This window comes from Rathayibacter sp. PhB1 (assembly GCF_004362935.1).
GTDB lineage: Bacteria > Actinomycetota > Actinomycetes > Actinomycetales > Microbacteriaceae > Rathayibacter > Rathayibacter festucae.
Genome location: NZ_SNYD01000006.1, coordinates 1 through 57229, shown reverse-complemented (window position 1 = coordinate 57229; position 57229 = coordinate 1). Strand labels below are relative to the sequence as shown.

The window sequence follows — 57229 nt, the reverse complement described above, 5'->3', positions numbered from 1 at the left end:
CGTGCATGAGGGGCTGCCGCTGGAGGTCGTTCAGGTCTGGACGCTGGTCGACGCCTTCGAGTGGCAGCACGGCTACACCCGGCCGCACGGGCTGGTGGCGCTCGACTCCCGCAGCCGCGACCGCGTGCCGAAGGCCTCGTTCGACTGGCTGCGGCGCGTGCTGGACGAGCGCTCCTGACGGCGTCCGGCCGCGGGTCTCGATACGCCCCTGCGGGGCTACTCGACCAGCATGGGCCGCATGCTGATCGAGTAGCCCGCGCAGCGGGCGTATCGAGATCCACCACCGTCGGAACGCGAGTCTGCAGACCCGCCCTGCGGGGGACGGTGGGTCTCGATACGCCCCTGCGGGGCTACTCGACCAGCAAGAGTCGGAGCTGCTCGACCAGCATGGGTGCGGGGCCGCTCGAGCAGCAGGGGCGTTCGGTCCGGCATGGGAGACTGCCGCGATGCGCAGCCTTCTCGCCCTCGCCTCGATCCTGCACGCGGAGCCCGCCGTGGTGCTCGCCGCGCTCGCCGACGTGCTCGCCGCCGACGACGGGCCGGCGTTCGAGCGCTCGGCGGACGGGCTCGAGCGGCGGCTGCCGGTCGTCGGCGTCGAGCAGTGGCGGGTGCTGGCGGACGAGGAGGGCTCGCGGGTCGAGTGCGAGCTCGTCGCGTCCGGCGCCTCGTCGGCACTCGCGGGGGTGCTGGCCCGACGCCGGATCCGGGACGCGCCGGAGCGGTTCCGACGCGTCGTCACGGCCGTGGCGGACGCGGTCGAGCCTCGAGCCTGAGTGCCCCCCGCACGGGGAATGCACGGCCCCCGCGCGCTGTTGTCCTCGATAGCGGGGTGGGGCCCGAGTGCCTCGCCCATCGGATCGCTCGGAGGAGCTCGAGGCAGATGGCAGGAACAGGAATGAGCAAGGGACGGGGAGTGCGCGGCGCCGACGAGGAGATCGTCTACCGCCGTCACGCGAACGGACGCGGCATGGTCGCTCCGGGATCGCGCGTCTCCGCGTCGGCGTACGTCGAGACCGGCGCCTACGTCGAACCCGGCGCCACCGTCGGGGAGCGCGCGTGGATCGGCGCCGGCAGCTGGGTCGACCGCGACGCGATGATCGGGCACAGCGCCTTCATCGGCGCGAACGTCCACGTCGGCCCGGAGGCCATCATCGGCCCCGGTGCCCGCATCGGCAGCTACTCGCGGATCGGCGGCTCGGCCGTCGTCGCGACCGGCGCGCGGGTCGACCGCGACACGGTCATCACCCCGGGCAGCCGGTTCGGCACCGACGACGGCGTCCGCGAGATCGGCCGCCGCGCCGCGTAGGCCGCACGACCCCACGACCCTGTTCCGCCCGACCTCGGCGCTCCCAGAGCGGCACCGAGGCGGCGGAATAGGGTCGTTCCATGTTCGAACTCCATCACCTCAGCGCTCAGGAGCAGTGGGACTGGCTGCAGCGCGGCGAGATCACCCCGCTCGAGCTGACCGAGCACTACCTCGCCCGGATCGAGCGCTGGAACGGGGAGCTCGGCGCCTTCACCACCGTGACCGCGGATGCGGCGCGCGCCCGGGCGGCCGCGATCGACTCCGTGCCGCGCACCGCGCTGCTCTGGGGGCTGCCGAGCGGCGACAAGGACCTCTGGCGCCGGGCCGGCGTCCGGACCACCTTCGGCTCGCGGCTGCGTGAGTCGTTCGTTCCCGACGCCTCCGACGAGATCGTCCAGGTGCTCGACGCGGCGGGGGCGGTCAGCCTCGGCAAGACGGCTTCGCCCGAGTTCGGCATGCCCTCCTACACCGAGAACCTCGTCGGACCGCCGACGGTCACGCCCTGGGACACCTCGCGCGGCGCGGGCGGGTCCAGCGGCGGCGCGGCGAGCGCGGTCGCGGCGGGACTGCTCCCGTTCGCACCCGGCTCCGACGGCGGCGGCTCGATCCGCATCCCCGCCGCCGCCTGCGGTCTGGTCGGTCTCAAGCCCTCCCGCGGCCGGGTGCCGGCGCTGTCCGGAGTGGGGGGAGTGGGCGGCCTCGTCGTCGCCGGTCCGCTGACGCGCTCGGTGGCGGACGCCGGGATGCTGCTGGAGGGGATGCTCGAGCGTCGCAACGGCGTCGTCCCGCAGCGCACGGCGCTGACCGCGCCGGGGGACGGCGACGGCTCCTTCCTCGGTGCCGCCGTGCGCGGCGAGGGCCGGTTCCAGATCGGCGTGCTGACGGCCTCGCCGTGGGACGAGGAGTACGACATCGGGCTCGCTCCGGAGGCGCGCGCCGCTCTGGACGAGGGCATCGCGGCGCTCTCGGCGCTCGGCCACGGCCTGGACGACGCGGTGCTGCCGCCGTCCGCCGCCTACCCCGATGCGTTCCGGCTGCTCTGGCAGAGCGGGGCGTCGACGCTCCCGATCGAGGGCGACGAGCTCGACCTTCTCGAGCCGCTGACGCAGTGGCTGATCCGCGAGGGGCGGAAGCGCTCGGCGCGCGAGATCGTGGAGGCGGCGGGGGTGCTGTCGGCCTACGAGCGCGCGGTGATCGCCGCCTTCTCGCCGTTCGACGCGATCCTCACTCCGTCGATGACGATGACGCCGCGGCCGGTCGGCTGGTACGACGCCGAGGATCCGGAGCGCAACTTCGAGCAGCAGGTGCGCTACACGCCGTACACCTCGTTCGTGAACGTGAGCGGCCTGCCCGCGATCGCGCTGCCGCTGAGTGTCACGGCGGACGGCCTGCCGATGGGGATCCAGCTGATCGGGCGCCCCGGCGGTGAGGCGGTGCTGCTGTCGATCGGCGCGCAGCTGGAGCGCCGGGCGCGCTGGCAGCGGCGGCACCCGCCGCAGTGGTGAGGCCCGGGGAGCCGGGCGCCGCCGACACCCGGCGAACGGGCAGCTCCGCACCCTTGGCCGGTCAGGTTAGGCATGCCTATACTTACTTCCGATGTGCATGTTCGAGGGACGAGACGGCTCGGAGCCGGTCGACGTCAAGCAGTTCCTGATCGCGGGTGACGAGACCGTCGTGCCCTGGATCCAGAGCATGCTCGACGCGCTCCCCGCCAACGCCCGGGGCCAGGTCTTCGTCGAGGTCGACGACGCCCGCGGCCTGCCGCCGCTCTCGGCGCCCGGCCGCGTCTGCGTCACCTGGCTCGGCCGCTCGCAGCGCTCCGGCGCTCCCGGCACCGGTCTCGCCTGCGCGCGCGGCGTCGCGCTCGACCGCGCGGTGCGCGCCTGGATGGGCGAGATGTCCGTCGTCGACGGCGACTATCCGTGGGCGGACGACCGGCACGACTTCTGCGCTTGGATCGGCGGAGAGGGCGCCGTCGTCGCGGAGCTCGCCGCCGACGTCGACGCCCGCCTGCGAGTGTCCGCCGAGCACACCGCTCGCTGAGGGCCACTCAGGATTAGGTAAGGCTTACCTTCTCTGCGAGACTGGACAGGTGCCTCCGCTGACCGATGCCCCCGCCCGCCCGGCCTACCGGCCGTATCTCGCGACCGTCGCCCGCGCGACCCGGATCGCGCCGCACTTCATCCGGATCACGCTGACCGGTGACGATCTCGGCTCGGTCGGCTGCACCGGCCCGGACCAGCGGATCAAGCTGGTCGTGCCGACGCCGACCTCGAGCGCGCACGACTTCATGGCCTCGGTCGCGGACGAGAGCGGACCGGACGGCCTCGCTCCCGACTGGTACACCCGCTGGCGCGAGCTGCCGGACGCGCTGCGGAACCCGCTGCGCACCTACACGATCCGCGCGACCCGCCCCGAGCTGGCCGAGGTCGACGTCGACTTCGTCGCGCACGGCGACACCGGCCCCGCCTCCGCCTGGGTCGAGTCGGCCCGCGTCGGCGCGCAGGTCGTCATCATCGCGCCCGACACGCGCTCGGAGCTGGCCGGCGGCGGCGTCGAGTGGCACCCGGGTGCGGCGACGACGCTCCTGATGGCGGGCGACGAGACCGCGGTCCCCGCGATCAGCGCGATCCTCGAGAGCCTCCCGGCCTCGGCGACCGGAGCGGCCTTCCTCGAGGTGCCGAGCGCGGCGGACGTCCTGTCGCTGCAGCACCCCGTCGGCGTCCAGGTGCACTGGCTGGTGCGCACCGGGACGACCCCGGGTGCGCAGCTCGGCGACGCCGTCCGCGGCTGGGCGACCCGCTTCCTCACGGCCCATCACCGCGGGGTCGAGGTGTCGGACGTCGACGTCGACAGCGAGATCCTCTGGGAGGTGCCCGCGGAGCGCACCGACCCCGGCCTCTACGCCTGGATCGCCGGCGAGGCGGGCGCGATCAAGCTCATCCGCCGCTGCCTCGTCACCGAGCTCGGCGTCGACCGGACGCGCGTCGCCTTCATGGGCTACTGGCGGACGGGACGCTCCGAGGCCAACTAGCCTCGCGCCGCGTCCCCTCCGCCCTCAGAGCGCGGCGGGGACGCCGACCAGGCGGCTCGAGAGCGTCCAGAGGTCGCGGCCGAGCTGCCGGTCGCGGGCCTGTGCGGCCACCGCGCCGCCGGGCCGGAGCCCGTCGAAGTAGCTGCCGCTCGCCGCGCCGACATCGGGCTCGGACGCCAGCGTGATCAGCGGGACGGCGCCCGCCTCGGCGGAGATGCCCGGCGACCCGCTCAGCGACAGCAGCGACATCAGCCGCGAGTCGGCACCGAAACCGGTCGCGACGACGCCCGGGTGGAACGAGTAGGCGTCGACGGCGGTCGGCAGCAGGCGCTCGGCCAGCTCGCGGACGAAGAGGATCGTGGCGAGCTTCGAGGTGCCGTAGGCGCGCCAGCCGCCCAGCCACGGCCCGCGCCGGCGGTCGAGGTCGTCGAGCGAGAGCCGGCCGATGCGGTTGGCGGCGCTCGCGGTGGAGATCACCCGCGCGCCGGAGCGCTGCCGCCCCGTCTCGATCAGGCGGGGGAGCAGCAGGCGGGTCAGCAGGAACGGCGCCAGGTGGTTGCTCTGGATCGTCCGCTCGTGCCCGTCGACCGTCTCGCCGCGGTGCGAGACCAGACCGCCCGCGTTGTTGGCGAGCACGTCGATGCCGTCGTAGCGGGCGAGGAGGGCGCCGGCCAGGTCGCGGACGTCGTCGAGACGGTCGAAGTCGGCGACGAAGGGATCTCCGCCGATCTCCGCCGCGACCGCGCGGGTCCGCTCCGGGTTCCTGCCGACGACGGCGACGCGGGCGCCGGCAGAGGCCAGCGCGCCGGCGGCGATCCGCCCGATGCCGGAGCTCGCCCCGGTGAGGACGACGACGCGCCCCGTCTGATCAGCGACCACGGACGTAGCCGCCCTTCTCGAGGCCGGCCTCGATCTCGAAGCGGTTCCGCAGCGGGTCGCGGCCGGCGACGAAGTACATCAGAGGGAACCACATGCCGAAGGTGCGCCACTGCACCTTGTGCACGGCCTCGTGCTCGAGCACGCGGTCGGAGACGTTGCTGTCCGTCAGATAGCTCGTGCCGACGCAGGAGCCGCCGCGGCCGAACGCCCAGGAGGGCAGCCCGGTGAAGACGACGAGCCCGTTGCGACGCTCGATCGGGCCCGTGCTCCAGAGCGCGCCCCAGGCCAGCCCGACCGCGCAGGCGAAGAGGTAGCCGGGCCGGGTGATCGCCGGGTCGAGGGCGACGACCGCGACCGCGCGCCGCAGGGCGCTCACGCGCTGTCGCGCCCGTAGGTCTCGAGCAGGCGCAGCCAGACCTCGCTGATCGTCGGGTAGGAGGGGACCGCGTGCCAGAGGCGGGACAGCGGGACCTCGCCGACGACGGCGATCGTCGCGGAGTGCACGAGCTCGCCGACCTCCTTGCCGACGAAGGTGACGCCGAGCAGGACCTTGCGGTCCTCGTCGACGACCATCCGGGCGGTGCCCTTGTAGCCGACGGCGGCCAGGGAGGCGCCGGCGACCGAGCCGATCTCGTAGTCGACGACCCGGGTGCGGTAGCCCGCCTTCTCGGCCGCGGCGGCGGTGAGGCCGACGGAGGCGACCTCCGGGTCGGTGAAGACGACCTGCGGCACGGCCTCGTGGTCCGCGGTGGCGACGTGGGCGCCCCAGGGCGCGTCCTTCACCTCGCCGCCGGTGCTGCGGGCGACGATCACGTCGCCGGCGGCGCGGGCCTGGTACTTGCCCTGGTGGGTGAGCAGCGCGCGGTGGTTGACGTCGCCGACTCCGTAGAGCCAAGGCGAGCCGGAGCCGACCGGGGAGCCGTCCTCGCCGAGCACGAGCATCGTGTCGTCGACCTTCAGAGAGTCGCCCGGCTCGAGCCCGACGACCTCGAGGCCGATGTCGCGGGTCTGCGGGGCGCGGCCGGTGGCGGCGAGGATCTCGTCGGCCTCGACGACGTCACCGCCCTCCAGGGTCACGGCGACGGTGCCGTCGGCGCGGCGCTCGACGGACGCGGGGGAGCCGCCGATCCGCACGTCGACGCCCAGCTCGCGGAGGGCGTCGCCGACCAGCTCGCCGGCGAACGGCTCGAACGGGGCGAGCAGCCCGCTCCGGGCGAGCAGGGTCACGGTGGCGCCCATGCCGGCGTAGGCCGTCGCCATCTCGCAGGCCACGACGCCGCCGCCGACGACGACGAGGCGGTCGGGGACGATCTCGGCGCTGGTCGCCTCGCGGCTGGTCCACGGCGAGGCGGCGCGCAGCCCCGGGATGTCGGGGACGACGGCGCTGGTGCCGGTCGCGACGGCGACGGCGCTCCGGGCGTGCAGGACGCGGACGGAGCCGTCGGGGGCGGTGACGCTGACCTCGCGCACACCGCTGAGCCGGCCGTGGCCGCGGACGAGCTCGATGCCGGCGCCCTCGAGCCACTGGACCTGGCCGTGGTCGTCGAAGCCGCTGGTGACGGAGTCGCGGTGCGCCAGGAGCGCGGCGATGTCGACGCCGCCGGTGACGGCCTGCGCCGCTCCCGGCAGGTCGCGGGCGGCCCGAAGCGCCATCGGCGCGCGCAGCAGCGCCTTGGACGGCATGCAGGCCCAGTAGGAGCACTCGCCGCCCACCAGCTCGCTCTCGACGATCGCTGCGGTGAGGCCGCCCTGCACGGCGCGGTCGGCGATGTTCTCGCCGACCGGCCCCGCGCCGATGACGATCAGATCGAAGGTGTCGGTCGCTGCGGTCTCGCTGGCGGCGTCGGTGCTCGGCGTGGTCATGGTCTCTCCGGATCGTTCTCGGGGGCGGATCGCCCGTTCTGTCCTGGACTCCGGCGCCGTGCGGCCCGGAGGACGTTCTCAGTGCGCGGGCACGATCTCGGCGCGCCAGCCGTCGTAGCGGCCGCCCTCGCGCTCGACGACCTCGATCACCTGGCGGAGGAAGGCGGTCGTCGCCTCCTCGTCCACCGCGGCGTGGTGGCTCGCGACCAGCACGAGGCGCAGCCGAAGGCGCGAGATGGCGATCTCGAAGCCGGAGGCGACGAGCGCCCGGCCTGCCCGGCGCGCCCTCGAGCGCCGGGAGAAGACGGCGAAGTGGTCGACCTCGCGCAGCTCCCAGACCTGGTCGCCGTAGCGCAGGCGGACCTCGAGCTGCTGGGCCGCGCGCTCGCGCTGGGCCTCGAGGACGGACAGCTGCCGGGCCGCGGGATCGGCGGTGCCGGTGGTGGTCGGGACGGACGTGGTCACGGGTGCCTGCTCGCTCATCGGCCGGTGAACTCCGCTCGCGTGCGGGAGAGGAAGGCCTCCATGCCGATCCGCGCGTCGTCCGACGCGGCGAGGCGTGCCAGCTCGGCGGGCAGCGCGGCGGCCGCCTCGGCGTCGGAGGAGGCGACGGCGAGGCGGGCGCTCGCGAGTGCCGCCTGGACGGCGAGCGGGGCCTGCGCGGCGATCCGCTCCGCGAGCGCGCGGGCCGCCTCGGCCACGGCGCCGTCGGGCACCACCTCCTGGACCAGGCCGATCCGCTGCGCCTCGCGGGCGTCGAACCCGTCGCCGGTGAGGATCCAGCGCATCGCGTCGCCCCAGCCGGCCGCGCGCGGGAAGCGCAGCGTGGCGCCGCCGAAGGGGAGGATGCCGCGCGCGACCTCGATCTGGCCGAAGCGGGTCGACTCCTCGGCGAGGACGACGTCGCTCGCGAGCGCCAGCTCGATGCCGAGGGTCAGGCAGGTGCCCTGCAGGCCGATCACGACGGGCTTGGCCACCGGGCGGGTGCGGATCGCCCACGGGTCGAGGCCGCCCTCGGGCACGAAGTCCAGGCCGTCGCCGCCGAGCCTCGGGCCGATGTCGGCCAGGTCGAGGCCGGCCGTGAAGTGGGCGCCCTCGGCGAGGACGACGCCCGCACGCAGCTCCGGATCGCGGTCCAGCTCGCCGTATGCGGCGGCCAGCTCGCTCAGCAGCCGGAAGTCGGCGGCGTTCCGCTTCTCGGGCCGGTCGAGGACGATCTCGAGCACGTGCCCGCGCCGTTCGGTGCGCACACGTCGCCGGTCGTCGCTCATCGGTCCTCCGCTCGGGTCGCGTCCGTCCATCTTGCCCGCTGCCGCCGACACCGGGTCGCGGCGGGGCGCCGATTCGGAGTCGCCGCTCAGGCCGACGGCGTGCGGGCCGGTGCTCGGACGGCGCGGAGTGCTCAGACGCCGCGGGTCGTCGCGCCGACCAGGCGGAGGATCGTCGGCAGGTCGTCGACCGCGGCGGTCGGCGAGGACGGCGCGAAGGAGGTGAGGCCTGCGCCCGCGAGCGGGAACCGGGCCCGCAGCGCGGCGAGGCACTCGACCAGCCGCGAGGCGGGGACGCCGAACGGCACGGGGTCGAAGAGTCCGGCGACCTCGGCCGGGTCGAGGACGTCGAGGTCGATGTGCACGTAGACCGAGCCGGCACCGGTCGCCTCGACGGCGGCGACGAGCGCCTCCGGATCGAGCGCGTCGACGCCGAGCTGGGTGGCGCCGCGCTCGAGCAGTCCCTCGAGCTCGCCCGGGTCCGAGGCGCGGACGCCGGCGAGCACGACGTGCTCGTCCGCGATGCGGTCCGCGGCCGAGGCGCTGAGCAGTCCGACGCCGCGGCCGAGGACGGCCGACAGCACCATGCCGCAGAACGCGCCGCTCGGCGAGGTCTCCGGGGTGTTCGCGTCCGGGTGCGCGTCGAACCAGACCAGCGCGACCGGCTCGGGGGAGGAGCGGACCGCGTGCCCGATCGCCGCGAACTCCACGCCGCAGTCGCCGCCGATCGTCACGATCGGCCCGGGGCGGCCGACCAGCGCCTCGTGGACCCGCTCGGCGGTCACGGCGACGGACGCGTAGCGACGGACTCCGGTGTCCTGCGCGTCGCCCGCCTCCGGCGGGACGTCGACGACGACCGTGGCGGAGGAGGGCAGATCGCCGCGGATCGCCTCGGCTCCGTCGACGAGGCGCATGGCCCGCGTCGAGGCGGACCCCTGCCACTGGGGGACGACGAGGAAGGAGGCCATGGCTCTCACTATGGCACGCGGCTCGCGGGGGTCGAGGCCTCGCCGGATCAGGCGGCCGGGAGCTCGCCGGGCGCGCCCGCGAGCGGATCCGCGGACGGCGCCTCGGGGCCGTCGAGGTCGAGCAGCGCCTCGTCCAGCGCGGAGCGGGCGCGGTCGTCGGCGGCCCTCGCCTGCTCGAGTGCGGCGGACGGATCCGCCGCCGCGAGGTGCAGGGCGGCGTCCAGCTGGGAGCGGGTCTCCTCGGCAAGGATGCGCGGCGCGGCGGTGATCCGCTCGCCGTGCACGGCCGCCAGCAGGGCGACCGCGTCGGCCCCGAGCAGGGCGACGGTGCGGGCCCCCTCGACGAGGAGCAGCTGCCGCTCGGCCTGCGCCCGCGGCTCGCGGTAGCCGGCGACCACCGCGTCGAGGGCGGCGTCGGCCTCGAGCAGCAGGGCGAGGACGACAGAGGGGTCGTGCCGGACGTCCGAGGCGCGCGCGTCGTCGGCGCTGAGCAGCAGGGCGGTCGCGGCGGCGCAGGCGGTCGCGACGTCGGCGGCGGAGGCGAGCTGCGCGGTGGTCCGGACGCCGGTCAGGGTGGCTGCGCGGTCGAGGTCGTCCCGCACCGAGCGCTCCAGAGCGCTCAGCTGGGTCTCGGCGCGCTCCAGCAGCACCGTCTGCGCCTCGACGGCGTCGAGCAGCGCGGCCGCGGCGGCGTCGTCGCGCTCGGCGGCCGCCTCGATCGCCTCGCGGAGGGGGCGCACCTGGCGCTCGGAGGTGGTGCCCGCGAGGACGGAGACGTCGGCGCGGGAGCGGTGCAGCCGCTCCGGGAGGGACGGGGTCGGCGAGGTCACTCCGTGATCGTACGGGCCCTGTGTTACCGAGCGTGTCGTCGCGACTCGACCCGCCGCCCGCCCGTGCCCAGGATGGAGGCATGCCAGGAACGCTCGCCATCGTCGAAGTCGCCTCGACGCGCCCCGGACGCGACGAGTACCACGCCTACGTGCAGATGCTCAACGGCCGCATCCTGGGCCTCGCCCGCGAGCTCGGCTGGGAGGCGGAGCGCTTCGCGGCGGAGGACCTCGGCACCGCGCGGCTGCTCGAGCGCACGCTCGGCGCCGACGCGATCGTGCTGGCCGGCGGCGAGGACATCGCCCCCGAGCGCTACGGCGTCGCCCGCGGCTACGCCGGCGAGGGCCCGCACGCGGAGCAGGCCGACGCCGCCCAGATCGCCCTGGTCCGCCGGGCTCTCGCCCGCCGCACCCCGCTGCTCGGCATCTGCCGCGGACTCCAGATCGTCAACGTCGCCCTCGGCGGCACGCTCGTCCCGGACCTCGGCCCGGAGGCCGCGCACCTCAACGCCGACGCGCCGGTGCACGAGCGCATGCACCGCCACGACGTGGTGCTCGCCGCGGACTCGACCCTCGGCGGCCTCTTCGGCGCGGAGGCGCTCGCCGTGCAGAGCGCGCACCACCAGGCAGTCGACGCCCTCGCCCCGGGCCTGCGGGTCGTCGCCCGGGCGGAGGACGGCGTCGTCGAGGCTCTGGAGCACCGCGACGCGCCGATCGTCGGCGTGCAGTGGCACCCGGAGGACCCGGCGGCGCCGGCCGGGCAGCTCGCCGTCCTGCTCGAGGGGCTCGCGCACGCCGTCGCCCGGCAGAACCCGGTCGAGGCCGTCGCCGCCTGAGCGCCGCCGACCCCGACCCGGATCCGTCCGGGTCGTGCCTCAGCCGGCCAGCCGCTCCATCCAGGCCTCGATGTCGTCGGCGGAGCGGGGGATGCCGGCCGACAGGTTCTCGGCGCCGTCCGCCGTCACGAGGACGTCGTCCTCGATCCGCACGCCGATGCCGCGCAGCTCCTCGGGGACGGTGAGATCGTCGGGCTGGAAGTAGAGGCCCGGCTCGATCGTGAAGACCATGCCGGCCTCGACGATCCCGTCCAGGTACATCTCGCGGCGGGCCTTCGCGCAGTCGTGCACGTCGAGGCCAAGGTGGTGGCTGGTGCCGTGCACCATGTAGCGGCGGTGCTGCTGGTTGTCGGCCTCGAGCGCCTCCTCGGCGCTCACCGGCAGCAGGCCCCACTCCGCGGTGCGCCGGGCGATCACGGCCATGGCGGCGGCGTGCACCTCGCGGAAGCGGATGCCGGGCCGGACGATCGCGAAGGCGGCGTCGGCTGCCTCCCGGACCGTCTCGTGCACGCGGCGCTGCGCCTCGGTGTAGCGGCCGTCGACGGGGAAGGTCCGGGTGATGTCGGCGGTGTAGTAGCTCTCCTGCTCCACGCCGGCGTCGAGGAGCACCAGGTCGCCGGAGCGCACCGGTCCGTCGTTGCGGGTCCAGTGCAGGATGCAGGCGTGCGCACCGGCGGCGGCGATGGTGTCGTAGCCGACCGCGTTGCCGTCGGCGCGGGCGCGGCCGTTGAAGACGCCCTCGATCAGGCGCTCGCCGCGCTCGTGCCGGACGATGCGGGGCAGGTCGGCGAGGACGTCCTCGAAGCCGCGGGCGGTGGCGTCGACGGCGGCGCGCAGCTCGGCGATCTCGTACTCGTCCTTGACCAGGCGCAGCTCGGAGAGGTCGCGCTCGAGGGCGTCGCCCTCGGTCTCCGGGCCGGGTGTCTGCGCGTCCACGCGAGCAGTGACCACGGGGTCCGCCTCGCGGAGGACCGCGACCGGCGCCTCGCCGGCGTCCAGGACGGCGTCGAGCTCCGCGATGCCCCGGGTCTCGAGTCCGAGGTCGGCCGCGACCTGCGCGAGGGAGGGGCGCGGACCGATCCAGAACTCGCCGATCTCGGAGTTGGCGTAGAACTCGTCGGAGTCGCGGCCGGCGCGCTCGCGGAAGTAGAGCGTGGCGGTGTGGCCCTCGCCCGCGGGCTCGAGCACGAGCACGGCGCCGGGCTCCGAGTCCGAGCCCCAGCCGGTCAGCCAGGTGAAGGCGGAGTGCGCGCGGAAGGGGTAGTCGGTGTCGTTGGCGCGCTGCTTCAGCCGCCCGGCCGGCACGATCAGGCGGACGCCGGTGTGCAGGGCCGAGAGGCGCTCGCGGCGGCGCGCGGCGAACGCGGCCTGCTCGCGCGGCGCGGGGAGGGTCTCCTCGCGCTCGGCCCAGCCGGACGCGATGAAGTCGCGGAACCGGTCGGAGCCGGGGGTCGTGGAGCGGTTCGTGGTCGCGCGCGGTGCGGGGGCGGCGGCGACGGTCTCCGGTGCGGCGGTGGTGGTCTGCTCGTCCGTGTTCGTCATGCCCCCATTCTCCTCCCTGCGCCCGACACGGCGGCCGGGGCTGAGGGGGCAGGGGTCAGGACGACTCCTTGACCATCCCGCGGACCGAGAGCTGCGCGAGCACCGGGCGGTGGTCGCTGCCGGCGTCGTCCTGGTCGTCCAGCACGTCGAAGCCGGAGACGTCCCAGCGACCGGAGAACAGCACGTGGTCGATCGGAGCGGCGAGGGCCGGCGGGAGGCTCGTCGGCCAGGTGCCGACGGCCGCGGCGTTCGCGAGCCGTCCGGCGTCCGTGCAGCCGCCGAGGTCGGCGTCACCCGGGAGGGCCGACCAGTGGTCGAGAGTCGAGTTGAGATCACCCAGGACGACGAGGTCCTCCTCGGCGGTGCAGAGGTCGGCCAGCCTGGCCAGGTCGCTGCGCCACTCGGTCGCGTGGGCGGGCAGCGGGGCGGTGGTGTGCACGGCCGCGATCACCGGGCGCTCCGGGGTGTCGGGGCGGGCGACGAGGGAGGCGCTGGTCGCGGTCGGCGTGCTCGCCGCGTCGACCGAGTAGCCGCCGAGGGCGGGCGAGAGCAGCAGCGCCGTGCCGTCGCTCGGCCCGGTGCCCGGGACCAGGTGAAGGATCATCGGGCGGCCGGCGGCGGCGAGGGCGTCCCCGACCTGCTGAGCGCGCTCCTGCGACACCTCGAGCAGGGCGACCGCGTCGGCGGCGTTCGCGTCCGCGAGCGCTGCGACGGTCTCGGCGGGGACGCCGTCGTGCAGGAGGTTCCAGCTCAGGACGCGCAGGTCGCCGAGGCGGTGCGCGCGGGGCGGGGCGGAGTCGTCGCCGCGGACCGCCTGCAGGCCGCCGAGCACGAGCGCGAGGGCGACGCCGAGGGCGCCGAGGACGAGGGCGAGCCGGCGCACGGGCTCGACGAGCACCGCGACGACGACGAGGACGACGGCTCCGGCGACCCCGGCCAGGGCGGTGGCGGCGCGGAACGAGACCAGCTGCGCGAAGGGCGTCTGACCGGCGAGGCCGAAGAAGCCGGGTGCCGCGACCACCAGCAGCACGATCGCCACTGCGAGCGCCACCGCGAACTTGACCAGTCGTGTCCCCATCCCGGCCCAGGCTAGGGCATCGGTCCCGGGGAGTCCGCAGGACGCGCGTCTACGATGGCCGGATGCATGTCCCCGGAGGCGGGTACGACCTCCACACCCACTCGCTCGTCTCCGACGGCACCGAGCCGCCCGAGGTGCTCGTCCGCGCGGCCGCCTCGGCCGGTCTCGACGGCGTCGCGCTGACCGACCACGACACCACCCGCGGCTGGGCGGCGGCGATCGCCGCGGCCGAGGAGGCGGGCATCGACCTGCTGCCCGGGATGGAGCTCTCCTCGCGGGTCGGCTGGGCGAGCGTGCACGTGCTCGCGTACCTCCCCGATCCGGAGGACCCCGGCCTCGTGGCCGAGACCTCCCGGATCCGCTCGGAGCGCTCGCATCGCGCGCAGGCCATCGTCGCGGCGATCGCGGCCGACTACGACCTCACCTGGGACGACGTGCTGGCCCAGACCAGCCCCGGCACCACGATCGGGCGGCCGCACATCGCCGACGCCCTGGTCGCCCGCGGGCTCGCGACCGACCGCTCGGCGGCGTTCGCGGGGATCCTCGACTGGCGCGGAGGCTACTTCCAGCCGCACTACGCCCCGGATCCGGTCGAGGCGGTGCGGCTCGTGCGGGCCGCGGGCGGCGTGCCCGTGATCGCGCACCCCGCGACGAGCACCCGCGGCATCGCGATCGAGTCGATGCTGCCGGAGCTGGTCGACGCGGGGCTCTTCGGCCTGGAGGTCGAGCACCGGGAGAACACCGCCTCGGGCAAGCGGCGGCTGCGCGAGCTGGCGGCGCGGTACTCCCTCGTCACGACCGGGTCGAGCGACTACCACGGCACCGGCAAGCCGAACCGGCTCGGCGAGAACACGACGGAGCGCGCGACCGTCGACGCGATCCGCGGGGCGGCGCGGGCGGGCTGAGCCGCGCCGTCGGCACGGCGGGGTGGGTCTCGATACGCCGCTGCGCGGCTACTCGACCAGCATGCTTCTCGCGCCGTTCGAGCAGCCCGCGGAGCGGGCCTGCATGCCGACCGAGGAGCCCACGGCGCGGTCTTCCATGCTGATCGAGTAGCCCGCGGAGCGGGCGTATCGAGATCCACCGGCGTCAGAAGCTCGCGCTGCTGAAGGCCGGGTCTCGATACGCTCCTGCGGAGCTACTCGACCACCATGAAGCGGCTGCTACGCCGAGCCGTCCGGGCGGGGGCTGCGGCGGCGCTGGCGGGTGCGGCGGCGGGGCTCGCTGTTGCCGTCGTGGTGCTCCTTGCTCTCGCTCGAGGGGGCCTGGCCGGTCTGCACCGGCTCGCCCTCGGTGGCGGCGGGAGCGGTCTCACCGGAGTCTCCGCGGCTGCGGCGGCGCGGCTCGCGGCCGCCCTCGCGCGGCTCCCGCGGCTCGCGCTGACGGGGAGCGCGCTCGGGGCGGGCGTCCGCCTTCGCCTCGGCGGGGATCGGGGTCGGCTTCAGCCGGCCCTTCGTGCCGACGGGGATCGCGAGGTCCTCGTAGAGGTGCGGCGAGGAGGAGTAGGTCTCGACCGGGTCGGGCTGGCCGAACTCCAGCGCGCGGTTGATGAGGGCCCACTTGTGCAGGTCCTCCCAGTCGACGAAGGTGACGGCGATGCCGGTCTTGCCGGCGCGGCCGGTGCGGCCGACGCGGTGCAGGTAGGTCTGGTCGTCGTCCGGGATCGTGTGGTTGATCACGTGGGTGACGTCGTTGACGTCGATGCCGCGGGCCGCGACGTCGGTCGCGATCAGGATGTCCTTCTTGCCGGCCTTGAACGCGGCCATCGCGCGCTCGCGCTGCTCCTGGTTGAGGTCGCCGTGCACGGCGGCGGCGTTGAAGCCGCGGTCGTTGAGCTCCTCGACGATGCGGGCGGCCGCGCGCTTGGTGCGGGTGAAGATGACGGTCTTGCCGCGGCCCTCGGCCTGCAGGATGCGCGCGATGACCTCGTCCTTGTCGAGCGAGTGCGCCCGGTAGACGATGTGCTTGATGTTCGCCTGCGTGATGCCCTCGTCGGGGTCGGTCGCGCGGATGTGGATCGGCTTGTTCATGAAGCGGCGCGCGAGGGCGACGATCGCGCCGGGCATCGTAGCCGAGAAGAGCATGGTGTGGCGGGTCGCGGGAGTCTGCGCGAAGAGCTTCTCGATGTCCGAGAGGAAGCCGAGGTCGAGCATCTTGTCGGCCTCGTCGAGGACCATCGTCTGCACGCTCGCGAGCGAGAGCAGGCGCTGACCGGCGAGGTCGAGCAGGCGGCCCGGGGTGCCGACGACGATCTGCGCGCCGGCCTTGAGCTGCTCGATCTGACCCTCGTAGGCCTTGCCGCCGTAGATGGAGACGATCTTGGTCGGCCGGTTCGAGGCGGCGAGCTCGATGTCCTCGGTGACCTGCACGGCCAGCTCGCGGGTCGGCACCACGATCAGGGCCTTGACGCCGGGCTCGGGGTCGTTGCCGAGGGCCTGGATGAGAGGGAGGCCGAAGCCGAAGGTCTTGCCGGTGCCGGTCTTGGCCTGCCCGATGATGTCCTGCTTCTGCAGGGCCAGCGGGATGGTCTGCTCCTGGATGGGGAACGGCTCGAGGATGCCCTTGGCGGCGAGTGCGGCGACGATGTCGTCGTCGATGTTGAGGTCGGAGAAAGTCACGGAGTGAAGCGCCTGTCGTGTCGAACGGTCCACGCCCCTGTACGACTCGGGCGCAGGGTCACCGATCCAGCGCCGGTGACATCCCGGCGAGTCTACCGCCACGGGGGTCCTCGGGCCCGGAACCGCGGGCGGCGCGCGCTCTACACTGATCGGATGGCAGCCTGGTTCCGACGTCGACGTCCGCTCGGCGAAGCCCCCCGACTGACCCCGCGCGGTGAGTCGACGAGCAAGCGCGATCGCGTCGATCTCGCCGACCTGAGCCCCCAGCTGCTGCCCTACCTCGGTCAGGTGGCCTACCTCCAGCTCGCCGTCTTCGAGGCGCTGGCCCGCGGGGTGGCGGGCACGGACGACCTCGCCGACAAGGAGGCGATCTCCGCGGCGGCGGGCACGGCGCTCGCGAAGCACCACGCGGTCGTCGCCGAGCTGCGACGCCGCGACGTCGAGCCGAGCGAGGCGATGGCGCCGTTCCGGCCGGCCATCGACACCTTCGAGCACCTCACCCGCGGCGCCGACCTGCACGAGACGCTGCTGTCGGCGTACATCACCGCCGGGCTCCTCGACGACTTCTTCATCCGGCTCACCGGTGGGCTGCCGAACGACGTCGGCCCGCGGATGGCGCAGACGCTGGGCGCCGACACCGGCGTCGACGGACTGGTCGCGATCCTCCGCCGCGAGATCGCCGCGGACGAGCGCCTCGGCTCCCGGCTCGCGGTCTGGGGGCGCCGGCTGGTGGGCGACACGCTCCTCGTCGCGCGCTCGGCGCTGATGGGCTCGGGCAACCCCGACTCCGACGAGTCGAGGATCGAGCCGGTCTTCACCGAGCTCATCGCCTCGCACACCCGCCGGATGGACGCGCTCGGCCTGACGGCCTGAGGCCCCGGCGCGGGTGTCAGCCGGGGCTCCTACGCCTCCGGCTCGCGGAATCGCCTCCGGCTCGCGGGATTCGCCGGTTCCCGCGTGCCCGAGGGAGATCCGCGTGCCGGAGCTCGGCCTGTGCCGCGCCTCATGCTGGTCGAGTAGCCCCGGAGGGGCGTATCGAGACCCGCCGTCGCTAGCAGGGCGGGTCTGCAGAGTCGTCCTGCCGGCGGTGGTGGATCTCGATACGCCCGCTTCGCGGGCTACTCGATCAGCATGGTCCGGCCGCCGCGTCAGTCGTCGATGAAGCCGGGGACGTGGGCCAGGGTGGCGACGGTGCGGGCGCGGCCCCATTCGACGTGGGCGTGGGCGACGGAGACGGCGAGCGGGGCGTCGCCGGCGGCGATCGCCTCCGCGAGGCGCACGTGCTCGTCGTGCCGGACACCCGGCTCCGCCTGGATGTTGGCGATGTTGAGACGGTTGCTGCGCTCGTCGAGCGGCTGCATCGTGGTGATCAGGAGCCGGTTGCCCGCGATCGCCTCGATCGCGCCGTGGATGCGGCCGCTCTCGGAGTGGAAGCGCGCGAGGTCGCCGGCGGCGAGGGCGGCGCTCGCTTCGGCGACGACGGCGGTCAGGGCCGAGGCGTCGGCGCCGCGGGCCACCGCCTCCGCGGCCTTGCGGGCCACGAGCGGCTCGAGCGCCGAGCGGATGTCGTAGAGCTCCTCGACGTCGCGCCGCCGGACGATCGAGACGACGGCGGTGCTGCGCGGGCGCACCGTGACCAGGCCGGCCAGCTCGAGCCAGGGCAGCGCCTCGCGGATCGGGACGCGCGAGACGGCGAGCTCGGTGGCGAGATCGCGCTCGCGGATCGGCTCGCCCGCCGGCAGCCGACCGTCGAGGATGCGCGCGCGCAGCTCCTCGTACACCCGCTGCGACATCGTCTGCGCGGGACTCTTCGTCGGCATCGGTGCTCCTGTCGGTCTACCCGTTCTCCGTCCTCGAAGGGTAGCGGGCGGTGCAGGAGAGACCCGTCGGCCCTTGTAACGCCGTCTTCATCTGCCCGAAACACCCTGGCGCCGGATCGGATCTACCGTGATCGACGTGCCTCGGTATACCGAGCGCCTCTCTCGCCACTCCGCCGGAAGGACCCGCCCCATGAGCACCGTCACGAATCCGCCCCCCGCCACGACGATGGGCGACCGCATCGAGGCCGCCTATTCGCGCATCGGAGTCACGAGCGCGCACCTCGGCATCGTCGCGATGATCCTCTTCGGCGTCTTCTTCGACGCGATCGAGCAGAACACGGTCGGCGTCGCCGGTCCGATCCTCGCCGCCGACTGGGGGCTCGCCGGCGCGCAGATCGGCCTGCTCAACACGGCGACCTTCACCGCGGTCGCGCTCGGCCGCGTCCTCGCCGGCGTGGTGATGGACCGGATCGGGCGGCGCACCCTCCTCGGCGCGAACCTGATGATCTTCGCCGTCGGCTCGCTGCTCTGCGCCTTCGCGCCCAGCTACGTGATCCTGGTCGCCGCGCGATTCCTCGTCGGCCTCGGTCTCGGCGGCGAGATCGCGACGGCCGTCATCATGCTCGCCGAGTTCTTCTCGGCCAAGCACCGCGGCACCGCCGTGGGCCTGATCAACGTCGCGGCCGCCGGTCTCGGCAACATGCTCGCCCCGCTCTTCGGCGTCATCGTCTTCTCGGTCTTCACCGGCGACGACCGCTGGCGCTGGCTCTTCGGGATCCTGGTGATCCCCGCCCTCGCGGTCGTGGTCTACCGGCGCGCGCTGCCCGAGACTCCCCGCTACCTGGCGGCCCGGGGCCGCGTCGCCGAGGCGAACACCGTGATCAACCGGCTCGCGCAGGGCCGGCTGCACCGCCCGGTCGAGAACGAGGTCGACTACCTCGGCGGTGCCGCCGATCAGCCCGTCACGGCCGTCAGCACCCCGCGCTGGACCGAGCTCTTCGGCCGCCGCCACCGCTGGACCACGATCGCCCTGGGCGTCGCGGTCTGCATGTCCTACGCCGCGCAGATCTCGATGCTCACCCTCATCCCGCTGATCCTCACCTCCCGCGGCTTCGACATCACCAGTGCGCTCTGGTATACCCTCGTGATGCAGTCGGGCTCCCTGGTCGGAGCGCTGGTCGCTGCCCTCGCCGCCCGCCGGCTGCCGCGCAAGCTCACGCTCACGGTCGCGGCCCTGCTCGGGATCGGCGCCGGTCTCGGCTTCGGCTTCCTCGGCACCACCGTCGCGCTGGTGCTCGTCTTCGGCTTCCTCTTCAACTTCTCGGTGATCGTGCTCAACACCACCATCTGGCTGTTCGCTCCGGAGCAGTACCCCACGCGGATCCGCGGCCTCGGCACCTCGGTGATCCTCGCCCTCGGCTCGCTCTCCGGCGGACTGTTCCCGCTCCTCGCCGGCGCCGTGCTCGACGCCTCGGGGGTCGGCGGGATGTTCGCCCTGCTCGCCGGCCTGTTCGCGATCTGCGCGATCGCCGTGCAGTTCCCGCGCGAGACCGTCGGCCGCCCGATGGCGGAGGACTGAGCGTGCAGCGCACCGTCGTCGTCGTGAATCCGAACACCTCGGTCGCGACCACCCGGCTCCTCGTCGCGGTCGCCCGCGACGCGGTGCGCGGGGAGGACGTCCGGATCGTGGGGGAGACGGTGGCGCAGGGGCCCTCGATCATCACGACGCCCTCCGCTCTCTCCGCCGCGGCGGCGCACGTGGTGACCGCGGCTCGACGCGCGGTGCTGCTGCACGCGCCCGACGCGATCGTGGTCGCCGCGTTCGGCGATCCGGGTGCCGCCGAGGCGGCGGAGGCCACGGGGCTGCCGGTCGTGGGCATCGGAGCCGCGGCCGTGCGCGCCGCGAGCGCGGGCGGCCGGCGGTTCGCGATCGCGACGACGACCGGCCGGCTGGAGCCGGTGCTCCGGGCGCTCGTCGCCGATGCGGGGAGCCTCGGCGCCTACGCGGGCTGCTTCCTCACGGCGTCGCCGGCGGAGGAGCTCGAGGACCCGGACCGGCTGCACGGCGAGCTGCACGCCGCGGTGCTGCGGGCGCAGGCGGGCGGGGCGGAGGCGGTGATCATCGGCGGCGGGCCGCTCAGCGCGGCGGCCGAGCGGCTGGCCACGGAGTTCGCCGGGGTGCTGCCGATCGTGGAGCCGATCCGCGCGGCGGTGGCGGAGGCGCTCGCCGCGACGACCCCGGTCGGGGCCCTGCCCGCCTGAGGCGGCGGACCCGGGAACGACGAAGGCGCGGGAGTCCGGGACTCCCGCGCCTCCGCGTGGTGGTGGGCGGCGCTCAGGGAGCGACGCGGTCCGGGGCGACCCGGCCGGCGAGCATCGCCTCGAGGGCGGCGTCATCGCGGCGGGTGCGCGCCCGGCCCAGCGCGACGTCGGCCGCGAGGACCGCGACAGCCGCGAGACCGAGCGCGAGGATCCAGATCAGTCCGCCGTCCCAGGGCAGACCGGCCCAGGTCAGTGCGACCCAGACGACGGCGGCGACGACGCCGCCGAGCGCGGGGATCAGGACCGACCCGTGCAGGTGCCGGTGCGGCAGCCCGTACCGGGCGGCGAGGCCCAGGAGGATCCCGCCGAGCGTGACGAAGAGGAGCTCCACAACGTGACCGTGCGGGAGGGGCTAGGCGACGAAGCCGACGCGGCGCGACTCTTCGGAGCCGACCTCGACGAAGGCGATGGTCTCGGTGGGGACGATGTAGATCTTGCCCTTCTCGTCGCGCAGGCGGAGGACCTTGGCGCCCGCCTCGAGCGCGGTGGTCACCGTCTTCTCGACCTCGGCCACGGACAGCGAGGACTCGAAGTTGAGCTCGCGCGGGGTGTTGACGATTCCGATACGGATTTCCACCAGCAGTGCCTTTCGGGAGGGGACGTGGCTGTCAGGATACGGGACCGCGCGGCGCGGCCGACGCCGGTTTCGCGCTGAGCGGACCCGGCCCGGGAGGGGCCGCCCGAGGGCGCGCGGCAGTGTCGGCGGTCTTCGTTAGCGTGGTTGCGTGAGCGCTCCTCGAACCCCGGCACCCGCCTCCTACGAGGCTCCCGCCCGCGACGGCTCGGCCGGCGAGGGGCTCGTCCTCGACGCGTCGCAGCGCGCCGTCCTCGCCCTGCCGGACGGCCGCAGCGCCGCCGTGCTCGGCGCCCCGGGCTCGGGGAAGACGAGCACGATCGTCGAGCTCGTCGCCGAGCGCGTGCTCGAGCGCGGCTACGAGCCGGAGTCGATCGCCGTGCTCGCCGCCAGCCGCACGGCGGCGACCGCTCTGCGCGACGTGCTCGCGCTGCGCCTGGGCGTCCCGACGCGGGGTCCGCTGGCGCGGACCGCCACCTCGCTGGCCTTCGAGGCCGTGACCGCCGCCGCCAAGGAGCTCGGGATCGACCGGCCGACCCTCCTCACCGGCGGCGAGCAGGACGTCATCCTCTCCGAGCTCCTCGAGGGGCACCTCGAGGAGGGCACCGGGCCGCGCTGGCCCGACGAGTTCAGCCCCGAGGTGCTGCGGCTGCGCACCTTCCGCACCGAGCTGCGCGAGTTCGGGATGCGGGCCACCGAGCACGGCCTCGACACCGCCGCGATCCGCCGGCTGGCCGTGGACGCGGACCGCGGCGAGTGGTCGGCCGCCGCCGCCGTGCTCGAGGAGTTCCGCGACGTCGTCGACTGGATGGCCCCGCAGGCGGGGACGAAGCTCGACGCCGCCGAGTTCGCGGCCTTCGCGGCCGAGACGATCCGCGACGGCGGCGGGGGCGAGCGGATCCGGGCGCTCCGCCTCGTCGTCGTCGACGACATGCAGGAGGCGAGCGAGTCGACCGTCGTGCTGCTGCGCGCCCTCGCGGAGCGCGGCGTCACCGTGCTCGCGTTCGGCGACCCGGACGTCGCGACGAGCGCCTACCGCGGCGCCGCGTCCGACACCCTGGGCCGCTTCGGCCCGGCGATCGGCGTGCGCGACGCCGAGACGCTGGTCCTCGGCCGCGTGCACCGGCACGGGGCGGCCCTGCGCTCGCTCGTCTCCGCGGCGACGCAGCGGATCGGCACGGCCGCGGCCGGTCGGCAGCGCGCCGCCGAGGCCCCCGCCGACGAGGAGGGGGCGCCCGCCCCGCTGCTGGTGCTGCACGCTCCGACGGCGGCGCGCGAGGCGGCGACGGTGGCGCGACTGCTGCGCGAGCGGCGGCTCCGCGACGACGTGCCGTGGCGCCGGATGGCCGTCGTCGTCCGCTCCGGCGCGGCCGTGCAGCCGCTGCTGAAGGCGCTCGCCGTCGCCGAGGTGCCCACGCGCTCCGTGCTGGCCGGCCGTGCCCTGCGCGACGACCACGCCGCCCGGGCGCTGCTCGTGCTGATCGGCGTCGCAGTGGGCGAGCGCCCGCTGGACGCGGAGCTGGCGGCGGAGCTGCTGCTGGGTCCGTTCGGCGGGGTCGACCGGCTCGGCCTGCGGCGGCTGCGGCTCGCTCTGCGCGCGGAGGAGCTCGCAGGCGGGGGCATCCGCGCGAGTGATCCGCTGCTCGTGGAGGCTCTGGAGGCACCGGGCCGCTTCGCCACGATCGACTCGGGGCCGGCCCGACAGGCCGAGCGCCTCGCCGTCACGATCGACCGGGTCCGCCGGCTGCACGCCGAGCAGGGCTCGATCGAGGAGCTGCTCTGGTCGGCCTGGGAGTCGAGCCGCGTCGCCTCCTCCTGGCGCGAGCTGGCGCTCGGCACCGGTCTCACCGCTGCCGAGGCGAACCGCAACCTCGACGGCGTCGTCGCGCTCTTCAGCGCGGCGCGGCGCTTCGTCGAGCGGGCGCCCGGTCACTCGGCGATCGGCTTCGTCACCGAGATCCTCGAGGCGGAGGTGCCGGAGGACACGCTGGCGCCGCGCTCGGTCGAGGACGCGGTGCTGATCGGCACGCCCTCCTCCGTCGTCGGTCTCGAGTTCGACGTGGTCGTGGTCGCGCGGCTGCAGGACGGCGTCTGGCCGAACCTGCGGCAGCGCGGCTCGCTGCTCGACCCGGACGGGCTGATCCGGCACGCGCGCGGCGAGGGCGACCTGCCGCTCGACGGCCGGAAGGCCACCCTCGACGACGAGCTGCGGATGTTCGCGCTCGCCGCCTCCCGGGCCCGGCGCCAGCTCGTGCTCAGCGCCGTCGCGGGCGAGGACGAGACGCCGTCCCTCTTCTTCCGGCTCACGCCGCCCGACGCGCCCCGGCTCGACGCGGCCTCGGCCGTGCCGCTGACCCTGCGCGGGGCGGTCGCGGGGCTCCGCCGGACCGCGACGACGCCGAACTCGGCCGAGGCGCCCGGCGCGATCCGCGGGCTGCGCGCACTCACGCTGGCCGAGGTGGCGGGGGCCGACCCGGCCTCCTGGTACGGCGTCCTCGAGCCCTCCACCACCGAGCCGCTCTTCGACCTCGACGATCCCGAGCGGCCGGTCTCGGTCTCGCCCAGCCGGCTCGAGGCGTTCGAGCGCTCGCCGCTCGACTGGTTCGTCGACGCCGTGTCGGGCTCGACCACGAGCACCGCGATGGGGGTCGGCACGCTCGTGCACTGGGTGCTCGAGAACGCGGCGAGCACCGAGCCGGAGGCGCTGTGGTCCGAGCTCGAATCGCGCTGGCCCGAGCTGGTCTTCGAGTCGCCCTGGCTCGGCGAGCGGCAGCTGCGGGTGACGCGGCGCCTGGTCGAGGGCCTCGCCGCCTACCTCGCCGACTTCGAGCGCGGCGGCGGAGCGGTGCTCGGGCGCGAGCAGCAGTTCGAGATCGACGTGCCGCCCGCGCGGATCCGCGGCTCGATCGACCGGGTCGAGCGCGCGCCGGACGGCTCGGTCGTCATCGTCGACCTCAAGACCGGCCGGAGCACTCCGCGCCAGGCCGACATCGCCGAGCACGCGCAGCTCGGCAGCTACCAGCTCGCCGTCGCGAGCGGCGCGATCGAGGCGGCCGGCGCGGACGAGGGCGGCGGCGCGAAGCTGCTCTTCGTCGCGAAGGGCGTCCGCGGGTCGCTCTACCGCGAGGTGGTCCAGCCCCGCTTCGGCGAGGAGGAGCTCGAGGCGCTGCGCGAGCGGGTCCGCGCCGCCGCGCGGGGGATGGCCTCGGCCGGCTTCTCGGGGCTGCTCGACGCTGTCCCCTTCTCCCCGGGCGACGCCCTGCGGTACCGGATCCACGCGGTGCCGGAGGTCTCGGGGGACGGTCGGCTGGCGCTCGACGAGGTCGAGACGGACGAGGAGGAGACCGCGGCTCCCGAGGACTCCTCCCTGGACGCCGCCGACCCCGACCCGGCCGCCGACTCCGATCCCGCCGCCGACCCCGCTCGCGCCGCCGACCCCGCTCCCGACTCCGCCGCGACCCCCGAGGAGGGACCCCGCCCGTGATCGACGCCCTGACCATCGCCGAGGCCCTCGACCTCCGCCCGCCCACCGTCGAGCAGCGCGCCGTCATCGAGGCGCCGCTCGCCCCGGCCCTCGTCGTCGCGGGCGCCGGCAGCGGCAAGACCGAGACCATGGCGAACCGCGTGCTCTGGCTGCTCGCCAACGGGCTCGCCGCTCCCTCCGAGGTCCTCGGCCTCACCTTCACCCGCAAGGCCGCCGCCGAGCTCGGCGAGCGGATCGGCCGCCGCATCGACCAGCTCGGGGCCGCGGGCCTGCTGCCGCTGCGCGAGGGCCAGACCGAGCCCGACCCGTTCGAGGCCGCGACCGTCTCCACCTACAACGCCTTCGCGAACACGATCTTCCGCGACAACGCCGCGCTGATCGGGCGGGAGGGCGATGCGACCGTCCTCTCGGAGGCGTCTGCCTGGCATCTCGCGCGGGGGGTCGTCGCCGACACCGCCGACCCGCGCATCCTCGAGGTCGAGGCGAGCATCGACCGCCTGACCGACCTCACCGTCGCGCTCGCGCACGACCTCGCCGACAACCTCGCCGACCCGGCCGAGGTGGCCGGCTTCGCGGAGGACTTCCTCCGCCTCGGCGAGCTGCCCCGCGGGTCCAGCGGCTCCGGTCTCTACCGCGAGCTCGAGAAGGCGCTGCAGGCCGTCGGCGCGCTGCCGGTGCTGACGGCGCTCGCCGAGCGGTTCCAGGAGGCGAAGGCCGAGCGCGGCTTCGTGGAGTTCTCGGACCAGGTGGCGCTGGCGCTCCGGATCATCGAGCGCGTGCCGCGCGTCGTCGACGAGCACCGCGCCCGCTACCGGGTCGTGCTGCTCGACGAGTACCAGGACACCTCCGTGCTGCAGACCCGCCTGCTCGCCCGGCTCTTCGCCGAGCAGGGCGTGATGGCCGTGGGCGATCCGCACCAGTCGATCTACGGCTGGCGCGGCGCGAGCGCGGAGGGCCTCGGCCGCTTCGCCCTCGACTTCGGCTCCGCGGCCCGGTTCTCGCTGTCGACCAGCTGGCGGAACGGCCACGGGGTCCTCGCTGCGGCGAACGCCGTCGTCGCGCCGCTGACCGCGGGCAGCGCCGTCCCGGTCGACCGCCTCGCCGCCGGGCCGGGCGCCTCCGACCACGCCGTCGAGCTCACCTTCCCCGAGACGATCGAGGACGAGGCCGACGACGTCGCGCGCTGGTTCGCCGGCCGCCTCGCCGAGAGCGCCGAGCGCGGGGAGGCGCCGCCGTCGGCCGCGGCGCTCTTCCGCGTCCGCGCGCACATGGACCGCTTCGCCGCCGCGCTCTCCCGGCACGGCGTCCGGTACCACATCCTCGGCATCGGCGGCCTGCTGCGGCAGCCCGAGATCGCCGACCTCGTCGCCGCGCTCACCGTGGTGGAGGACCCGGCGGCGGGCAGCGAGCTGGTCCGCCTCCTGGCCGGCGCGCGCTGGCGCCTCGGCGTCCGCGACCTGCGCGCTCTGCGCGATCTCGCCTCCTGGCTCGCCTCGCGCGACCACGCGCACCGGCTGCTGCCCGAGGAGGTGCGCGAGCGGATGCGCGCCTCGGTCACCGAGGGCGAGGGCGGCTCGATCATCGAGGCCCTCGACTTCATCGCCTCGCGACGCCCCGGCGAGGACGGCCGGCTCGACCACTCCGCGCTGTCCTCGTTCAGCGACGAGGGCCTGCGCCGCCTGCACGACGCCGGCACGCTCTTCGCGCGCCTCCGAGCCCGGGCCGGCCTGGACCTCCTCGATTTCGTCACGCTGGTCGAGCAGGAGCTCGGCCTCGACATCGAGGTGGAGGCCAACGAGTCGCGCAGCGACGGCCGCGCCAACCTCGAGGCGTTCCGGGAGGCGGTGTCCGGCTACCTGCAGACCGACGACCGCGGCGCGGGCACCGGCTCGTCGCTCCGCGGCTTCCTCCGCTGGCTCGTGCTGGCGGACAAGCGCGACGGCCTCGCGCCTCGGCCCGAGGACCCGGAGCCCGGCACCGTCCAGCTGCTGACGATCCACGGCTCGAAGGGTCTGGAGTGGGACCTGGTCGCCGTGCCGCGGATGGTCGACGGCGAGCTGCCCGGCACGCCGGTGGAGGGCTTCCGCGGCTGGGTGCGCCTCGGTGCGATGCCCTACGCCTTCCGCGGCGACGCCGCCGAGCTGCCGGACCTCGCCTGGCGCGGCTGCGCGACGCAGAAGGAGGTCGTCGACGCGATCGCCGACTTCGGCGACACCCTGCGCGAGCGCAACGAGTCCGAGGAGCGCCGGCTCGCCTACGTCGCGGTCACCCGGGCCCGGCACCACCTGCTGCTGAGCGGGTCCTGGTGGGCCGGGCAGGCGAAGCCGCGCGGACCCGGCGTCTTCCTCCGCGACCTCGCCGAGGCCCGCACCCTCCCGGAGCTGCCGGTCGAGCCGTCGAACCTCGAGAACCCGCTCGAGCAGGCGCCGCGCACCTTCCACTGGCCGCACGACCCGCTCGGCGCCCGCGGCGACCGGGTGCGCGCGGCGGCCGAGCGCGTGCGCGTCGCCGAGCCGGCGCTGCTCGGCGCCCGCGGTGCGGACATCCGCCTGCTGCTCGCCGAGCGCGCCGTGCGCCTCGCGGGCGGCGAGCGCGTCGGCCTGCCGACCCGCATCCCGGCCTCGCGGTTCAAGGACATCGTCAGCACGCCCGCCGAGGTCGTCGCGCAGCTGCGCCGGCCGATGCCCGAGCGGCCGTACCGGCAGACCCGGCTCGGCACCACGTTCCACTCCTGGGTGGAGAACCGCTTCGGCATCCAGGGCGAGGCGGAGTCGGTCGACACCTTCCCGGACGAGCTCGACGACGGCGGAGCGACCGCGGCCGGAGCGGAGGGCGAGCAGCTCGCCCGTCTGATCGAGACGTTCGAGCGCTCGGAGTGGGCCGACCGCCGCCCCGAGGCGGTCGAGATCGAGATCCACCTCCAGCTGGCCGGGCACGTCGTCGTCTGCAAGCTCGACGCGGTCTACCGGACGGAGGACGGCTTCCAGATCGTCGACTGGAAGACCGGCCGCGCCCCGAAGGACGCGGCCGATCTCGAGCTCAAGCAGTTCCAGCTCGCGCTGTACCGGCTCGCCTACTCGCGCTGGAAGGGCGTGCCGCTGGAGAGCGTCGACGCGGTGTTCTACTTCGTCGCCGACGACCTCGTGCTGCGGCCCGAGCGCTTCTACTCGGAGCGCGAGCTCTCGGAGTCGCTCTCCTCGGCGACGGGGGCGAGCCCGCGGCCGTGAGCGGAGGAGCCGGTCCGCGCGCCGGGCGTGCGGTTCAGCAGCTCCTCGACCTCGGAGACCTCGAGCACCGGTCCGGTGTCGGTCGACAGTGGCGCGGACAGATCGCCGAGGACGCTGTCGACCAGGAGGTCGAGCATCCCGACCGCGTCGTCGACGATCGCCGAGTCCTCGGTCTCGGTGCCGTGCAGCAGCCAGCGGGCCAGCTCGAGCTCGGCGTAGAGCTGAGCGCGCTGGCGGAGGGTGCGATCGACCGCACCGGCGCGCATCCGCGAGTACGCGGCGAACGCCGTGCCGGCCCCCGGGGCGCTGAGCAGCCAGTGCAGATCGCGGGCCGGGTCGCCCACCCGCAGCGCCGCCCAGCCGAGCACGGCACTGACGGAGTCGCCGGAGCGGAGGAACGAGTCGGAGGTCATCGAGCCGTTCACGACCGTCGGGTCGAACTGCCAGAGCGCCTCGTCGGAGGAGGCCGACTCCCAGCGCGCGACGAGCGCGGCGGGCACGTGGCCGGTGTCGGCGGCGCGCTCGACGACGGCGACCGTCTCGTTGACGCTGTCGCGGGCCGAGGCGACGGGCAGCCCCGCCTCCTGCACGAACGATGCCGGCAGCGAGTGGATCGCGCCGATCGCGCGCCCGACCGAGTCCGCGAGACCACTGGAGGCCTCGACGTCGTCGATCAGCACCCGGTCGCCCTCGAGGTACTCGTAGACGACGCCGCGGGTGCCGTCGTACGGTGTCTGCCCGATGCTCTCCTGCAGATCGAACGGCAGGCGGCTGCGGATGCCGGCGGTGAGCGCGCGCAGGGCGACGAGGTCGCCGAGCTGCTCCTGCTCGGCCAGCGGCGACGTCGGCACGCGCACCACCAGGCGGGCGCCGTCGCGCGTGGTCAGCAGCGCGGAGTCGAAGTCCCCGTGCGTCGAGTGCGTGAATTCGCGCGCGGTCCGGACGTCGAGGCCCTCGACGGCCGAAGTGGCCAGCGCGGCTAGAGTGAGATGGGATCTGGCCATGCTCACCAGGGTAGGTCGCCGGGCGCCCGACCGGCCGGTCGCCACGCGCTGACCAGCCGATGCCGTCGAGGAGCCGCGCTCCTCCCGGCCGCCGCCCGGCCCGCCACCTCCTCGGCCCCGCACCGGCCGTCCCCCCGGCACCGCTTCGAAATGAGCCCGCATGATCCCGTCCTTCTCCGACCGCCTCCCGCTCGCCCGCCAGGCGGTCGACCGGGACTACCTCGCCCGCGCGCGTCCCGAGCTCTTCGACGAGCTCGACGCCGACGCGGCGACCCGGGTCGTCCTCCTGCGTGGCGACCGCGCCCTGGTCGACGGCGAGCGCCTCGCCCTGCGCCCCGCGGCCGACGTGCCGGCCGACGCCCTCCGCCTCTACCTCGGCCGCACCACCGTCGACGCCGAGGGCGAGCCCGCGGGCACTCCCGTCGTCGCCGCCGCGCTCACGGACGAGCAGGCGAGCGCCCTCGAGCCCGACGACGCCGCCTGGGGCGCCCTGCGCACCCTCGCCGAGCACCTCAGCGACCGCGACGCCGGCCTCTTCACCGAGGCGCTCGCGATGGTCAACTGGCACGCCTCGCACGGCTTCTCGCCGCGCAACGGCGAGGCCACCGTGATCGAGCAGGGCGGCTGGGTCCGCCGCTCGCCCGCCGACGGCAGCCAGGTCTTCCCGCGCACCGACCCGGCGATCATCGTCTGCGTCCTCGACGCCGACGACCGCCTGCTGCTCGGCTCGAACGCGATGTGGGGCACCGGCCGCTTCTCGCTGCTGGCCGGCTTCATCGAGCCGGGGGAGTCGCTCGAGGCGGCGGTCGTCCGCGAGATCTTCGAGGAGTCCGGGATGCGCGTCGTCGACCCGCAGTACCTCGGCTCGCAGCCCTGGCCGTTCCCCGCCTCGCTGATGATCGGCTTCACCGCCCGCCTCGCCGAGGACCAGGCCCCCGCCGACCTGCTCCCGGACGGCGAGGAGATCGTCGCCCTGCGCTGGTTCACCCGCCAGCAGCTGCACGACTCGCTCGAGTCGGTGCTGCTGCCCGGCCGCTCGTCGATCGCCCGCGCGATGATCGAGGACTGGTACGGGGGAGCGCTCGAGAACGGCCCCATCGTCGCGTGACCCTGCTCGACGGACTCGACGAGGGGCAGCGCGAGGCGGCGGAGGCGCTGCTCGGCCCGGTCTGCGTCCTGGCCGGCGCGGGCACCGGCAAGACGCGGACCATCACCCACCGGATCGCGCACGGAGTCGCGACCGGCGTCTACACGCCGGCCCGGGTGATGGCGCTCACCTTCACCAGCCGCTCGGCCGCCGAGCTGCGCTCCCGGCTCCGCGTGCTCGGTGCGGGCGGCGTCATGGCCCGGACGTTCCACGCCGCCGCGCTCTCGCAGCTCGGCTTCTTCTGGCCGCAGCTGGTCGGCGGCACGATGCCGCAGCTGCTCGACGGCAAGGCGCGGCTGCTCGGCCACGCCGCGGAGCGGCTCCGGCTGAAGCTGGACACCGCGACCCTGCGCGACCTCTCCGCTGAGATCGAGTGGCGGAAGGTGTCCGCCCTCTCGCTCGAGCAGTACGCGGTGGCCGCCCGGACCCGTGCGCTGCCCGGACGGCTCACCCTCGAGCAGACCGTCGCGATGGTCGACGAGTACGAGGGGCTGAAGGACCAGCGCCGGCAGATCGACTTCGAGGACGTCCTCCTCGTCACGGCTGGGATGCTCGAGTCCGAGCCGGCGATGGCGATGCAGGTGCGCGAGCAGTACCGCTTCTTCGTCGTCGACGAGTACCAGGACGTCAACCCGCTCCAGCAGCGGCTGCTCGAGCTCTGGCTCGGTGACCGCAGCGACCTCTGCGTGGTCGGCGACGCGAGCCAGACCATCTACTCCTTCGCCGGCGCCCGCGCCGACTACCTGCTCGACTTCGGCTCGCGCTGGCCGGCCGCGACGGTCGTCCGCCTCGAGGAGAACTACCGCTCGGCCCCGCCGATCGTGCAGACCGCGAACCGGCTGATGCGCGGCCGGCCCGGCGCCCTCGTGCTGCACTCCGTCGCGAGCGCCCCCGCCGCCGCCGAGAGCCCGGAGCCGGCGATCGACGCCTACCCCGACGACGTCGCGGAGGCCCGGGGAGTGGCGGCCCGCGTCGCCGCCGACATCGAGGCGGGCGTGCGCCCCTCCGCCATCGCGATCCTCTTCCGCACCAACTCGCAGTCGGCGATCCTCGAGCGCGCGCTGCACGAGCGCGGCGTCGCGGCGCACCTGCGCGGCGGCAAGCGCTTCTTCGACCTGCCGGAGGTGAAGCAGGCGGTGATGCAGCTGCGCGCGGCCTCGGTCTCCATCTCCGGCGAGCCGCTGTTCAAGTCGGTCAGCGACGTCCTCCGCTCGCTCGGCTGGAGCGCCGAGCCGCCCTCGGCACCGGGTGCCGTGCGCGAGCGCTGGGAGTCGCTGGACACGCTCGCCCGGCTGGTCGACGAGGCGCCCGCCGGCTGGACGTTCAAGCAGTTCACCGACGACCTCCTCGCCCGCCAGCAGGTCCACCACGAGCCGGACCGCGCCGCGGTCACCCTGGCCACCTTCCACTCCGCCAAGGGCCTCGAGTGGGAGTCGGTGCACCTGATGGGCCTGACCGAGGGCCTGCTGCCGATCTCCTACGCGAGCGGCCTCGAAGCGATCGACGAGGAGCGCCGGCTGCTCTACGTCGGCATCACCCGCGCGCGTCAGCGGCTGCGGCTCTCCTGGTCGCAGTCCACCGTGGGCCGGGTCACGCGGCGGGAGCCGTCGCGCTTCCTCGCAGAGATCGGCACGCGCACCCGCGGTGCGGCTCCAGCCGCCGCTCGCTGAACGAGCCGGAGGCGTCGGAGTAGGTGCGCTCGACACTGCGCAGCCCGGTCCAGCCGGCGTGCAGCCGCCGGAGCGCCGCGTCGGCCGCCGCGACCGCGATCGCGGCACTGGAGAGGGCGGTGCGGGTCGATGCGGTGGTGCCGAGGACCTGGATCACCAGCCGCGGCCACTCCGGGTCGAGGTCGATCCGGTCGCGGTAGGCGCAGTGCAGGCAGGGCCCGCCGCCCGGCTCGACGAGGGGGCCGATGCGGACCGCCTCGTCGCCGAAGACCACGGCCAGGTGGGGCACGTCGCTCGAGAGCCAGTGCGCGGCGCGCGCCGGAGCGACGGCGTAGTCGGCGACGAGCACCGCGAGAGCGGGTACCGCGTCCTCGCCGACCAGCTCGCAGCCCTCGCCGCGGAGCAGGCTGCGCAGGGCGTCGGCCGCCGAGCCGACGCCCTCGACGACCACCCGTGGCGGCGCGGGCGGATCCGGGTCGATACTCCGCAGCAGCACCGGGCGCAGCGTCGCGAGCAGCTCGTCGACGCGCGCGTCCGAGGCGCCGGCGCGCGTCGCGATCAGCCGCGCCGTGCCCGCGCTGGTGCCCACCCGCAGGGCGTGCACCAGCAGCTCCTCGGCGTAGCCGACGCCCTCCAGCACGACCCGCGGGTGGTCGAGTCCGACCTGCATCGCGGTCGCGGAGCGCCAGACGAGGGGGAAGCGGGGATCGAGCCGGAGGACCATCGGGAGATCATGGCCGAGAGCGGCCGGGCGGCGCGGGAGTTGTCCACAGGTCGTGGGCCCCTCCCGCGCGGGGATCAGACCGGTCGGTCGCCGGTGGGAGCGGTGCCGTCGTCGTCCGGTCGGCCGCCGTCGGTGCCGGCCTCGGGCTGCTCGCCCTCCGGCGCCGCGGGCGTCGTGCCGTTCAGCAGCTCCTCGAGCGCGCGGTCCATCTCGTCGGGCTCCGGGGTCTCGCCGCGGGCCTCGGCGCTCAGGCGCGCGACGAGGGCGGTCGGGTCGTCGAGGTCGTCCGAGCCGGGCAGCACGTCGGGGTGCGACCAGAGCGCGTCGCGCGCCTCGGGACCGACCGCGTCGGTGACGGCCTGCCACATCGCGGCGGCCTCGCGGAGGCGGCGCGGCCGCAGCTCCAGGCCGACGAGCGTGGCGAAGGCCGACTCGGCGGGCCCGCCGGACGCGCGACGGCGGCGGACGGTCTCGGCGATCGCGCCGGCGCTGGGCAGGCGGGTGGTCGCCGCGGCGGTGACCACGTCCACCCAGCCCTCGATCAGCGCGAGCATCGTCTCGAGGCGGCCGTGCGCGGCGAGCTGCTCCTCCGTCTTCGGCGGGATCAGCGCGCCGGAGGTCATCGCGTCGCGCAGCTCCTCGGGGTTGGCCGGGTCGAAGTTCTCAGCCAGCTCCTCGAGGCGGGTGGTGTCGATCGTGATGCCCCGGGCGAAGTCGGTGATCTGCGAGATCAGGGCGAGCCGGACCCACTTGCCGTGCCGGAAGAGCCGCGCGTGGGCGAGCTCGCGCACCGCGAGGTAGATCTGCACCTGGTCGATCGGGATGTCGAGGCCCTCGCCGAACGCGGCGACGTTCTGCGGCAGGATCGCCGCGTCGTTCTCCTCGAGCAGCGGAATGCCGATGTCGCCGCCGGAGACGACCTCGGCGGCCAGCTGGCCGACCACCTGGCCGAGCTGGAGGGCGAAGAGAGTGCCGCCGATGCCGCGCATCATGTCCTCGGCGCCGGCGATCATCGCCTTCATCTCCTCGGGCGCCTGGTCGCGCATGACGCCGGTGAGCGCGTCGGAGATGCTGAGGGCGACCGGCTCGGCGAGCTGCGTCCAGACCGGCATCGTGAGCGAGATCCACTCGAGCCGGCTGATGGTGCGCGGCGGACGGCTCAGCTCGGAGACGTAGGCGACCTCGTCGAGCCAGAGCGCCGCGACGCCGAAGGCGCCGTCGAGCGGGGCGCGGACGGCGTCGGTCACCGGGACGGAGTCCGCGCGCGCCAGCTGCTTCGCCTGCTCGAGCGCGAGCGACCAGTTGATCCCGCCGCCCGACTGCTGCATCGCGCTCTGCAGCTGCGAGAGCAGGTTCTGCAGAGCGACCGGGTCGTTCGGCAGACCGGCGGCGCCCGCGAGCTGGCTCGGGTCGATCGGACCGTTCCCGGAGAGGAACTGCCGGAGCATGTCGCGGAACTCGTCCTCCGAGCCGCCGCCCGGTCGGTCCGCGTTGTCGCCTTCGGCCATTCGGGGAGCCCTCTCTCATCGCACGGAGCCGGCCTCTGCCCACCCGGTTCGGGCGACGGATCGTGACACGACTCCCAGTCGTGCAAGCTACGTTAGCCCGAGCGTCCGGAGCCACGACGTGAAGTCGACCGCCCGGCCCCGACCCGCTTCCGCCCGCCGCGAACACGCCGGCGCCGCCGCCCCGCACGTCCCCAGAGAGGCCCCCGTTTGCTGTTCTCCGTCGACCCGCGCCCCTCCTCCCCGCGCGGCCGGCGCGCCTGGGTCGGGCCCGCGGTCCTCTTCTCCGGCGTCGCGCTCGTCGTCGGACTCGGCGTCACCCCCGCCCCCTACGTGATCGAGCAGCCGGGCCCGGTCTTCGACACCCTCGGCACGAGCGGCGAGGACGTTCCGCTGATCTCCATCCCGGACGAGACGACCTATCCCACCGAGGGCACGCTCGACATGCTCACCGTCTCGGTGGTCGGCAACCCGCAGAGCCTGCCGACCTGGATCGAGGTCGCGAGCGCCTGGTTCGACCGCACCAAGGCCGTCGTGCCCGTCGCGCAGATCTTCCCGCCGTCCTCCACGGTCGAGGAGCGGGACCAGGCGAACCAGGCCGAGATGACCGACTCGCAGCAGGAGGCGATCGCCGCGGCGCTCACGGAGCTCGGCTATCCGATCGGGCAGCGGGTCGCGGTCGCGCAGGTCCCGGACGACTCGCCCGCCGCCGGTGCGCTCGAGGCCGGCGACGAGATCCTCGCCGTCGCGGGGGAGCCGGTCGCCGACGTGCCCGCCCTCCGCGCGGCCGTGCAGGCCTCGGGCACGCAGCAGCCGGTGACGCTCTCCATCGAGCGGGACGGGGCCGAGCAGGACGTGCAGGTCACCCCGGTCGACAACGACGGAGCGGCCGTGATCGGCATCGTCGCCGGTGCGGCCTTCGACTTCCCGTTCGAGGTCGACATCCAGCTGGACGACGTCGGCGGGCCGAGTGCCGGGATGATGTTCGCGCTCGGGATCATCGACAAGCTCACCGAGGGCGCGCTGAACGGCGGCGCCTCCGTCGCCGGCACCGGCACCATCGACGCCGCCGGCGAGGTCGGCGCGATCGGCGGCATCCGGCAGAAGATGTTCGGCGCGGTCGACGCGGGCGCGCAGTACTTCCTCGCGCCCGCCGACAACTGCAACGAGGTCGTCGGCCACGTGCCCGACGGCCTCCAGGTCTTCAGCGTCGCCACCCTCGACGACTCCCTCGCCGCGCTGAAGGGCGTCGCCGCGGGCGACACCGACGCCCTGCCGACCTGCGACGGCGCGACCCCCATCAACTGACGGGTCGGGTCTCGATACGCCCCTGCGGGGCTACTCGACCAGCATGGGTGATCTGTCTCGCCTCCCCTCCATGCTGATCGAGTAGCCCGCGCAGCGGGCGTATCGAGATCCACCAGCGTCGGAACAGGAGTCTGCAGACCCGCCCTGCTGAGGACCGTGGGTCTCCATACGCCCCTGCGGGGCTACTCGACCAGCATGGGTGATCTGCCTCGCGCCCCCTTCATGCTGATCGAGCAGCCCGCGGAGCGGGCGCATCGAGATCCACCGCCCGCCCGAGCCGCCCTGTCCGCTCAGGGCGGAGCCGCCGAGCCGCTCCCTGAGGGCGACGCTCAGGTCCCCTCGCTGGTCGTCGCCTACCATGGGGAGCCTCCCGTCACATCTCCACATCAAGAGGCTTATCCGTGAGTTCTGCAGCAACCGAAGCCCCGCCGCGCAAGAGACGGAGCGTTCTCGCCGTCACGGTCGTGGTGGTCGCCGTGCTGGTGGTGGCGTTCTTCGTCTTCGCCGGTCTCTACACCGACATCCTCTGGTATGACCAGCTCGGGTTCCTCTCGGTGCTGACGACGCAGTGGTTCGCCGCGGGCGGGCTCTTCGTCATCGGCTTCGTCGCGATGGCCGTCCCCGTGTTCGTGAGCCTGACGCTCGCCTACCGGCTGCGCCCGGTCTACGCGAAGCTCAACTCGCAGATCGACCGCTACCAGCAGGTCGTCGAGCCGCTCCGGCGCCTGGCCACCTTCGGCATCCCGGCGGTCCTCGGCCTCTTCGCCGGCGTCTCCTCCTCCACCCGGTGGCAGACGAGCCTGACCTTCTGGAACCGCACGCCCTCGGGCGACGTCGATCCGCTGTTCGGCCTCGACACGTCGTTCTACCTCTTCGAGCTGCCCTTCTACCAGAGCATCGTCGGCTTCGCATCGGCCGTGCTCATCATCTCGGCGCTCGCCACCCTCGCCACCGGCTACCTCTACGGCGCGATCCGGATCAACGGCCGCGAGATCCGCATCTCGAAGTCCTCGCGCATCCAGCTCGCGATCATCGCAGCGCTCTACCTGCTCGTGCAGGCGGTCAGCCTCTGGCTCGACCAGTACGCGACCCTCAGCCGCCAGGGCACCCGCATCACCGGCGCGACCTACGCCTCCGTGAACGCCACGATCCCCGGCCTGCAGATCCTCGCCGCCATCTCCGCGCTGATCGCCGTCCTCTTCATCATCACGGCCTTCATCGGCCGCTGGCGCCTGCCCGTCATCGGCACCGCGCTCCTCATCGTCGCGAGCCTGCTCGTCGGCTCGCTCTACCCGTGGGTCGTCCAGAAGTTCCAGGTGGAGCCGAACGAGCGCACGCTCGAGTCGACGTACATCCAGGACAACATCGACATGACGCGGCAGGCCTACGGCGTCTCCGACGTCCAGGTCATCCCGTACGACGCGACCACCGACGCCGAGCCGGGCGCGCTCCGCTCCGACGCGGAGACCACGGCGAACATCCGCATCCTCGACCCCGCCGTCGTGACCGACGCGTTCTCGCAGCTGCAGCAGTTCCGCCAGTACTACTCCTTCGGCGACCAGCAGAACGCGCTCGACGTCGACCGCTACTCGATCGACGGCTCGACGCAGGACGCCGTGGTCGGCGTCCGCGAGCTGAACCTCAACGGCCTCGGCACCAACCAGACCTGGTACAACCAGACCCTCGTCTACACCCACGGCTACGGCCTGGTCGCCGCGTACGGCAACCAGCGCTCGTCCGACGGCGAGCCCGTCTTCATCGAGTCCGGCGTCCCGACGACCGGTGACCTCGGCGACTACGAGCCGCGGATCTACTTCGGCGAGAACTCGCCCGGCTACTCGATCGTCGGCGGCGACGGCGACCGCAACATCGAGCTCGACTACCCGTCGGGCACCGAGGGCGAGCAGCAGACCTACACGACCTTCGACGGCAACGGCGGCCCCTCGCTCGACAACGTCTTCAAGAAGCTCGTCTACGCGATCAAGTTCCAGTCCGAGCAGATCTTCCTGTCGGACGGCGTCAACGACCAGTCGCAGATCCTCTACGACCGCGACCCGGTGCAGCGCGTCCAGAAGGTCGCCCCGTACCTGACGCTCGACTCGGACGCCTACCCGACCGTCGTCGACGGCCGCGTCGTCTGGGTGGTCGACGGCTACACCACCTCCGCGGACTACCCGTACTCGGAGGTGCAGAGCCTCTCGCAGGCCATCGCCGACACCAACACGCAGCAGCAGTTCCCGACCGACGACGTCAACTACATCCGCAACTCGGTCAAGGCCACGGTCGACGCCTACGACGGCAGCGTGACGCTCTACGCCTGGGACACCGAGGACCCGATCCTGCAGACCTGGCAGAAGATCTTCCCGAGCACCGTCGAGCCGATCAGCGAGATGTCGGCCGGCCTGCTCAGCCACGTCCGCTACCCGGAGGACCTCTTCAAGGTGCAGCGCGCCGTGCTCGGCACGTACCACGTGACCGACGCCGGCTCGTTCTACTCCCGCGAGGCCGCCTGGTCCACGCCGAACGACCCGACCTCGGGTGGAGCGAGCACCGCCGCCGTCGGCGGCGGAGACACGCTGCAACCGCCGTACTACCTGACGCTGCAGACGCCCGACGTCGAGACGCCGTCGTACTCGCTGTACTCCACGTACATCCCGGCGAGCACACCCGGCAGCGCGGCGAGCCGCAACGTGCTCACCGGCTACCTCGTCGCCGACTCGGACGCGGGCTCGACGGAGGGCGCGGTGGCCGACGGCTACGGCACGCTCCGGCTGCTCGAGCTGCCGAGCGACGACACGGTGCCCGGCCCCGGTCAGGTGCAGAACGCGTTCAACACCGACCCGACCGTCGCGAACCAGCTGGCACTGCTCCAGCGCGGCGACACGACGGTGACCCGCGGCAATCTGCTGACCCTGCCCGTCGGCGGCGGTCTGCTCTACGTGCAGCCGATCTACGTCAGCTCGAACGGCGACACGAGCTTCCCGCTCCTGCAGAAGGTGCTCGTCGCCTTCGGTGACGACATCGCCTTCGAGGACACCCTCGACGCCGCCCTCGACAGCCTCTTCGGCGGCGACTCGGGAGCGGACGCGGGTGACACCGGCACGGTGGTCACCCCGACCCCGACGCCGACCGACACGGCCGATCCGGGCACGGGCGACACCGGGACCGGCGACGCGGGCACCGGCGGGACGGCTCCGACGGGCGACCAGACCGAGCTCCAGGCCGCTCTGAGCGACGCGAGCACGGCTCTCGCCGCCCGCGAGACCGCCCTCAAGGCCGGCGACCTGACCGCCTTCGCGGCGGCGGACGAGCAGCTCACCGAGGCGCTCCAGCGGGCGCTGGCGGCCGAGGGGCAGCAGTAGGCCGATGGTCCAGGTCGATCGTGGCGAGCACCTGCGCGCAGGGGAGTGGCTCGATCCGAACCGGGAGTACTGGGAGGGGCGTGCCGGTGACGGCGCGCCCCTCCGGGCGTTCGGGGCGGCGGTCCCGGCCGGGGCGCGGGTCCTGCACCTGCAGTGCGGTGCCGGGGGCGACGCGCTCTTGCTCGCCGAGCGGGGCGAGGACGTCATCGGCGTCGACTTCTCGATGCCGGCGATCCGACTGGCCCGCGAGGCGGCGCGCGAGCGCGGTCTCGCCGAGCGGACCCGCTTCGTCTGCGCCAACCTCTACGAGCTGCGGCACATGCTGCCCGAGCCCGACGCCTTCGACGCCGTCGTGACGACCCTGGACGCGGTCGCCTGGCTCCCCGACCTCGAGGAGTGGGCGCGTGTCGTCGAGTGGTTCGTCGCACCGGGTGGGACCGCGGTGATCGGCGCGCAGGCGCGGCCGCGCGTCGACGACCCGGCGGTGCGCACCTGGGAGCGCTCGGGCGAGGACGTCGCGGAGGCTCTCCGGGCGACCGGTCTCGAGGTCGCCGCGAGCGCTCTCGACGGCGTCGCGTGGACGGCGACGAAGCCCGAATGAGCCGCCGAGCACGGCACTGCCTGCTCCGGGTGCCCGCTCGATTTGCATCGGTCCTGATCCCCGTGTAGTGTCTCTTCTTGTGCCGCGGGGTGGAGCAGTTCGGTAGCTCGCTGGGCTCATAACCCAGAGGTCGTAGGTTCAAATCCTGCCCCCGCAACAAGAAGAGGAAAGCCGGTCGCGAAAGCGGCCGGCTTTCGTCGTTGACGGCGGCGTCCCACGGCGCTACGAGGCCGCGTCGATGACGCTCAGCACATTGCCCGACGGATCGCGGAACCAGGCGATCGTCGGTCCCCGCCCGCGCATGACGCCGTTCTCGTCGGTCGGCATCTCGCTGTCCGAGTAGATCTTGGTGACGACGCCCGAGTCGTTGAGCGCCGCGACCGCCGCGTCGACGTCCTCGACGGCGAAGTTGAGGACCGTGAACTCCGCCGGCACATGGCTCGGCTTCGGGTAGGCGATGGCGCTCCCGCCGCCGGGCAGGGCGATGTCGAGGATCCCCATCGCGTTGACCGACACCTCCAGCCCGAGGACGTCGCCGTAGAACGCCCTCGCCGCCTCGACGTCCCGCACGCTGAAGCCGCTGAAGGCCCGCTCGCTCCGGATCATGACCGCACTCCCGTCCGCGCAGCGCCGTCGCCGCATCCTGCGCGCGACGCTACTCCGCCGGTCGGTGGATCACGAGGAGCACGCTGCACTGCGACTGCGACTGCATGCTGGTCGAGTAGCCCCGAAGGGGCGTATCGAGACCCACCACCGCCAGGAGTGCAGCCCTGCAGACGCATCCTTCTGACGCCGGTGGATCTCGATACGCCCGCTCCGCGGGCTGCTCGATCAGCATGAGGGTCCCTCTCCGCCGATGCTGCACGGAGGACCCGTCCCGCGGGCTGCTCTTCGTGGAGGACCCGCTTCGCGGACTGCTCTTCGTGGAGGACCCGCTTCGCGCGCTGCTCCATATGAAGGGTCCGCATCACGGGCCGCTTTGCCCGGGGTACGCCGTGGCGGCGCCCTGCATGTTGGTCTAGTAGCCCCGCAGGGGCGTATCGAGACCCGCCGTCCCCAGCAGGGCGGGTCTGCAGACTCATCCTTCTGACGCTGGTGGATCTCGATACGCCCGCTGCGCGGGCTACTCGATCAGCATGAGGGGCCCGCCCCGCGGGCTGCTCGATCAGCAGGAGGGGCCCGCTCCTCGGGTGCCCCGAGTCGCTCGGTGTGTCGGGCCGGGGTGCACGCTATCCTCGTCCGGGATGCGAAGGGTGCTGGTGTGAGCGACGAACAGGTGGACGAGACCGCAGGAGCGACCCGGGACGGGTCCCCGAGCGAGGGGATCCACCTCACCCGCCGGAGCCGGCGGGACGCCGAATCCGCCGCACAGACTCAGCGTCCGACTCCCCGCACCCGCCCGGTGCCCGTCGCCCCCGTGGCGGTGCGCACACCCGTCCTCGCGACGGTGGCGCCCGTCCGCCGCCGCCGCGGTCGCGTCCTCCGCACGACGGTCAGCACGGTCGCGGCCGCCGCCATCGCCGGCATGGTCGCCGTGATGGCCCTCCCCGCCTACTCCTTCGACCCCGCGCCCGACTCGCAGGCCGCGATCGAGGCCGCCGCCCGCATCCAGGCGCTCGGCAACCAGAAGCTCACGGTCGCGTCGACCGCCGTGCAGGAGCAGGTCATCCGCGACTCCTTCACCGCCCCCACGCAGGCGCAGCTCGACGAGGCCGCCGCGCAGGCGCGCGCCCTCGCCGCCGCCGCGGAGAAGGCTGCGGCCGATGCCGCCGCTGCCGCCGCCGCCGCAGCCGCCGAGGAGGCCTCCGGCACGTCCTCGGCCGCCGCCTCCCCGAGCCGCTCGGGCGGCACCAGCAGCTCCGTCACCCCCCGCGAGGAGGGCGATGACTACCCCTGGCGCGACGCGCTGACCGACGACCAGGGCGGCGGGCTCTCGCCGCTGCGCTACTACTACCGCGAGTGCGTCGACTTCGTCGCCTGGCGCCTGAACCGCGACCAGGGCTCCACCGGCGCCCCGTTCAAGTGGACCTGGGGCAACCTGACCCCCGGCGGCGGCAGCGCCTACGCCTGGGCCGGCCAGTGGGCCTCGCACGGCTGGGAGACCAGCACCACGCCCGTCCCCGGCGCCGTCGCCTGGTTCAACGGCAACCACGTCGCCTACGTGCAGTCCGTGAACGGCGACGGCACCGTCTCGCTCGAGGAGTACAACTGGGGCAACGACCACGCGTACCACGCGCGGACGATCCCGGCCTCGAGCGTCCCGCTCTTCCTCTACCCGCCGAGCTGATGGCGGCGCAGCGCAGAGCCTCGGCGCGCAAGGCCGCCCAGCCCGCGAGCGCGGCGGCCGTCGGCTTCGCCGTCGCGCAGTTCGCTCCGACCGACGACCGCGCGGCGAACCTGGCGGCGATCCGCCGCCTCGCCGGCGTCGCCGCCCAGCGCGGCGCGAGCGTCGTGGTCCTGCCCGAGTACAGCTCGTTCTTCGTCGACCCGCTCGGCCCCGAGCTCGTCGCCGCGGGCGAGGCGCTCGACGGCCCGTTCGTCCAGGGCCTCGACGAGATCGCGCGCGAGCTCGGCGTCCACCTGGTGGCGGGCATGGTCGAGTCGGTCGACGACGGCGAGCGGATCGCCAACACCCTCGTCGCGGTCGAGCCCGGGGGAGCGGTCGTCGCCACCTACCGCAAGCTGCACCTCTACGACGCCTTCGGCCAGACCGAGTCCGACTGGGTCGCGCCCGGAGAGATCGGCGTGCCGCAGACCTTCGAGGTGGGCGGCCTCGTCGTCGGCCTGCAGACCTGCTACGACCTGCGCTTCCCGGAGGTGACCCGCTGGCTCGTCGACGCGGGCGCCGACGTGGTCGCGGCCCCCGCCGAGTGGGTCCGCGGCCCGCTCAAGGAGGCGCACTGGCGCACCCTGGTCACCGCCCGTGCGCTGGAGAACACGATCTACCTCGTCGCTGCGGACCAGACCCCGCCGATCGGTGTCGGGACGAGCATGATCGTCGACCCGATGGGCGTCGAGATCGCCACGCTCGGCGAGGTCGAGGACGTCGCGGTCGCCTGGCTCTCCCAGGAGCGCATCGCCTCGGCGCGCGAGAAGAACCCCGCGCTCGCCCTGCGGCGCTTCGAGGTCCGCCCCGTCCGGGCCGGCCGCCGGTCAGCCGCGGCGCGCGAGTCCCGCTAGCCGCTCCGCCGCGCTGTCGAGCACCTCGAAGCGCTTGCAGAACGCGAACCGCACGAGCGAGCGGTAGGCGTCCGCGTCCTCGGCGCTGCAGAACGCCGACACCGGCACCGCCACCACTCCGGCGAGCCCGGGCAGCGCCCGGCAGAAGGCGGCCCCGTCGTCCCAGCCGAGTGGGGCCGCGTCCGCGACGTCGAAGTACGACCCCGCCGACGGCGACACCCTGAAGCCGGCCGCCGCGAGTCCGGCGGAGAGCACGTCGCGCTTGCGTTCCAGCGTCGCCGCGATGCCGGTGAAGAACGCGTCGGGCAGCTCGAGGCCGACGGCGACCGCGCCCTGGAACGGCGACCCGCTGACGTAGGTGAGGAACTGCTTCACCGCGAGCACCGCGGTGATCAGCGCGCGCGGCCCGGTGATCCAGCCGATCTTCCAGCCGGTGGTGCTGAAGGTCTTGCCCGCGGAGGAGACGGTGAGCGTCCGCTCCCGGGCGCCGGGCAGCGTCGCGATCGGCACGTGGCCGCCGTCGAAGCGCAGGTGCTCGTAGACCTCGTCGGTGACGATCAGCGCGTCGTGGCGGTGTGCGAGCCGCACGATCAGCTCCCGGGTCTCGGCGGGCAGCACGGAGCCGGTCGGGTTGTGCGGGTCGTTGACCAGGATGACCCGGGTGCGGTCGGTGACGGCGGCCGCCAGCTCCTCGTGATCGACGTGGAAGTCGGTTCCCCGCAGCGGAACCGTGCGGTGAACGCCGCCGGCCAGTGCGATCAGCGCGCCGTAGGCGTCGTAGTGCGGAGTGAAGGTGACGACCTCGTCGCCGGGCTCGAGGAGCGCGAGCAGTGTCGCCGCGAGCGCCTCCGTGGCGCCGGTGGTGACCAGCACCTCGCCGTCCGGGTCGACGGCGAGGTCGTAGAACCGCCGCTGGTGCGCCGAGACGGCCTCGCGGAGCACCGGGAAGCCCGGCCCCGGCGGGTACTGGTTGAGGCCCGCGGAGATCGCCGCGCGCGCCGCCTCGAGCACCTCCTGCGGCCCGTCCTCGTCCGGGAAGCCCTGGCCGAGGTTGATCGCCCCGGTCCGCGCGGCGAGGGCGCTCATCTCGCTGAAGACGGTGGCGGCGACCTCGCCGCTCGGGCCGAGAAGACCGGCGCCGGCGGCGGCGCGGGTCCAGGATCCGTGGATGCTCACCCCGCCAGTCTGGCGGCTGGAGCCCCCGCGGGCGCACCGGCGGGCATTGGCGTGCCGCTCGCAGGCGCGTCATAAGGAACGCACAGGTTCCCTGGTCAAGCTATCCCCGCTTGGAAGGAGCACCACCCATGACCGAGAGTCACGACGGTCCTCGTCAGCCGGAGGATCCCCGCACGCCGGAGGATCGCCGCCACGAGGCGAACCAGCCCATCTCCGGCGAGCACACCCCCGGACAGCCCACGTACCCCTCGGGCACCGGAGCGCCGTCGTCGTCCACCGGGCCCACCGAGCCCCTCCCGTCCTACACGTCGAACTCGGCGGAGGGGAACCAGGCCCAGCCGGTCCCGCCGACCCCGCGCTACGGCCAGTTCGCCCCTCCCGCCGCGCACACCGTGCAGAGCACCGAGCAGCCGCCCGTCGGCGAGCAGGGCTCGTTCGGCGGCGGCCAGCCCCCGGTCGGCCCGCCCACCGCCACCAAGCGCCGCGCCGGTGTCGGCGTCGTCGCCGCCCTCGCCATCGGCGCGGTCGTCGGCGGAGTCGCCGGGGCCGGCGTCTTCGGACTGTGGTCCGCCTCCAACGGAGCCGGCACCCGCGTCGTCTCCTCGAGCGGCTCGCAGACCATCACGGTGAACAACGCCGAGGACGCGACCACCGCGACCGCCGTCGCCGCGAAGGCCACTCCGAGCGTCGTCACGATCGCCGTCGCCGGCAGCTCCTCGTCCGGCACCGGCTCGGGCATCGTCCTCTCGAAGGACGGCTACGTCCTCACCAACACCCACGTCGTCACCCTCGACGGCCAGATCTCGGACGGAGCGGTCACCGTCACCACCTCGGACGGCCGCATCTTCACCGCGACCATCGTCGGCACCGACCCGACGCTCGACCTCGCCGTGATCAAGCTGGCGGACGCGACCGACCTGGTCCCGATCACCTTCGCCGACTCCTCCGAGGTCAACGTCGGGGACACCGCCGTCGCGATCGGCGCGCCGCTCGGCCTCTCCGGCACCGTCACCGACGGCATCGTGAGCGCGCTCAACCGCAGCATCCAGGTCGCCTCCTCCGCCGCCCCCGACGACTCGGGCGACAGCTCGAGCGGCGGCACGGAGAGCCCGTTCAACTTCGACATCCCGGGCCAGACCCAGCAGACGCCGGCCACGAGCACCATCTCGCTGCCCGTCATCCAGACGGACGCGGCGATCAACCCCGGCAACTCGGGCGGCGCGCTGCTCGACAGCGACGGCGAGCTGATCGGCGTCAACGTCGCGATCGCCAGTGCGGGGCAGTCCTCGAGCTCGGGAGGGCAGTCCGGCAACATCGGCGTCGGCTTCGCGGTCCCCAGCGCGGTCGCCGAGCGCGTCGCGAAGGAGATCATCGCGAACGGCTCCGCCACCCACGGCCTCCTCGGCGCGAGCGTCTCGGACTCCACCCAGGACGTCCTCGGCGCGAAGATCCAGGAGGTGACCAGCGGCGGTGCCGCGCAGGCCGCCGGTCTCGCCGCGGGCGACATCGTCACCGGAGTGGCCGGGACGCCGATCACGAGCGCCTCGGACCTCACCGCCCAGGTGCGCGCGCAGGCCGCGAACGCCGACGTGAAGCTGACCTACGTGCGCAACGGGAAGACGTTCGAGATCGACGTCACGCTCGGCACTATGGCCACCAGCTGACTCCTTCCGCAGTGAGCGGCAGCCCCCGGGGATCCGTCCCCGGGGGCTGCTCCGCGTCCGCGGGGCGGTGCACGGCCCGCTGGTAGTGTGGGGCGCCCGCGTCCGGCCAGGACGCCCGGCCCCGCCTCACGAACTGGACCCATGCAGCCCGAGACCCCGACGGACGACCTCCCCGATCTGCCCGGCGTCTCCTACGTGATGCCCGTGCTGAACGAGGTCACCCACGTGCGAGCGGCGGTCGACTCCCTGCTGGCTCAGGATTACACCGGGCCCTTCGACGTCGTCCTCGCGCTCGCGCCCAGCATCGACGGCACCGAGCGGCTCGTCGCCGAGCTCAGCGCGGCCGACGAGCGGATCCGCGTCGTGGCGAATCCCGTCGGCTCGACGCCGGCCGGACTGAACGCCGCGATCCGCGCCTCGCGGCACCCCGTCGTCGTCCGCGTCGACGCGCACTCCGTCCTGCCGCCCGAGTACGCGCGGATCGCCGTCGAGGCGCTGCGGCGCTCGGGCGCCGCGAACGTCGGCGGAGTGATGGCGGCCGAGGGGCTGACGCCGTTCCAGCGCGCCGTCGCCCGCGCCTACGGCTCGCGGATCGGCCTCGGCGGCACCCCGCACCACGTCGGCGGCGAGGAGGGCCCGGCGGACACGGTCTACCTCGGCGTCTTCCGCCGCTCCGCCCTCGAGCGCGCCGGGCTCTTCGACGAGCGCTTCAAGCGCGGCCAGGACTGGGAGCTCAACCGCCGGCTGCGCGAGGCGGGCGGCCTCGTCTGGTTCACCCCGCGGCTCACCGTCACCTACCGGCCCCGGCCGTCGATGCGGGCGCTGCTGCGGCAGTTCCTCTCCACCGGGATGTGGCGGGGCGAGCTGACCCGGCTGTTCCCGGCCTCGCGGTCCCTCCGCTACTTCGCACCCCCCGTCCTCGTGGCGCTGCTCGCCCTCGGCCTGCTCGCCGGGGTCGCCGGAGCGCTGCAGGCGCTGCTCGGCGCAGCGCCCTGGCTGCTGCTCGGCCTCGTCGTCCCGGTCGGCTACCTCGCCCTCGTGGCGGCGGCCACGATCGCCGTCGCCCGCGTCGACGGACCGCGCGCCATGCTGTGGTTCCTCGTCGTGATCCCCGCCATCCACGTGGCCTGGGGCACCGGCTTCGTGCTCGGCTTCGCGGGCCTCACCAGCAACATCGCGGCGCACCGCCACCACCCCGCGGCCGACTCCGCCGCCGACTCCGCGAGGGACGCATGACCAGCACCGCCAGACCGCGATCGATCGCCGAGCTCCGCGCGGTCGCCCAGCCGCCCGAGGTCCGCGGGCGGCGCAACGCCGAGCACTGGACGGCGTCGCTCTACCTGCGCCGCTTCTCGCCGTACCTGACCATGCAGCTGCTGCGCACCTCGATCTCGGCCAACGGCGTGACCGGGCTGATGATCCTCGTGGGCTGGAGCGCGGCCGCGGCGCTGCTGATCCCCGGGATCGCGGGAGCAGCGCTCGCGCTGATCCTCGGCCAGCTGCAGATGCTCGTCGACTGCTGCGACGGCGAGGTCGCGCGCTGGCGCCGCACCTCGTCGCCCGCCGGCGTCTTCCTCGACAAGGTCGGCCACTACACGACCGAGTCGCTGATCCCGATCGCGCTCGGACTGCGCGCCGCCGGGATCCCCTTCGACGCTCCGGAGGACTTCCTGTGGACCTCGATCGGCCTCGCGCTCGCGCTGGTGATCGTGCTGAACAAGGCGCTCAACGACATGGTGCACGTCGCCCGGGCGAACGCCGGGCTGACGAAGCTCGCCGACACGAAGGGGGAGGCGACGCCGTCCTCCTCCGCTCTCGCGCGCCTGCGCCGTGCCGCGCGGTTCGTGCCGTTCCACCGGCTGTACCACTCGGTCGAGCTGACCATGCTGGCCTTCGCCGCGAGCCTGGTCGGGCTGGTCGTCGGCGCCGGAACGGCCGACCGGGTGCTGGTGTCGGCGCTGCTGCCGCTCGCGCTCCTCGCGCTCGTCGGCCACTTCGTCGCGATCATGGCGTCCAAGCGTGTCCGGTCCTGAGCCGGGCGGGCTGCCGCGCGTCGGCGTCGTCGTCCTGACCCAGGGCACGCGTCCCGACGACCTCGCGGCCGGGCTCTCGAGCGTCCTCGCCCAGAAGGGCGTCGAGCTCGACGTCGTCTGCGTCGGCAACGGCTGGGTGCCCGAGGGACTGCCCGAGGGGGTCCGCGCGCTCGCCCTCCCGGAGAACCTCGGCATCCCGGCCGGCCGCAACGCCGGCGTGCCGGCCGTCGCGGGGGAGTACCTGTTCTTCCTCGACGACGACGCGCGCGTGCCCTCGCCGAGCTTCCTCCGCGACGCGATCGCGCTGCTCGCCGCGCCGCGCCGGATCGGCATGGTGCAGCCGCGGGTCGACAGCGTCGACGGCACTCCCGCGCCCCGGCGCTGGACCCCGCGCATCCTCAAGGGCGACCCGCGCCGCTCCGGACCCGTCTTCTCGGTCTGGGAGGGCGCGGTGGTGCTGCGCCGCGACGTCTTCGAGCGGACCGGCGGCTGGGCCGCTCCCTTCTTCTACGCGCACGAGGGCATCGAGCTGGCCTGGCGGGTCTGGGACACCGGGCGCAGCACCTGGTACGCGGGCGAGCTCGTCGCGCAGCACCCGGTGATCCAGCCGACCCGGCACGCCGACTACTACCGGCTGAACGCCCGCAACCGGGTGTGGCTCGCCCGCCGCTCGCTGCCGGCTCCGCTCGCGCTCGCCTACGTCGGCTCGTGGACCGCGATCCAGTGCCTGCGCTGGCGGAACGACCGTCCGGCGCTCCGGGCCTGGTTCGCCGGCTGGCGCGAGGGCTGGACCGCCGACCCCGGGGAGCGCCGCATTCTGGCAGGCCGGACGCTGCTGCGCATGACGGTCGCCGGGCGTCCCCCGATCGTCTAGCATCGGGGAATCCGCCCCCCGCCGGGCGGACGCCCCTCGGAAGGACGACGGTGTTCGATTCGACGCAGCCCCCCTCGACAGCTCTGCCCGGTGCAGTGCTGGACGAGCCGGTGCCCACCCCCGACGACCTGATCGCGGCCGTGCGCTCCCGCGTGGACGCCCTCGGCGGGCCGATCCAGGATCCGGAGTTCCAGTCGCGCCTGGACGCCCGCCTCCCGCGGCTGGTCGATCTGCTCGCCGCGGTCTACGCGCGTCGCGACGACCTCGTCGAGCAGATCGTCGCCCTGGTCGAGCTCGCCGCGACCTCCTGGCAGGAGCGCCCGGAGGACCTGCGCGCGCTCGATCGTGCACGCGGGCAGCACCCGGACTGGTTCCTCTCGAACAAGGCCCTCGGCGGCGTCTGCTACGTCGACCGCTTCGCCGGCGACCTCGCGGGGCTGCGCGCCGAGATCCCGTACTTCCGCCAGATCGGGCTCAACTACCTGCACCTGATGCCGGTCTTCGACGCTCCGGAGGGGGAGTCGGACGGCGGCTACGCGGTGTCCAGCTACCGCCGCGTGCGCCCGGACCTCGGCGACATGGACGATCTGCGCCTGCTCGCGGCCGAGCTGCGCGAGCACGGCATCGCGCTCGTCGTCGACTTCGTCTTCAACCACACCTCGAACGAGCACGAGTGGGCGCGGAAGGCGCTCGCGGGCGAGCAGCGCTACGAGGACTACTACTGGATCTACCCGGACCGCGAGCAGCCGGACGCCTTCGAGCGCACCACCCGCGAGATCTTCCCCGACGACCACCCCGGCTCCTTCGTGCAGCTCGAGGACGGGCGCTGGGTGTGGGCGACGTTCCACCGCTACCAGTGGGACCTCAACTACTCGAACCCCGAGGTCTTCCGCGCGATGGCCGGCGAGATGCTCTTCCTCGCCAACCAGGGCGTCGATGCGCTGCGGATGGACGCGGTCGCCTTCATCTGGAAGGAGCTCGGCACCACCTGCGAGTCCCAGCCTGAGGCGCACGTGCTGCTGCGCGCGTTCAACGAGGTCTGCCGGCTCGCCGCTCCGTCGCTGCTGTTCAAGTCCGAGGCGATCGTGCACCCCGACGAGGTGATCGAGTACATCGACCTCGAGGAGTGCCAGCTCTCCTACAACCCGCTGCAGATGGCGCTGACCTGGGAGGCGCTCGCGACCCGCGACGTCCGGCTGCTCGCCCAGGCCCTCGAGCGCCGGCACGCGCTGCCGGCCGGCACGGCGTGGGTCAACTACGTCCGCGGGCACGACGACATCGGCTGGACCTTCGCCGACGAGGACGCCGCCGAGCTCGGCATCGACGCGGCCGGGCACCGGCGCTTCCTCAACGACTTCTACACCGACCGCTTCGAGGGGACCTTCGCCCGGGGCGTGCCGTTCCAGGAGAATCCGCGCACCGGCGATCGCCGGGTGTCCGGCACGACCGCCTCGCTCGCGGGCGTCGAGGCCGGCGACCCGTACGGGATCGACCGGGTGCTGCTCGCGCACTCCATCGCCCTCAGCACCGGCGGTCTGCCGCTGCTCTACCTCGGCGACGAGGTGGGACAGCTGAACGACCACGGCTACCTGGACGACCCGAGCACCGCGGGCGACTCCCGCTGGGTGAACCGCCCGCGGCGGCCCGCCGAGCGCTACGCCGAGCGCGAGACCCCCGGCGCCGACGCGGCCGAGATCTTCGGCGGGCTCCTGCACCTGATCGCGATCCGCAAGCGGACCGACCTCTTCGCGGGCAACGCGCTCGCGGTCTTCGACGCGGTCAACGACCACGTGCTCGGCTACCAGCGCCCCGGCGACGGCGAGGCCGTGCTCGTCCTGGCCAACGTCTCCGACGAGGCGCAGGAGGTCGCGCCGGAGCGCTTCGGCGGTTTCGCCCCCGAGGCGGTCGACCTGGTGACCGAGATCGCCGTCGACCTCCGCGAGGGCTTCCGCCTCGCCCCCCTGCAGTTCGTCTGGCTCCGAGTGACGCCGGCCTCCGCCTCGCCGGCCGAGTAGTCCCGAAGGAGCCCATCACTTGCTGGTCGAGTAGCCCAGCAGGGGCGCGCCACATGCTGGTCGAGTAGCCCCGCAGGGGCGTATCGAGACCCACCGTCGCACGGAGGCCTGTCTGCAGAGCCGACCTTCCGGCGACGGTGGATCTCGATACGCCCGCTGCGCGGGCTACTCGATCAGCATGGTGGCCGCTGCGCGGGCCGCATGATCAGCATGCTGGTCACCGCTCCGGCTACTCGATCAGCAGGTAGAACCCCGGCTTGTAGCCTGGACCGATGACATCCGCACCCCGCGCCGTCCTCTCCCGCCTGCTCCGGGACGCGACGCTGGCGCGCGGAGTGGCCGGCGACCTGCTGACCGCGCGGCGGGCCCGCCGCGACGTCGCCCGCGAGCTCGCGGCCCGCGCGCCGCTGACGCCCGGTGTCTTCGAGATCGGCGTCTACTTCGCCGACGGCGACATCAACCTCTACCAGCTGCGCCAGTGGTACGCGCCGCTCCAGGAGCTCGCCAAGACCCATCCGGTCGTCCTCCTCTCCCGGAACGCCACCGCCACCCGGGCGCTGCTGCGCGAGAGCCCGCTCCCGGTCGCGCACGTGCGCTCCGTCGCCGACCTCGAGACCGCCATCGACGAGCAGCCGCTGCGGATCGTCCTCTACGTCAATCAGAACGCGCGCAACTTCCAGATGATGCGCTACGGGCGCCGCTGGCACGTCTTCGTCAACCATGGCGAGAGCGACAAGATGTACATGACGACCAACCAGTTCAAGGCCTACGACTACAGCTTCATCGCCGGCGACGCCGCGCTCGCGCGCCTGCGCCGCGTCCTCTGGGACTTCGACTTCGACAAGCGCGCCCTCGCCATCGGCCGGCCGCAGGCGGACCACGTCTCGGGCCGCACCCCGTACCCCGAGGACGGGCGTCGGGTGGTCCTCTACGCCCCCACCTGGGAGGGCGACCGCCCCGCCGCCGGCTACGGCTCGATCCGCACCCACGGCGTCGCGCTCACCCGCGCCCTGCTGGCCGACCCCCGCTACCGCCTGGTCTACCGGCCGCACCCGCGCAGCGGCGCCGTCGACCCGGCCTACGGGGCGGCGGACCGAGAGATCGTCGCGCTGATCGCGGCGGCGAACGCGGCGGACCCGGCGGCCCGGCACGTGCACGACACCTCCGCCGAGCTCGGCTGGCAGCTCACCGCCGACATCGCGGTGCTGGACGTCTCGGCCATGGTCTACGACCGGCTCGCGACCGGCCGACCGCTGCTGGTCACCCGGCCGATCAGCCCGGCGGCCGAGGTCGACGAGTCCGGCTACCTCGGCGATGCGGAGTGGCTGCGCGCCGAGGATGCGACCGCGATCGTCGCCCGGCTCGAGAGCGTCGAGCACGACGAGGCGGCGGTCGAGCGCCTCGAGCGCTGGGTCGCCCACTACTTCGGCGACACGAGCCCCGGAGCCGCGACCGCCCGCTTCCACGCGGCGATCGAGCAGCTGCTCGCCGAGTGGGACCGGCACGCCGAGCTGCACCGCGACGACGCCGCCGTCGACGAGCACGATCCCGAGCACTGAGCGGGCCGCCGGCCACGCGGCCCACCACCCCTCGGGCGCCCGTCCGTCAAGCCTTCTCCCGCGGCGCGGGCGGCCGTCCGGGCCCCGCTACGCTCGACGCATGATCACCCCGCGCGCCTTCGCCCGCTCCCGCCGGCGTGCCGCCGCGCCGGCCCAGCCCGTCGTCGAACCCGACATCGTGGTGTCGAGCGACCCGGAGCGACCGCAGTTCACCATCCGCTCGTTCCGGATCGGCCTGTTCGGCGGTCTCGGCGTGCTCGTCGCCCTCGTGGTCGGCGGGCTCGTCGTCTCGCTGGGCACGGTGCTCACCTACGTGTTCGTCGCGCTGTTCTTCGCCCTCGGCCTCGACCCGCTCGTCTCCTGGCTGGAGAGCAAGAGGATCCCGCGCGCGCTGGCGATCACGATCGTGCTGGCCTCGGTGCTGCTGATCTTCGCCGGGCTGCTCCTCTACATCATCCCGATCCTGATCGAGCAGCTCACCATCTTCGTGACGAGCGCTCCCCGGATCGTCTCCGACATCGCCTCGCAGCCGTGGGTGCTCGACCTGGAGCGGCAGCTCAGCGGTGTCGTCGACGTCGACTCGCTCATCGGCAACGTGCAGAGCTTCATCGGCAACCCGAACAACCTGCTCTCGCTCGGCGGCGGCATCCTCGCGGTCGGCAGCGGCATCGCGAGCGGCGTGACCGGCGCGATCATCGTGCTGATCCTGACCCTCTACTTCCTGGCCTCGCTGCGCTCGATGAAGTCGGTCGCGTACCGCTTCGCGCCCGCCTCCCACCGCCCGAAGGCGCGCGAGGTCGGCGAGGAGATCACCGGTGCGGTGGGCCGCTACGTCGTGGGCCAGGTCTCGCTCGCGGCCGTCAACGGCGTGCTGACCTTCATCCTGCTGCTGATCATCGGCGGCCCGGTGCCGGCGCTGCTGGCCTGCGTGGCCTTCCTCGGCTCGCTGATCCCGCTCGTCGGGACGATCTCGGGCGCCGTCATCATCTCGCTCGCCTGCCTGCTCGCCTCGCCGGTGACAGCGCTCGTCGCGGCGATCTACTACCTCGTCTACATGCAGGTCGAGGCGTACGTCCTCAGCCCGCGGATCATGAACCGCGCCGTGTCCGTGCCCGGCGCCGTCGTCGTCATCGCGGCCGTCGCGGGCGGGACGCTCGCGGGTGTGCTGGGGGCCCTCGTGGCGATTCCGGTGGCGGCGTCGGTGATCATCGTGGTGCAGAAGGTCGTGTTCCCGAGGCAGGACACCAAGTAGGGTCCACTTCGGCGCGTCGCTTCGCGACGGCGCGGGGGCGGCTCGGGGCGCGTCACTGCGTGACGGCGCGGGTGCGGTACCTCGCCGCGGCTCCTTCCCGCGCGCCTGCGGCGCGCCCGCCAGACCCGAGCCAGGAGCCGCGACGAGGCACCGCACCCGCGCCTCGTGCTCGGTCGGATGGGAGCCCAGCGGCAGCATGCTGGTCGAGTAGCCCCGGAGGGGCGTATCGAGACCCGCGTCCTCAGCGGGGCGGGTCTGCGGACTCGTCCTCCCATGACGGTGCGGGATCAGCGGAAGGGCGGCACCGTGCTGTCGACCGTGCTGGTGAAGGCGTTCACGGATGCGGGCGGCTCGGGCGCGGACCCGGGGGCCGGCGCCGCGGGGAGGGTGCGGGTTACCAGGGGGACGGTGCCCGCCCAGACGCCGGGGGTCTGGGCGTCGTCGTCGGAGGGGCCGGCGGCGCGGATCTTCAGGCTGGCCTCGGCGAGGGGCAGGCGGAGGACGAGGGTGGCGGCGATCTCGCGGGCGGTGCTCGCGCGGGTCTCGGCGGGGCGGCCGGGCAGGAAGCGCTCGGTCAGCAGATCGAGGGCGCGGGCCTTGCCGGGGCCCTCGACGGGCTCGGCGCGGCCGAGGATCATCGCGGAGCGGTAGTTCATCGAGCTGTCGAAGGCGGAGCGGGCGACGACGAGGCCGTCGACGAGGGTCACGGCGACGGTGAGCAGCGAGCCGCGCGCCGCCTCGCGCAGGAGGCCGCCGCCGCTCGAGCCGTGCAGGAGGAGGTCGTCGCCGTCGCGGGCGAAGAGGATCGGCAGCACGATCGCGGCCCCCTCGCGGACGACGGCGACGTGCGCGATCAGCGCTTCGTCGAGCAGGGCGTCCAGGGCGCCGCGGTCGAGGACCTGGCGGTCGCGGAGCCGGGTGACGCGGGTGCGGTCGGTGGTGTCGAGGGTGTCCATGGTTCGAGGATCGCGTCCGCACTGGATCTGCGAGAATGCCAGGGAGCCACGGGTCGAGTGGTCCAGAACGGGGGAGTCGATGGCGTCCGGTGATCTCGAGGTGCCGCTGCTGCTGCGGGCGCCGGAGCGCGGAGCGGTCCGCTCCGGGCTGGCCGAGGCGCTGCGGGCGGCGGTGCTCGACGGGCGCTACGGGGCCGGCGACGCCATCCCGTCCAGCCGGGTGCTGGCGCAGCAGCTCGGGGTCTCGCGCGGGTCGGTCGTCGCCGCGGTGGACCAGCTGGTCGGCGAGGGCTACCTCGTGGCGCACCCGCGCGCTGCGGTGACGGTGGCAGCCGACGGGGTGGTCGTGCCGATCCGGTCCCGGGTCGAGCGGGCGGAGCCGGCGGTGATGCCGGCGACGGTCCGGCTGGATCTGCGGCCGGGGCGCCCGGACACGCGCGATCTGGACGGGCCGGAGTGGCGGGCCGCCTGGCGGCCGGCGCTCTCGGCTCCGCCCTCGGAGCTGCCGTCGGCAGCAGGGCACGCGGGTCTGCGGGGGCGGATCGCCGAGCAGCTGCGGCGCTCGCGCGGGATCGACGTCGAGGCGGAGGACGTCCTCGTGACGAGCGGGACCGCGGACGCCGTCGCGCTGCTGGTGCGGGCGGCGGTCGCCGCGCTCGGCCGTCCGGTGCGGGTGGCGGTGGAGGACCCGGGCTACCCGGCGGTGCGGCGGCGGCTGCGTGCGGAGGGCCACGAGCTCGTGGGGGTGCCGGTCGATGCGGACGGCATCGACCTGGACGCGCTCGCGACGAGCGGCGCGGACGTCGTGGTCGTCACGCCCTCCCACCAGTACCCGACCGGAGGCCGACTGGCGCTCGCCGCCCGGCTCGAGCTGGTGCGTCGCGCGGCGACGGAGCGGCTGCTGGTGATCGAGGACGACTACGACAGCGAGTTCCGCTACGTCGGCGCACCGCTGCCGGCGCTCGCGTCGCTCGACGGCGGCGGCGGAGTGGCGCACGTCGGCTCGTTCTCGAAGACGGTGTCGCCGTGGCTGCGGGTGGCGTACCTGGCGCTGCCGCCGTCGTCGTGGCTGCACGGGGCGGTGCGGGAGGTGGACGCCGAGCGCGACGCCTCCGTCTCGGGCCCGACGCAGGAGGCGCTCGCCGCCTTCATGGCGGGCGGCGGCTTCCGGCGGCACCTCACCCGCTCGCGGCGCCGCTACGCGCACCGTCGCGGGCTGGTCCGCGACTTCTCCGAGGCGATCGACTGGGGCTCGGCGCGTGGACTCGACGGCGGGCTGCACGTGGTGCTCAGGCTGCCCGCGCCGCTCACGGCGAGGGCAGTCGTCGCGGCACTCGCGGCGGAGGGGCTCCTCGTCGCTCCGCTCGACGACTACGCCCTGGCCGACCGCGCGGAGGAGGAGGCGTTGGTCCTCGGCTACGGCAGCGCGAGCGATCTCGAGCTGACCGCCGCGCTGAGCACGATCGACCGCACCGTCCGGGCACTGCTCGGCGGCGGTCCCGCCGTCCGTGGTATCCCTGGAGGATGACCGCCGACTCCGCCCTGCACATCACCGACGACGCCGACGCCGACGCGTTGCTCACCCGCGACCCGCTCGCCCTGCTGATCGGCATGCTGCTGGATCAGCAGGTCGCGATGGAGACGGCGTTCTCGGGGCCGCTGAAGCTCGAGCAGCGCCTGGCCGAGGAGGGGTCGTCCTTCGACGCGGCGGCGATCGCGGACTTCGACGAGGACCGCTTCTCGGAGCTGTCCCGGACGCCCCCGGCGATCCACCGCTACCCGGCGAACATGGCCGGCCGCGTGCAGACCCTCTGCCGCGCGATCGTCGACGACTGGGACGGCGACGCCTCGGCCATCTGGACCCGCGACGATCCCGACGGCCGCGAGGTGCTCGCCCGTCTCAAGGCGCTGCCCGGCTTCGGCGACCAGAAGGCCCGCATCTTCGTCGCCCTGCTCGGCAAGCGCCGCGGCTTCGAGGGCGCGGGCTGGCGCGAGGCCGCCGGCGCCTACGGCGAGGAGGACTCGTTCCGCTCGGTCGCCGACATCGTCTCGCCCGAGTCCCTCGCCAAGGTCCGCGCCACGAAGCAGGCGGCCAAGGCCGCCGCCAAGGCCAAGAAGTAGGACGCTCGCGCGGCTCGCACCTCATGCTGCGCGAAGCCGCTTCGCATCTCTGTGGTGAGGGAAAGGACGCGGCGGCACCCCGTCATGCTGGTCGAGTAGCCCCGCAGGGGCGTATCGAGACCCACCATCACCAGCAGGACGGGTCTGCAGACTCGCCTTCCGACGACGGTGGATCTCGATACGCCCGCTGCGCGGGCTACTCGATCAGCATGGCTTTCCCCATACGAACCAGGTGATGTCTCCTCGGAGACCCGCGATCGCCTGGAGGCTGGATCTCGAGACGCGCCCTGAGGCCGCTACTCGATCAGCATGGATGCGGCGGCTCCGCGCTCTGCTACCGGACCCGACCGGCGAGATCGAGGACCGACGTGATGCAGCTGCTCTCCGTGCCGGTCCCCGCGCCCCCTGGTCAGAACCGCTTGGCGATGGTTACCATGTCGTGTCTCCTTCCGGATCTCGCGATCCGGTCGGATGACTTCACCGGGCCGGGTGGACACGACTGAACGGTCGTCGGACAGTGTCCTTCCAGGTCACGTCCCCCACCCGGTCCGGCCCTCCGATCCCTCTGGACGCAGAGCGGAGCAGTCGCAGGCGGCGGCGTATCGAGACCTGCGGGAGCGTGCCGTGCCGGTAGCGTGGCGTTGATGCTGCCGTTCGACACCGCTCGACTCAGGTTCAGCGAGATGACCGCCGCGGACCTCGATCTCCTGTCCGGATTGCTCGGTGACGCGGAAGTGATGCGCTACTACCCGGCCCCGAAGACGCGCGCTGAGGCCGCCGACTGGATCGCCTGGAACCGGCGCAACTACGAGCGCGACGGCTTCGGGCTGTGGGTCATCGAGACCATGGACCGCGAGTTCGTGGGGGACTGCGGCCTGACCTGGCAGAGCGTCAACGGCGTCCCCGAGCTGGAGGTCGGCTACCACGTCCGCTCCTCCCTGCAGGGGCGGGGCTACGCCACGGAGGCCGCGACCGCCTGTCTCGAGCTGGCTCGACGGTGCGACCTCGCGGAACGCCTCGTGGCTATCATCCATCCCGAGAACAGCGCCTCCCAGCGCGTTGCCGAGAAGATCGGGCTCCGAGTCGCCGGTGAGGACCGCGACGCAGGCCCCCTGGTGCGGATCGTCCTCGCGACGCTGCTCGACGGGCCCCGGTCCCGTCCCGAGGAGGGTTGAGAGGCCGGAGAACGCTTCGGCCTGAGCTGCGCGGCCGAGGTCGTCCGGTGGGTGGATCTCGATACGCGCCCTGCGGGCGCTACTCGATCAGCATGCTTCTGCTGCTTCTGCCGCGGCTGCAGCTGCGGTTTCTCATCGCCTTCTGAGCGGACCGCGCCCTCTCATGCTGGTCGAGTAGCCGCGCAGCGGCGTATCGAGACCCCTTGTGGTCAAGTGGTTGTTGCAACGAGGAGTTGGTCGAGGCGTTGGGCGGGGGT

The 57229-nt window shown here is 73.9% G+C and carries 49 protein-coding genes and 1 tRNA gene (1 of these 50 cut by a window edge); 31 read left to right on the top strand and 19 right to left on the bottom strand.

Features of this window, described 5'->3' with window-relative positions:
• From EDF17_RS15880 to EDF17_RS15855, 6 genes are all read left to right on the top strand, one after another.
• Positions 1–178: the final stretch of a family 1 glycosylhydrolase gene (locus EDF17_RS15880; RefSeq protein ID WP_166649714.1), read on the top strand. Its footprint begins 1265 nt before the window's first position; the window shows 178 of its 1443 coding nt (coding positions 1266–1443); its start codon lies beyond the left edge, outside the window; it ends in the stop codon at positions 176–178.
• Positions 179–446: 268 nt separating this feature from the next.
• The gene (locus EDF17_RS15875) at positions 447–773 is read left to right on the top strand and encodes a hypothetical protein (protein ID WP_123447605.1); all 327 of its coding nucleotides are present in this window, start codon (positions 447–449) and stop codon (positions 771–773) included.
• Between the two features lie 122 nt (positions 774–895).
• On the top strand, positions 896–1306 hold the full coding sequence (locus tag EDF17_RS15870; protein WP_133963110.1) for a transferase: 411 nt from the start codon (positions 896–898) through the stop codon (positions 1304–1306).
• An 80-nt stretch (positions 1307–1386) separates the two neighbouring features.
• The gene (locus EDF17_RS15865; protein WP_123447603.1) at positions 1387–2811 is read left to right on the top strand and encodes an amidase; all 1425 of its coding nucleotides are present in this window, start codon (positions 1387–1389) and stop codon (positions 2809–2811) included.
• A gap of 97 nt (positions 2812–2908) precedes the next feature.
• Positions 2909–3349 (top strand): SIP domain-containing protein, encoded by a 441-nt coding sequence (locus EDF17_RS15860; RefSeq protein ID WP_166649713.1) that lies wholly within the window; start codon positions 2909–2911, stop codon positions 3347–3349.
• 49 nt (positions 3350–3398) lie between these two features.
• Entirely contained in the window at positions 3399–4340 is a 942-nt protein-coding gene (locus tag EDF17_RS15855) for a siderophore-interacting protein (RefSeq protein ID WP_243732928.1), read from the top strand.
• Between the two features lie 24 nt (positions 4341–4364).
• Here EDF17_RS15855 and EDF17_RS15850 read toward each other — a convergent pair whose 3' ends face one another.
• From EDF17_RS15850 to EDF17_RS15820, 7 genes are all read right to left on the bottom strand, one after another.
• Positions 4365–5219 carry an SDR family NAD(P)-dependent oxidoreductase gene (locus tag EDF17_RS15850; RefSeq protein WP_123447601.1) on the bottom strand — a complete coding sequence of 285 codons (855 nt, stop codon included), beginning with the start codon at positions 5217–5219 and terminating at the stop codon, positions 4365–4367.
• Entirely contained in the window at positions 5209–5595 is a 387-nt protein-coding gene (locus tag EDF17_RS15845) for a Fe-S oxidoreductase (protein ID WP_123447600.1), read from the bottom strand. Before EDF17_RS15845 ends, EDF17_RS15850 begins: the two co-directional genes overlap by 11 nt.
• Positions 5592–7082: an NAD(P)/FAD-dependent oxidoreductase gene (locus EDF17_RS15840; RefSeq protein ID WP_123447599.1), complete on the bottom strand. Its 1491-nt coding sequence runs from the start codon at positions 7080–7082 to the stop codon at positions 5592–5594. The genes EDF17_RS15845 and EDF17_RS15840 overlap by 4 nt, the downstream gene beginning before the upstream one ends.
• Before the next feature lie 78 nt (positions 7083–7160).
• Positions 7161–7547 carry a ribonuclease E inhibitor RraB gene (locus EDF17_RS15835; protein WP_166649712.1) on the bottom strand — a complete coding sequence of 129 codons (387 nt, stop codon included), beginning with the start codon at positions 7545–7547 and terminating at the stop codon, positions 7161–7163.
• A gap of 14 nt (positions 7548–7561) precedes the next feature.
• Positions 7562–8353, bottom strand: a complete 792-nt coding sequence (locus EDF17_RS15830) for a crotonase/enoyl-CoA hydratase family protein (protein ID WP_123447597.1) — start codon at positions 8351–8353, stop codon at positions 7562–7564.
• Positions 8354–8484: 131 nt separating this feature from the next.
• Entirely contained in the window at positions 8485–9318 is an 834-nt protein-coding gene (locus tag EDF17_RS15825) for an arginase family protein (RefSeq protein ID WP_123447596.1), read from the bottom strand.
• Between the two features lie 47 nt (positions 9319–9365).
• Positions 9366–10148 (bottom strand): hypothetical protein, encoded by a 783-nt coding sequence (locus tag EDF17_RS15820; RefSeq protein ID WP_123447595.1) that lies wholly within the window; start codon positions 10146–10148, stop codon positions 9366–9368.
• An 80-nt stretch (positions 10149–10228) separates the two neighbouring features.
• Here EDF17_RS15820 and EDF17_RS15815 point away from each other — a divergent pair, with 80 nt between their 5' ends.
• Positions 10229–10981 (top strand): gamma-glutamyl-gamma-aminobutyrate hydrolase family protein, encoded by a 753-nt coding sequence (locus tag EDF17_RS15815; protein ID WP_123447594.1) that lies wholly within the window; start codon positions 10229–10231, stop codon positions 10979–10981.
• A gap of 39 nt (positions 10982–11020) precedes the next feature.
• Here EDF17_RS15815 and EDF17_RS15810 read toward each other — a convergent pair whose 3' ends face one another.
• Complete coding sequence (locus EDF17_RS15810; protein ID WP_123447593.1) at positions 11021–12523, bottom strand: aminopeptidase P family protein; 1503 nt, start codon at positions 12521–12523, stop codon at positions 11021–11023.
• A 55-nt stretch (positions 12524–12578) separates the two neighbouring features.
• A complete protein-coding gene (locus EDF17_RS15805; RefSeq protein ID WP_123447592.1) occupies positions 12579–13601 on the bottom strand; it encodes an endonuclease/exonuclease/phosphatase family protein in 1023 nt (340 codons plus the stop codon).
• Positions 13602–13663: 62 nt separating this feature from the next.
• On the opposite strand from EDF17_RS15805, the gene EDF17_RS15800 reads away from it, so the two are divergent.
• Positions 13664–14506 carry a PHP domain-containing protein gene (locus EDF17_RS15800; RefSeq protein WP_123447591.1) on the top strand — a complete coding sequence of 281 codons (843 nt, stop codon included), beginning with the start codon at positions 13664–13666 and terminating at the stop codon, positions 14504–14506.
• A 258-nt stretch (positions 14507–14764) separates the two neighbouring features.
• Here EDF17_RS15800 and EDF17_RS15795 read toward each other — a convergent pair whose 3' ends face one another.
• Positions 14765–16219: a DEAD/DEAH box helicase gene (locus tag EDF17_RS15795; RefSeq protein ID WP_123447590.1), complete on the bottom strand. Its 1455-nt coding sequence runs from the start codon at positions 16217–16219 to the stop codon at positions 14765–14767.
• A 153-nt stretch (positions 16220–16372) separates the two neighbouring features.
• Here EDF17_RS15795 and EDF17_RS15790 point away from each other — a divergent pair, with 153 nt between their 5' ends.
• Positions 16373–17092, top strand: coding sequence for a ferritin-like fold-containing protein (locus tag EDF17_RS15790; protein WP_123447589.1), 720 nt, complete (start codon positions 16373–16375; stop codon positions 17090–17092).
• 275 nt (positions 17093–17367) lie between these two features.
• Here the strand turns inward: EDF17_RS15790 and EDF17_RS15785 are convergent, their stop codons facing one another.
• Positions 17368–18039: a GntR family transcriptional regulator gene (locus tag EDF17_RS15785; protein WP_123447588.1), complete on the bottom strand. Its 672-nt coding sequence runs from the start codon at positions 18037–18039 to the stop codon at positions 17368–17370.
• A gap of 190 nt (positions 18040–18229) precedes the next feature.
• On the opposite strand from EDF17_RS15785, the gene EDF17_RS15780 reads away from it, so the two are divergent.
• The gene (locus tag EDF17_RS15780) at positions 18230–19618 is read left to right on the top strand and encodes an MFS transporter (RefSeq protein ID WP_243732927.1); all 1389 of its coding nucleotides are present in this window, start codon (positions 18230–18232) and stop codon (positions 19616–19618) included.
• Between the two features lie 2 nt (positions 19619–19620).
• The gene (locus EDF17_RS15775; protein ID WP_208110630.1) at positions 19621–20301 is read left to right on the top strand and encodes an aspartate/glutamate racemase family protein; all 681 of its coding nucleotides are present in this window, start codon (positions 19621–19623) and stop codon (positions 20299–20301) included.
• 73 nt (positions 20302–20374) lie between these two features.
• On the opposite strand, the gene EDF17_RS15770 is transcribed toward EDF17_RS15775, so the two are convergent.
• On the bottom strand, positions 20375–20692 hold the full coding sequence (locus tag EDF17_RS15770; RefSeq protein WP_123447587.1) for a hypothetical protein: 318 nt from the start codon (positions 20690–20692) through the stop codon (positions 20375–20377).
• Positions 20693–20713: 21 nt separating this feature from the next.
• Complete coding sequence (locus tag EDF17_RS15765) at positions 20714–20938, bottom strand: DUF3107 domain-containing protein (protein WP_123447586.1); 225 nt, start codon at positions 20936–20938, stop codon at positions 20714–20716.
• A gap of 148 nt (positions 20939–21086) precedes the next feature.
• On the opposite strand from EDF17_RS15765, the gene EDF17_RS15760 reads away from it, so the two are divergent.
• On the top strand, positions 21087–24419 hold the full coding sequence (locus tag EDF17_RS15760) for an ATP-dependent DNA helicase (protein ID WP_123447585.1): 3333 nt from the start codon (positions 21087–21089) through the stop codon (positions 24417–24419).
• On the top strand, positions 24416–27646 hold the full coding sequence (locus EDF17_RS15755; protein WP_123447584.1) for an ATP-dependent DNA helicase: 3231 nt from the start codon (positions 24416–24418) through the stop codon (positions 27644–27646). Before EDF17_RS15760 ends, EDF17_RS15755 begins: the two co-directional genes overlap by 4 nt.
• On the opposite strand, the gene EDF17_RS15750 is transcribed toward EDF17_RS15755, so the two are convergent.
• The gene (locus EDF17_RS15750) at positions 27583–28650 is read right to left on the bottom strand and encodes a phosphotransferase (protein ID WP_123447583.1); all 1068 of its coding nucleotides are present in this window, start codon (positions 28648–28650) and stop codon (positions 27583–27585) included. The two genes, EDF17_RS15755 and EDF17_RS15750, sit on opposite strands and share 64 nt — an antisense overlap.
• Before the next feature lie 160 nt (positions 28651–28810).
• Between EDF17_RS15750 and nudC the strand changes: the two genes are divergently transcribed.
• Together nudC and EDF17_RS15740 are read left to right on the top strand one after the other, a co-directional pair.
• The gene (gene nudC / locus EDF17_RS15745; protein WP_123447582.1) at positions 28811–29758 is read left to right on the top strand and encodes an NAD(+) diphosphatase; all 948 of its coding nucleotides are present in this window, start codon (positions 28811–28813) and stop codon (positions 29756–29758) included.
• On the top strand, positions 29755–31467 hold the full coding sequence (locus EDF17_RS15740) for an ATP-dependent helicase (protein ID WP_123447581.1): 1713 nt from the start codon (positions 29755–29757) through the stop codon (positions 31465–31467). The genes nudC and EDF17_RS15740 overlap by 4 nt, the downstream gene beginning before the upstream one ends.
• Here the strand turns inward: EDF17_RS15740 and EDF17_RS15735 are convergent.
• Positions 31388–32191: a hypothetical protein gene (locus tag EDF17_RS15735; RefSeq protein ID WP_123447580.1), complete on the bottom strand. Its 804-nt coding sequence runs from the start codon at positions 32189–32191 to the stop codon at positions 31388–31390. The two genes, EDF17_RS15740 and EDF17_RS15735, sit on opposite strands and share 80 nt — an antisense overlap.
• A gap of 74 nt (positions 32192–32265) precedes the next feature.
• Complete coding sequence (locus EDF17_RS15730) at positions 32266–33699, bottom strand: zinc-dependent metalloprotease (RefSeq protein ID WP_123447579.1); 1434 nt, start codon at positions 33697–33699, stop codon at positions 32266–32268.
• Between the two features lie 207 nt (positions 33700–33906).
• On the opposite strand from EDF17_RS15730, the gene EDF17_RS15725 reads away from it, so the two are divergent.
• The 4 genes from EDF17_RS15725 (at position 33907) to EDF17_RS15710 (ending at position 39124) form a co-directional block, all read left to right on the top strand.
• Complete coding sequence (locus EDF17_RS15725; RefSeq protein ID WP_123447578.1) at positions 33907–35004, top strand: PDZ domain-containing protein; 1098 nt, start codon at positions 33907–33909, stop codon at positions 35002–35004.
• A gap of 401 nt (positions 35005–35405) precedes the next feature.
• Positions 35406–38366, top strand: coding sequence for a UPF0182 family protein (locus EDF17_RS15720; protein ID WP_243587437.1), 2961 nt, complete (start codon positions 35406–35408; stop codon positions 38364–38366).
• 4 nt (positions 38367–38370) lie between these two features.
• Entirely contained in the window at positions 38371–38967 is a 597-nt protein-coding gene (locus EDF17_RS15715) for a class I SAM-dependent methyltransferase (protein ID WP_123447576.1), read from the top strand.
• 83 nt (positions 38968–39050) lie between these two features.
• Positions 39051–39124 (top strand) — tRNA-Met (locus tag EDF17_RS15710).
• Between the two features lie 65 nt (positions 39125–39189).
• On the opposite strand, the gene EDF17_RS15705 is transcribed toward EDF17_RS15710, so the two are convergent.
• Positions 39190–39573 carry a VOC family protein gene (locus EDF17_RS15705; protein WP_123447575.1) on the bottom strand — a complete coding sequence of 128 codons (384 nt, stop codon included), beginning with the start codon at positions 39571–39573 and terminating at the stop codon, positions 39190–39192.
• A gap of 655 nt (positions 39574–40228) precedes the next feature.
• Between EDF17_RS15705 and EDF17_RS20495 the strand changes: the two genes are divergently transcribed.
• Both EDF17_RS20495 and EDF17_RS15695 read left to right on the top strand, forming a co-directional pair.
• On the top strand, positions 40229–41254 hold the full coding sequence (locus EDF17_RS20495) for a CHAP domain-containing protein (protein ID WP_133672112.1): 1026 nt from the start codon (positions 40229–40231) through the stop codon (positions 41252–41254).
• Positions 41254–42147 carry a carbon-nitrogen hydrolase family protein gene (locus tag EDF17_RS15695; protein ID WP_123447572.1) on the top strand — a complete coding sequence of 298 codons (894 nt, stop codon included), beginning with the start codon at positions 41254–41256 and terminating at the stop codon, positions 42145–42147. The genes EDF17_RS20495 and EDF17_RS15695 overlap by 1 nt, the downstream gene beginning before the upstream one ends.
• Here EDF17_RS15695 and EDF17_RS15690 read toward each other — a convergent pair.
• Positions 42121–43323, bottom strand: coding sequence for an aminotransferase class I/II-fold pyridoxal phosphate-dependent enzyme (locus EDF17_RS15690; RefSeq protein ID WP_123447571.1), 1203 nt, complete (start codon positions 43321–43323; stop codon positions 42121–42123). The two genes, EDF17_RS15695 and EDF17_RS15690, sit on opposite strands and share 27 nt — an antisense overlap.
• A gap of 128 nt (positions 43324–43451) precedes the next feature.
• Between EDF17_RS15690 and EDF17_RS15685 the strand changes: the two genes are divergently transcribed.
• From EDF17_RS15685 to EDF17_RS15655, 7 genes are all read left to right on the top strand, one after another.
• Positions 43452–44987 (top strand): trypsin-like peptidase domain-containing protein, encoded by a 1536-nt coding sequence (locus tag EDF17_RS15685; protein WP_123447570.1) that lies wholly within the window; start codon positions 43452–43454, stop codon positions 44985–44987.
• Between the two features lie 141 nt (positions 44988–45128).
• Positions 45129–46223, top strand: coding sequence for a glycosyltransferase family 2 protein (locus EDF17_RS15680; RefSeq protein WP_123447569.1), 1095 nt, complete (start codon positions 45129–45131; stop codon positions 46221–46223).
• Positions 46220–47020 (top strand): CDP-alcohol phosphatidyltransferase family protein, encoded by an 801-nt coding sequence (locus tag EDF17_RS15675; protein ID WP_123447568.1) that lies wholly within the window; start codon positions 46220–46222, stop codon positions 47018–47020. The genes EDF17_RS15680 and EDF17_RS15675 overlap by 4 nt, the downstream gene beginning before the upstream one ends.
• Positions 47007–47894, top strand: coding sequence for a glycosyltransferase (locus tag EDF17_RS15670; RefSeq protein ID WP_123447567.1), 888 nt, complete (start codon positions 47007–47009; stop codon positions 47892–47894). Before EDF17_RS15675 ends, EDF17_RS15670 begins: the two co-directional genes overlap by 14 nt.
• A gap of 152 nt (positions 47895–48046) precedes the next feature.
• Positions 48047–49909: an amylosucrase gene (locus EDF17_RS15665; protein WP_243732940.1), complete on the top strand. Its 1863-nt coding sequence runs from the start codon at positions 48047–48049 to the stop codon at positions 49907–49909.
• 272 nt (positions 49910–50181) lie between these two features.
• Positions 50182–51468 carry a hypothetical protein gene (locus tag EDF17_RS15660; RefSeq protein ID WP_243732926.1) on the top strand — a complete coding sequence of 429 codons (1287 nt, stop codon included), beginning with the start codon at positions 50182–50184 and terminating at the stop codon, positions 51466–51468.
• Between the two features lie 100 nt (positions 51469–51568).
• Entirely contained in the window at positions 51569–52720 is a 1152-nt protein-coding gene (locus EDF17_RS15655; protein ID WP_123447566.1) for an AI-2E family transporter, read from the top strand.
• Positions 52721–53007: 287 nt separating this feature from the next.
• Here the strand turns inward: EDF17_RS15655 and EDF17_RS15650 are convergent, their stop codons facing one another.
• Positions 53008–53676: a pyridoxamine 5'-phosphate oxidase family protein gene (locus tag EDF17_RS15650; protein WP_123447565.1), complete on the bottom strand. Its 669-nt coding sequence runs from the start codon at positions 53674–53676 to the stop codon at positions 53008–53010.
• 79 nt (positions 53677–53755) lie between these two features.
• Between EDF17_RS15650 and EDF17_RS15645 the strand changes: the two genes are divergently transcribed.
• From EDF17_RS15645 to EDF17_RS15635, 3 genes are all read left to right on the top strand, one after another.
• Positions 53756–55204, top strand: a complete 1449-nt coding sequence (locus tag EDF17_RS15645; protein WP_166649711.1) for a PLP-dependent aminotransferase family protein — start codon at positions 53756–53758, stop codon at positions 55202–55204.
• Positions 55201–55797: an HhH-GPD-type base excision DNA repair protein gene (locus EDF17_RS15640; RefSeq protein WP_123447563.1), complete on the top strand. Its 597-nt coding sequence runs from the start codon at positions 55201–55203 to the stop codon at positions 55795–55797. Before EDF17_RS15645 ends, EDF17_RS15640 begins: the two co-directional genes overlap by 4 nt.
• Before the next feature lie 644 nt (positions 55798–56441).
• The gene (locus tag EDF17_RS15635) at positions 56442–56972 is read left to right on the top strand and encodes a GNAT family N-acetyltransferase (protein WP_123447723.1); all 531 of its coding nucleotides are present in this window, start codon (positions 56442–56444) and stop codon (positions 56970–56972) included.
• Positions 56973–57229 lie beyond the last annotated feature (257 nt).

Excerpts from the sequence above, each read along its gene's own strand:
- EDF17_RS15840 (WP_123447599.1), bottom strand. The coding sequence starts at position 7,082 with ATGACCACGCCGAGCACCGACGCCGCCAGCGAGACCGCAGCGACCGAC.
- EDF17_RS15715 (WP_123447576.1), top strand. The coding sequence starts at position 38,371 with ATGGTCCAGGTCGATCGTGGCGAGCACCTGCGCGCAGGGGAGTGGCTC.
- EDF17_RS15650 (WP_123447565.1), bottom strand. The coding sequence starts at position 53,676 with ATGGACACCCTCGACACCACCGACCGCACCCGCGTCACCCGGCTCCGC.
- EDF17_RS15705 (WP_123447575.1), bottom strand. The coding sequence starts at position 39,573 with ATGATCCGGAGCGAGCGGGCCTTCAGCGGCTTCAGCGTGCGGGACGTC.
- EDF17_RS15750 (WP_123447583.1), bottom strand. The coding sequence starts at position 28,650 with ATGGCCAGATCCCATCTCACTCTAGCCGCGCTGGCCACTTCGGCCGTC.
- EDF17_RS15830 (WP_123447597.1), bottom strand. The coding sequence starts at position 8,353 with ATGAGCGACGACCGGCGACGTGTGCGCACCGAACGGCGCGGGCACGTG.
- EDF17_RS15870 (WP_133963110.1), top strand. The coding sequence starts at position 896 with ATGAGCAAGGGACGGGGAGTGCGCGGCGCCGACGAGGAGATCGTCTAC.
- EDF17_RS15780 (WP_243732927.1), top strand. The coding sequence starts at position 18,230 with ATGAGCACCGTCACGAATCCGCCCCCCGCCACGACGATGGGCGACCGC.
- EDF17_RS15810 (WP_123447593.1), bottom strand. The coding sequence starts at position 12,523 with ATGACGAACACGGACGAGCAGACCACCACCGCCGCACCGGAGACCGTC.
- EDF17_RS15730 (WP_123447579.1), bottom strand. The coding sequence starts at position 33,699 with ATGGCCGAAGGCGACAACGCGGACCGACCGGGCGGCGGCTCGGAGGAC.
- EDF17_RS15860 (WP_166649713.1), top strand. The coding sequence starts at position 2,909 with ATGTTCGAGGGACGAGACGGCTCGGAGCCGGTCGACGTCAAGCAGTTC.
- EDF17_RS15735 (WP_123447580.1), bottom strand. The coding sequence starts at position 32,191 with ATGGTCCTCCGGCTCGATCCCCGCTTCCCCCTCGTCTGGCGCTCCGCG.
- EDF17_RS15685 (WP_123447570.1), top strand. The coding sequence starts at position 43,452 with ATGACCGAGAGTCACGACGGTCCTCGTCAGCCGGAGGATCCCCGCACG.
- EDF17_RS15635 (WP_123447723.1), top strand. The coding sequence starts at position 56,442 with ATGCTGCCGTTCGACACCGCTCGACTCAGGTTCAGCGAGATGACCGCC.
- EDF17_RS15675 (WP_123447568.1), top strand. The coding sequence starts at position 46,220 with ATGACCAGCACCGCCAGACCGCGATCGATCGCCGAGCTCCGCGCGGTC.
- EDF17_RS15800 (WP_123447591.1), top strand. The coding sequence starts at position 13,664 with ATGCATGTCCCCGGAGGCGGGTACGACCTCCACACCCACTCGCTCGTC.
- EDF17_RS15680 (WP_123447569.1), top strand. The coding sequence starts at position 45,129 with ATGCAGCCCGAGACCCCGACGGACGACCTCCCCGATCTGCCCGGCGTC.
- EDF17_RS15695 (WP_123447572.1), top strand. The coding sequence starts at position 41,254 with ATGGCGGCGCAGCGCAGAGCCTCGGCGCGCAAGGCCGCCCAGCCCGCG.
- EDF17_RS15655 (WP_123447566.1), top strand. The coding sequence starts at position 51,569 with ATGATCACCCCGCGCGCCTTCGCCCGCTCCCGCCGGCGTGCCGCCGCG.
- EDF17_RS15790 (WP_123447589.1), top strand. The coding sequence starts at position 16,373 with ATGGCAGCCTGGTTCCGACGTCGACGTCCGCTCGGCGAAGCCCCCCGA.
- EDF17_RS15825 (WP_123447596.1), bottom strand. The coding sequence starts at position 9,318 with ATGGCCTCCTTCCTCGTCGTCCCCCAGTGGCAGGGGTCCGCCTCGACG.
- EDF17_RS15785 (WP_123447588.1), bottom strand. The coding sequence starts at position 18,039 with ATGCCGACGAAGAGTCCCGCGCAGACGATGTCGCAGCGGGTGTACGAG.
- EDF17_RS15865 (WP_123447603.1), top strand. The coding sequence starts at position 1,387 with ATGTTCGAACTCCATCACCTCAGCGCTCAGGAGCAGTGGGACTGGCTG.
- nudC (WP_123447582.1), top strand. The coding sequence starts at position 28,811 with ATGATCCCGTCCTTCTCCGACCGCCTCCCGCTCGCCCGCCAGGCGGTC.
- EDF17_RS15645 (WP_166649711.1), top strand. The coding sequence starts at position 53,756 with ATGGCGTCCGGTGATCTCGAGGTGCCGCTGCTGCTGCGGGCGCCGGAG.
- EDF17_RS15660 (WP_243732926.1), top strand. The coding sequence starts at position 50,182 with ATGACATCCGCACCCCGCGCCGTCCTCTCCCGCCTGCTCCGGGACGCG.
- EDF17_RS15815 (WP_123447594.1), top strand. The coding sequence starts at position 10,229 with ATGCCAGGAACGCTCGCCATCGTCGAAGTCGCCTCGACGCGCCCCGGA.
- EDF17_RS15640 (WP_123447563.1), top strand. The coding sequence starts at position 55,201 with ATGACCGCCGACTCCGCCCTGCACATCACCGACGACGCCGACGCCGAC.
- EDF17_RS15805 (WP_123447592.1), bottom strand. The coding sequence starts at position 13,601 with ATGGGGACACGACTGGTCAAGTTCGCGGTGGCGCTCGCAGTGGCGATC.
- EDF17_RS15875 (WP_123447605.1), top strand. The coding sequence starts at position 447 with ATGCGCAGCCTTCTCGCCCTCGCCTCGATCCTGCACGCGGAGCCCGCC.